Source organism: Sulfitobacter indolifex (assembly GCF_022788655.1).
GTDB classification, from domain to species: Bacteria; Pseudomonadota; Alphaproteobacteria; order Rhodobacterales; family Rhodobacteraceae; genus Sulfitobacter; species Sulfitobacter indolifex.
The window spans coordinates 12501-70171 of record NZ_CP084952.1; the positions used below are offsets into that span (position 1 = coordinate 12501).

Annotated in this window: 50 protein-coding genes, 2 rRNA genes and 2 pseudogenes (2 of these 54 cut by a window edge); 25 read left to right on the forward strand and 29 right to left on the reverse strand. The window is 56.4% G+C overall.

The window, feature by feature from the left end:
- The 3 genes from DSM14862_RS16105 to DSM14862_RS16115 form a co-directional block, all read left to right on the forward strand.
- Positions 1-1615: ribosomal RNA gene (locus tag DSM14862_RS16105) — 23S ribosomal RNA — on the forward strand; it begins 1219 nt to the left of the window's first position.
- Positions 1616-1736: 121 nt separating this feature from the next.
- Positions 1737-1851, forward strand: a 5S ribosomal RNA gene (rrf, locus tag DSM14862_RS16110).
- 617 nt (positions 1852-2468) lie between these two features.
- On the forward strand, positions 2469-2732 hold the full coding sequence (locus DSM14862_RS16115) for a transposase (protein WP_243254492.1): 264 nt from the start codon (positions 2469-2471) through the stop codon (positions 2730-2732).
- Between the two features lie 9 nt (positions 2733-2741).
- Here the strand turns inward: DSM14862_RS16115 and DSM14862_RS16120 are convergent, their stop codons facing one another.
- The 8 genes from DSM14862_RS16120 to DSM14862_RS16155 form a co-directional block, all read right to left on the reverse strand.
- Positions 2742-5846 carry an ABC transporter transmembrane domain-containing protein gene (locus DSM14862_RS16120; protein ID WP_243254493.1) on the reverse strand — a complete coding sequence of 1035 codons (3105 nt, stop codon included), beginning with the start codon at positions 5844-5846 and terminating at the stop codon, positions 2742-2744.
- Between the two features lie 127 nt (positions 5847-5973).
- Positions 5974-6708: a polysaccharide deacetylase family protein gene (locus DSM14862_RS16125; RefSeq protein WP_243254494.1), complete on the reverse strand. Its 735-nt coding sequence runs from the start codon at positions 6706-6708 to the stop codon at positions 5974-5976.
- Positions 6705-7841 carry a glycosyltransferase family protein gene (locus DSM14862_RS16130; protein WP_243254495.1) on the reverse strand — a complete coding sequence of 379 codons (1137 nt, stop codon included), beginning with the start codon at positions 7839-7841 and terminating at the stop codon, positions 6705-6707. The genes DSM14862_RS16125 and DSM14862_RS16130 overlap by 4 nt, the downstream gene beginning before the upstream one ends.
- Complete coding sequence (locus DSM14862_RS16135; RefSeq protein WP_243254496.1) at positions 7838-8422, reverse strand: histidine phosphatase family protein; 585 nt, start codon at positions 8420-8422, stop codon at positions 7838-7840. The genes DSM14862_RS16130 and DSM14862_RS16135 overlap by 4 nt, the downstream gene beginning before the upstream one ends.
- Complete coding sequence (locus tag DSM14862_RS16140) at positions 8422-9432, reverse strand: glycosyltransferase family 4 protein (protein WP_243254497.1); 1011 nt, start codon at positions 9430-9432, stop codon at positions 8422-8424. Before DSM14862_RS16140 ends, DSM14862_RS16135 begins: the two co-directional genes overlap by 1 nt.
- Positions 9433-9494: 62 nt before the next feature.
- Positions 9495-10730, reverse strand: a complete 1236-nt coding sequence (locus tag DSM14862_RS16145) for a glycosyltransferase family 4 protein (RefSeq protein WP_243254498.1) — start codon at positions 10728-10730, stop codon at positions 9495-9497.
- A complete protein-coding gene (locus DSM14862_RS16150) occupies positions 10727-11950 on the reverse strand; it encodes a glycosyltransferase family protein (RefSeq protein WP_243254499.1) in 1224 nt (407 codons plus the stop codon). The genes DSM14862_RS16145 and DSM14862_RS16150 overlap by 4 nt, the downstream gene beginning before the upstream one ends.
- An 11-nt stretch (positions 11951-11961) precedes the next feature.
- Positions 11962-13242 carry a nucleotide sugar dehydrogenase gene (locus DSM14862_RS16155; protein ID WP_243254500.1) on the reverse strand — a complete coding sequence of 427 codons (1281 nt, stop codon included), beginning with the start codon at positions 13240-13242 and terminating at the stop codon, positions 11962-11964.
- A gap of 164 nt (positions 13243-13406) precedes the next feature.
- Between DSM14862_RS16155 and DSM14862_RS16160 the strand changes: the two genes are divergently transcribed.
- Positions 13407-15782, forward strand: coding sequence for a mechanosensitive ion channel family protein (locus DSM14862_RS16160; protein ID WP_243254501.1), 2376 nt, complete (start codon positions 13407-13409; stop codon positions 15780-15782).
- A 26-nt stretch (positions 15783-15808) separates the two neighbouring features.
- Here the strand turns inward: DSM14862_RS16160 and DSM14862_RS16165 are convergent, their stop codons facing one another.
- The 4 genes from DSM14862_RS16165 to DSM14862_RS16180 are packed head-to-tail and all read right to left on the reverse strand — an operon-like array spanning position 15809 to position 21657.
- Entirely contained in the window at positions 15809-16963 is a 1155-nt protein-coding gene (locus DSM14862_RS16165; RefSeq protein WP_243254502.1) for an ABC transporter permease, read from the reverse strand.
- Positions 16960-17988, reverse strand: coding sequence for an ABC transporter permease (locus DSM14862_RS16170; protein ID WP_243254503.1), 1029 nt, complete (start codon positions 17986-17988; stop codon positions 16960-16962). The genes DSM14862_RS16165 and DSM14862_RS16170 overlap by 4 nt, the downstream gene beginning before the upstream one ends.
- Positions 17985-19895 carry an ABC transporter substrate-binding protein gene (locus tag DSM14862_RS16175; RefSeq protein ID WP_243254504.1) on the reverse strand — a complete coding sequence of 637 codons (1911 nt, stop codon included), beginning with the start codon at positions 19893-19895 and terminating at the stop codon, positions 17985-17987. Before DSM14862_RS16175 ends, DSM14862_RS16170 begins: the two co-directional genes overlap by 4 nt.
- Positions 19888-21657, reverse strand: a complete 1770-nt coding sequence (locus DSM14862_RS16180; RefSeq protein ID WP_243254505.1) for an ABC transporter ATP-binding protein — start codon at positions 21655-21657, stop codon at positions 19888-19890. Before DSM14862_RS16180 ends, DSM14862_RS16175 begins: the two co-directional genes overlap by 8 nt.
- Positions 21658-21863: 206 nt before the next feature.
- Between DSM14862_RS16180 and DSM14862_RS16185 the strand changes: the two genes are divergently transcribed.
- Both DSM14862_RS16185 and DSM14862_RS16190 read left to right on the forward strand, forming a co-directional pair.
- Positions 21864-22622: a polysaccharide deacetylase family protein gene (locus tag DSM14862_RS16185; protein ID WP_243254506.1), complete on the forward strand. Its 759-nt coding sequence runs from the start codon at positions 21864-21866 to the stop codon at positions 22620-22622.
- Positions 22623-22629: 7 nt separating this feature from the next.
- The gene (locus DSM14862_RS16190; protein ID WP_243254507.1) at positions 22630-23484 is read left to right on the forward strand and encodes a GNAT family N-acetyltransferase; all 855 of its coding nucleotides are present in this window, start codon (positions 22630-22632) and stop codon (positions 23482-23484) included.
- Positions 23485-23513: 29 nt separating this feature from the next.
- Here DSM14862_RS16190 and DSM14862_RS16195 read toward each other — a convergent pair whose 3' ends face one another.
- From DSM14862_RS16195 to DSM14862_RS16205, 3 genes are all read right to left on the reverse strand, one after another.
- The gene (locus DSM14862_RS16195; RefSeq protein ID WP_243254508.1) at positions 23514-24515 is read right to left on the reverse strand and encodes an SDR family NAD(P)-dependent oxidoreductase; all 1002 of its coding nucleotides are present in this window, start codon (positions 24513-24515) and stop codon (positions 23514-23516) included.
- Positions 24516-24756: 241 nt separating this feature from the next.
- A complete protein-coding gene (locus tag DSM14862_RS16200) occupies positions 24757-25047 on the reverse strand; it encodes a hypothetical protein (RefSeq protein WP_243254509.1) in 291 nt (96 codons plus the stop codon).
- A gap of 216 nt (positions 25048-25263) precedes the next feature.
- Complete coding sequence (locus tag DSM14862_RS16205; RefSeq protein ID WP_243254510.1) at positions 25264-25734, reverse strand: hypothetical protein; 471 nt, start codon at positions 25732-25734, stop codon at positions 25264-25266.
- A 160-nt stretch (positions 25735-25894) separates the two neighbouring features.
- Here DSM14862_RS16205 and DSM14862_RS16210 point away from each other — a divergent pair, with 160 nt between their 5' ends.
- Positions 25895-26017 carry a ribbon-helix-helix protein, CopG family gene (locus DSM14862_RS16210; RefSeq protein ID WP_243254556.1) on the forward strand — a complete coding sequence of 41 codons (123 nt, stop codon included), beginning with the start codon at positions 25895-25897 and terminating at the stop codon, positions 26015-26017.
- Between the two features lie 766 nt (positions 26018-26783).
- On the opposite strand, the gene DSM14862_RS16215 is transcribed toward DSM14862_RS16210, so the two are convergent.
- The 4 genes from DSM14862_RS16215 to istA all read right to left on the reverse strand — a co-directional run bounded on the left by DSM14862_RS16215 (position 26784) and on the right by istA (position 31609).
- The gene (locus DSM14862_RS16215; RefSeq protein WP_243254511.1) at positions 26784-27209 is read right to left on the reverse strand and encodes a hypothetical protein; all 426 of its coding nucleotides are present in this window, start codon (positions 27207-27209) and stop codon (positions 26784-26786) included.
- Between the two features lie 465 nt (positions 27210-27674).
- Positions 27675-29210, reverse strand: coding sequence for an IS3 family transposase (locus DSM14862_RS16220; RefSeq protein ID WP_243254465.1), 1536 nt, complete (start codon positions 29208-29210; stop codon positions 27675-27677).
- An 88-nt stretch (positions 29211-29298) separates the two neighbouring features.
- Positions 29299-30090 (reverse strand): IS21-like element helper ATPase IstB, encoded by a 792-nt coding sequence (gene istB / locus DSM14862_RS16225; protein ID WP_243254512.1) that lies wholly within the window; start codon positions 30088-30090, stop codon positions 29299-29301.
- On the reverse strand, positions 30080-31609 hold the full coding sequence (gene istA, locus DSM14862_RS16230) for an IS21 family transposase (RefSeq protein ID WP_243254513.1): 1530 nt from the start codon (positions 31607-31609) through the stop codon (positions 30080-30082). Before istA ends, istB begins: the two co-directional genes overlap by 11 nt.
- Positions 31610-32290: 681 nt before the next feature.
- Here istA and DSM14862_RS16235 point away from each other — a divergent pair.
- From DSM14862_RS16235 to DSM14862_RS16245, 3 genes are all read left to right on the forward strand, one after another.
- The gene (locus tag DSM14862_RS16235; protein WP_243254514.1) at positions 32291-32902 is read left to right on the forward strand and encodes a hypothetical protein; all 612 of its coding nucleotides are present in this window, start codon (positions 32291-32293) and stop codon (positions 32900-32902) included.
- A gap of 304 nt (positions 32903-33206) precedes the next feature.
- Complete coding sequence (locus tag DSM14862_RS16240) at positions 33207-33515, forward strand: phospholipase D-like domain-containing protein (protein ID WP_243254515.1); 309 nt, start codon at positions 33207-33209, stop codon at positions 33513-33515.
- A 382-nt stretch (positions 33516-33897) separates the two neighbouring features.
- Complete coding sequence (locus DSM14862_RS16245; protein ID WP_165481297.1) at positions 33898-34560, forward strand: lysozyme inhibitor LprI family protein; 663 nt, start codon at positions 33898-33900, stop codon at positions 34558-34560.
- A gap of 68 nt (positions 34561-34628) precedes the next feature.
- On the opposite strand, the pseudogene DSM14862_RS16250 reads toward DSM14862_RS16245, so the two are convergent.
- The 5 genes and pseudogenes from DSM14862_RS16250 to DSM14862_RS16270 form a co-directional block, all read right to left on the reverse strand.
- Positions 34629-34749 (reverse strand): annotated as a pseudogene (locus DSM14862_RS16250) (IS1595-like element ISTme1 family transposase); the annotation flags it as partial.
- A 96-nt stretch (positions 34750-34845) separates the two neighbouring features.
- Positions 34846-35925 (reverse strand): response regulator, encoded by a 1080-nt coding sequence (locus DSM14862_RS16255; protein ID WP_243254516.1) that lies wholly within the window; start codon positions 35923-35925, stop codon positions 34846-34848.
- 218 nt (positions 35926-36143) lie between these two features.
- Entirely contained in the window at positions 36144-36440 is a 297-nt protein-coding gene (locus tag DSM14862_RS16260; RefSeq protein ID WP_243254517.1) for a hypothetical protein, read from the reverse strand.
- Positions 36424-38274 carry a PAS domain-containing sensor histidine kinase gene (locus DSM14862_RS16265; RefSeq protein WP_243254518.1) on the reverse strand — a complete coding sequence of 617 codons (1851 nt, stop codon included), beginning with the start codon at positions 38272-38274 and terminating at the stop codon, positions 36424-36426. The genes DSM14862_RS16260 and DSM14862_RS16265 overlap by 17 nt, the downstream gene beginning before the upstream one ends.
- Before the next feature lie 550 nt (positions 38275-38824).
- Positions 38825-39337 (reverse strand): GNAT family N-acetyltransferase, encoded by a 513-nt coding sequence (locus DSM14862_RS16270; RefSeq protein WP_243254519.1) that lies wholly within the window; start codon positions 39335-39337, stop codon positions 38825-38827.
- Positions 39338-39688: 351 nt separating this feature from the next.
- Between DSM14862_RS16270 and DSM14862_RS16275 the strand changes: the two genes are divergently transcribed.
- Entirely contained in the window at positions 39689-40036 is a 348-nt protein-coding gene (locus DSM14862_RS16275; protein ID WP_243254520.1) for a hypothetical protein, read from the forward strand.
- A gap of 210 nt (positions 40037-40246) precedes the next feature.
- On the forward strand, positions 40247-41626 hold the full coding sequence (locus DSM14862_RS16280; RefSeq protein WP_243254521.1) for a cytochrome P450: 1380 nt from the start codon (positions 40247-40249) through the stop codon (positions 41624-41626).
- Between the two features lie 234 nt (positions 41627-41860).
- Here DSM14862_RS16280 and DSM14862_RS16285 read toward each other — a convergent pair whose 3' ends face one another.
- The 3 genes from DSM14862_RS16285 to DSM14862_RS16295 form a co-directional block, all read right to left on the reverse strand.
- A complete protein-coding gene (locus DSM14862_RS16285; RefSeq protein ID WP_243254522.1) occupies positions 41861-42655 on the reverse strand; it encodes an alpha/beta fold hydrolase in 795 nt (264 codons plus the stop codon).
- Positions 42656-42976: 321 nt separating this feature from the next.
- Positions 42977-43324, reverse strand: a complete 348-nt coding sequence (locus tag DSM14862_RS16290; protein WP_243254523.1) for a hypothetical protein — start codon at positions 43322-43324, stop codon at positions 42977-42979.
- A gap of 131 nt (positions 43325-43455) precedes the next feature.
- A complete protein-coding gene (locus DSM14862_RS16295) occupies positions 43456-44349 on the reverse strand; it encodes a LysR family transcriptional regulator (protein ID WP_243254524.1) in 894 nt (297 codons plus the stop codon).
- Positions 44350-44496: 147 nt separating this feature from the next.
- Here DSM14862_RS16295 and DSM14862_RS16300 point away from each other — a divergent pair, with 147 nt between their 5' ends.
- From DSM14862_RS16300 to DSM14862_RS16345, 10 genes are all read left to right on the forward strand, one after another.
- The gene (locus tag DSM14862_RS16300; protein ID WP_243254525.1) at positions 44497-44940 is read left to right on the forward strand and encodes a YybH family protein; all 444 of its coding nucleotides are present in this window, start codon (positions 44497-44499) and stop codon (positions 44938-44940) included.
- A gap of 61 nt (positions 44941-45001) precedes the next feature.
- Positions 45002-45916, forward strand: a complete 915-nt coding sequence (locus DSM14862_RS16305) for a sulfotransferase domain-containing protein (RefSeq protein WP_243254526.1) — start codon at positions 45002-45004, stop codon at positions 45914-45916.
- A 344-nt stretch (positions 45917-46260) separates the two neighbouring features.
- Complete coding sequence (locus DSM14862_RS16310; protein ID WP_243254527.1) at positions 46261-47214, forward strand: TAXI family TRAP transporter solute-binding subunit; 954 nt, start codon at positions 46261-46263, stop codon at positions 47212-47214.
- A gap of 61 nt (positions 47215-47275) precedes the next feature.
- Positions 47276-49060, forward strand: a complete 1785-nt coding sequence (locus DSM14862_RS16315; RefSeq protein ID WP_243254528.1) for a TRAP transporter permease — start codon at positions 47276-47278, stop codon at positions 49058-49060.
- 198 nt (positions 49061-49258) lie between these two features.
- Positions 49259-49480: a hypothetical protein gene (locus DSM14862_RS16320; protein ID WP_243254529.1), complete on the forward strand. Its 222-nt coding sequence runs from the start codon at positions 49259-49261 to the stop codon at positions 49478-49480.
- Between the two features lie 733 nt (positions 49481-50213).
- Positions 50214-50783 carry a dTDP-4-dehydrorhamnose 3,5-epimerase gene (gene rfbC, locus DSM14862_RS16325; protein ID WP_243254530.1) on the forward strand — a complete coding sequence of 190 codons (570 nt, stop codon included), beginning with the start codon at positions 50214-50216 and terminating at the stop codon, positions 50781-50783.
- Complete coding sequence (rfbB, locus tag DSM14862_RS16330; RefSeq protein ID WP_243254531.1) at positions 50780-51817, forward strand: dTDP-glucose 4,6-dehydratase; 1038 nt, start codon at positions 50780-50782, stop codon at positions 51815-51817. The genes rfbC and rfbB overlap by 4 nt, the downstream gene beginning before the upstream one ends.
- Complete coding sequence (rfbD, locus tag DSM14862_RS16335) at positions 51814-52656, forward strand: dTDP-4-dehydrorhamnose reductase (protein ID WP_243254532.1); 843 nt, start codon at positions 51814-51816, stop codon at positions 52654-52656. Before rfbB ends, rfbD begins: the two co-directional genes overlap by 4 nt.
- Entirely contained in the window at positions 52653-53525 is an 873-nt protein-coding gene (gene rfbA, locus DSM14862_RS16340; RefSeq protein ID WP_243254533.1) for a glucose-1-phosphate thymidylyltransferase RfbA, read from the forward strand. Before rfbD ends, rfbA begins: the two co-directional genes overlap by 4 nt.
- A gap of 295 nt (positions 53526-53820) precedes the next feature.
- Positions 53821-54240 (forward strand): hypothetical protein, encoded by a 420-nt coding sequence (locus DSM14862_RS16345; protein WP_243254534.1) that lies wholly within the window; start codon positions 53821-53823, stop codon positions 54238-54240.
- Between the two features lie 73 nt (positions 54241-54313).
- Here DSM14862_RS16345 and DSM14862_RS16350 read toward each other — a convergent pair.
- Positions 54314-54616, reverse strand: a pseudogene (locus DSM14862_RS16350) (arsenical resistance protein ArsH); the annotation flags it as partial.
- A gap of 443 nt (positions 54617-55059) precedes the next feature.
- On the opposite strand from DSM14862_RS16350, the gene DSM14862_RS16355 reads away from it, so the two are divergent.
- Entirely contained in the window at positions 55060-56514 is a 1455-nt protein-coding gene (locus DSM14862_RS16355) for an alanine/glycine:cation symporter family protein (protein WP_243254535.1), read from the forward strand.
- A 60-nt stretch (positions 56515-56574) separates the two neighbouring features.
- Here the strand turns inward: DSM14862_RS16355 and DSM14862_RS16360 are convergent, their stop codons facing one another.
- Positions 56575-56886, reverse strand: a complete 312-nt coding sequence (locus tag DSM14862_RS16360; RefSeq protein ID WP_243254536.1) for a GMC family oxidoreductase N-terminal domain-containing protein — start codon at positions 56884-56886, stop codon at positions 56575-56577.
- A 108-nt stretch (positions 56887-56994) separates the two neighbouring features.
- Here DSM14862_RS16360 and DSM14862_RS16365 point away from each other — a divergent pair, with 108 nt between their 5' ends.
- Entirely contained in the window at positions 56995-57555 is a 561-nt protein-coding gene (locus tag DSM14862_RS16365) for a helix-turn-helix domain-containing protein (RefSeq protein ID WP_243254537.1), read from the forward strand.
- Positions 57548-57671 carry the beginning of a type II toxin-antitoxin system HipA family toxin gene (locus DSM14862_RS16370; RefSeq protein ID WP_243254538.1) on the forward strand. It continues 1109 nt past the right edge of the window, so only the first 124 of its 1233 coding nucleotides appear in the window; it begins with the start codon at positions 57548-57550; its stop codon lies off the right edge, out of view. Before DSM14862_RS16365 ends, DSM14862_RS16370 begins: the two co-directional genes overlap by 8 nt.

The following is a 57671-nucleotide window of genomic DNA, read 5'->3' on the forward strand; positions in this document are numbered from 1 at the left end:
GTAGTGTGACATAGTTCCATGTGTCCTTATCATCCTTCGGGGTGAGTTGGACACAAGGAGCTTTCTGTGAAGCTGGCGCGTGAGCGATCCGGTGGAGAGATCACTAGTGAGAATGATGACATGAGTAGCGACAAAGAGTGTGAGAGACACTCTCGCCGAAAATCCAAGGGTTCCTGCTTAAAGCTAATCTGAGCAGGGTAAGCCGACCCCTAAGGCGAGGCCGAAAGGCGTAGTCGATGGGAACCAGGTTAATATTCCTGGGCCAGATGGAAGTGACGGATCTCGAGGGTAGTTCATCCTTATCGGATTGAATGGGCTGCTTAGAGGTCCCTGGAAATAGCTCCATCGCTAGATCGTACCCTAAACCGACACAGGTGGATAGGTAGAGAATACCAAGGCGCTTGAGAGAACTATGTTGAAGGAACTCGGCAAAATACCTCCGTAAGTTCGCGAGAAGGAGGCCCGGTTTCTAGGCAACTAGAGGCTGGGGGCACAAACCAGGGGGTGGCGACTGTTTATTAAAAACACAGGGCTCTGCGAAGTCGTAAGACGACGTATAGGGTCTGACGCCTGCCCGGTGCCTGAAGGTTAAAAGGAGGGGTGAGAGCTCTGAATTGAAGCCCAGGTAAACGGCGGCCGTAACTATAACGGTCCTAAGGTAGCGAAATTCCTTGTCGGGTAAGTTCCGACCTGCACGAATGGCGTAACGACTTCCCCGCTGTCTCCAACATAGACTCAGCGAAATTGAATTACCGGTCAAGATGCCGGTTACCCGCGGTTAGACGGAAAGACCCCGTGCACCTTTACTACAGCTTCACACTGGCATTAGGCCGAACATGTGCAGGATAGGTGGTGGGCTTTGAAACCGAGACGCCAGTCTCGGTGGAGCCTCCCTTGAGATACCACCCTTGTTCTGCTTGATGTCTAACCGCGGACCGTTATCCGGTTCCGGGACCCTGTGTGGCGGGTAGTTTGACTGGGGCGGTCGCCTCCTAAATCGTAACGGAGGCGCGCGAAGGTTGGCTCAGAGCGGTCGGAAATCGCTCGTTGAGTGCAATGGCAGAAGCCAGCCTGACTGCGAGACTGACAAGTCGAGCAGAGTCGAAAGACGGCCATAGTGATCCGGTGGTCCCAAGTGGGAGGGCCATCGCTCAACGGATAAAAGGTACGCCGGGGATAACAGGCTGATACTGCCCAAGAGTCCATATCGACGGCAGTGTTTGGCACCTCGATGTCGGCTCATCTCATCCTGGGGCTGGAGCAGGTCCCAAGGGTACGGCTGTTCGCCGTTTAAAGAGGTACGTGAGCTGGGTTTAGAACGTCGTGAGACAGTTCGGTCCCTATCTTCCGTGGGTGTAGGATACTTGAGAGGAGTTGCCCCTAGTACGAGAGGACCGGGGTGAACGATCCACTGGTGGACCAGTTGTTATGCCAATAGCAGTGCTGGGTAGCTATGATCGGACAGGATAACCGCTGAAGGCATCTAAGCGGGAAGCCCCCCTCAAAACAAGGTATCCCTGAGAGCCGAGGTAGACCACCTCGTCGATAGGCCAGAGATGTAAGCGTGGTAACACGTTCAGTTGACTGGTACTAATTGCTCGATAGGCTTGATTTGATCCAGTAGAAGCAAGACTTCAACTTATCAATCAAAAGCATACACATACAATCAGTTGTACTTGACTTGGAATTAACAACGCTTTGCGCATCAGCGCAAAGCGCGTGAGGAATTTATTTGGTTTGGTGATCATAGCGCGAGCAAAACACCTGGTCCCATCCCGAACCCAGCCGTTAAGTGCCGTAGCGCCGATGGTACTGCGTCTTAAGACGTGGGAGAGTAGGTCATCGCCAAACCTAATAAGTTCCTCACATCAGTATCTCTCTTACGGTCCCTGGTAATGGACAAAAGACACAGTGGTAAAAAGCACTTGGCCCGGAACTTCTGTCGTAACCGCGCGGTTGATAGCGCATTTCGTGGACGTTGGGCAGTGATTTCGCGTGATCTCGGACAAGCATTTCTCGGCATCGCGGGCAACCATTTCGCGCCCTCGGGCAGGTTGGCTAACAGGCGTCATTGAGTCAGGACGCGACGCCCTCGTCAAGCGGTTTCATCGTAAGCGGTGGCCCGGGGACACGTTGTAGGGTGTGATCAGGAATGCGAGAACGAACCCATCTTAGTAACCACGCCTTTGATACCGCGGTTCACGCGGCCTGATGCCGGCTTATTGTGGCAACGCCCTCCAGTTCCACGGCAGCAATTCATCCAGCTTGTTGATCTTGTGGTCGTGGATGCGGTCGGGAACTGTAGATAGTCTTCGAGCTGCCAGATGCATCTCTGCGCTTCTTGAGGCTGCGGATGGTGATTGAACCGCCCCGGTTTTACCGTAACCGCGCGGTTGAAACCGCCTGCCTGATTTCCGCGTGGTGACTTAAGATACGTGCATAGCGACGTAGCTTATGCGGAGGGTGTCATGCGGTACGAAATTCTTGGTTTCGAGCGACGGCGGCGATGGAGTGATGATGAAAAGCTATTGATCGTTTCGTCTGTTGGGATAGATGGAGCTGCGGTCACGCAGGTAGCTCAGCGCTGCGATGTAAGCAGACAGCAGGTTTACAGATGGTGGCATCAGTTAAAGGCGAAAGGTCTGTGGCCACTGGACGCGGGCGCTTCTTTTCTGTCTGTCGATTTCCGGGTTCCTGAAGTCGCGCTCCCAAGCAGTTTCGATCGCTTCTAGTCGGAGCCTTCATCGCCGATCCAGTGTCCGCGCATCTAGCTCTGTCAAATCCACTCCTTGTTCGACTGCAAACAGCCGGGTTTTCCGCAATGTTTGTTCAGCGCCCGTAAGGTGGCTGGCTACGGAGCGCAGCAGACTTGTTGCCACGGCCGCATCGTTTTCGATCACCGCCAACAACTCCCGCCCGCCGATGCGCAAGAACTTACTGTCTTCGATAGCGACCAGATGCATGGTCCGGTCTTCGTTCATGAGAACGGCGAGATCGCCAATCAGACGACCGGGTTCAATTGTAGACAAAAGGATGTTGGATGTTTCGGATTCTGACAAATACATCCCTGCCAGCCCCGAAACACACAAATAGGCAGCGTCGGCCTTTTGATGGGACTTAAAGATCACCTGCCCGGCCTTTGCTTCATACCATTGCGCGCTGAAGGCCAAGAGGCGTTGCTGCTTGCGGTCCAACCCTTGGAAAAGGTCAGCTTCGGCAACGGTGCGTAGCTTGCGGTTCAAATCCCGGCGCGCATCCTCGTCTAGTGTTTCGTCCTCTGGCGCTTCGCCGTCTATGCGACCGTCTTGGATTTCAACGAAGAGATCGTAGTATTCGGGGTTGGAGAATTTCTTCTCGATAAAGATTTTTGTGGCGTCAGGGAGCAGTTCACTGATCCGCTCCCGCATTCTAGAACGCATGTCACTATCGTGATTGGCCATCGCGTTTTGTAGGATCAGGACATCCGGTTTCTTGATCCCGGCACGGCTGAAAGAAATCCGCTCGCGGAACATAGAGGGGAGGTTTTCGCCCCCTTGGGTCGTGGGCAGATCAAATATGCTTTGTGCGATCAAACCGCGCAGGCCGTGTTCGCTGAGTACGTCGACAACAATGTCTTCAACTTGCTTTTCCTGCGCACCGGCCAGACTTGAAATCCGTCCAAATATCGCATTGCCCAAAACAGTCATCACCGGGAAGTATTTTGCCGGATCGATTGTCTCAAACAGCCCATCCAGTTCAGCGACCATCTGCGCGGCGCTTTCGCGCCGGATATCAAGAATTCGCTCTCTGAAAACATCGCGGAAAGTGGGGCCAATCTGCTCGGCGGAGAATGCGAAGGGGACGGTCAGCAACAGGGCAAAGTCTGCTGGGGGTAGCCCGGCGTCGCCGACCTCGCGTCGCTTTGCTGCGATCTCGCCCAGACGAAGATACAGCTCCTCTGACAGGTTAAGACGCCGGAACAGCGGGTGGTTCAGATCCTCTTTCCCAAAGGTCGCGGTCAGCCCTTCGATCACACCGGCGGAAATCTGAGCCAACTCTTCGACGAGGCCATGTGCACGCAGGATCGTAATGAACTTTTCTTCCTGAGCCAAAGACTCCTGCGGCAGCTTCCGGGTCGGCAAAGCGTAGAGAAGGTTCGTGCCCAAGGGCGATACCGGGCTAAATTTGGCAGGGTCAAAGCTATGTACGATGTCGTTCAGCCCGGCCTCAGCCAGCCGTTCGGCGATCACCGGACGGAGCCGAACAATTGCGTCTGCCAACTCCCGTTGTGAATTCGGGTCGATGCAAAAACTCAAGGCCCGCCGCACCATGAAATCATCAATGCCCATCGCCTCGACCAAGCGAAACCACCAATCGCGGATTTCGTCCGAACTCTTCAAACCGGCAAAACCGGGTTCGATCCAGTCGGTGTCAAATGGGTCGGTGCTGTTGCCTGTAAGCGCGGCTTCCGCCTGCCACAGTGCCACTTCATCCAGCAGGGCGTCGACAGCGACCGGCTTGTTTTTAAACGGCATCAACAGGTTTTCGCCGATGGTTCCCTGAAAGATATAGGGCGTTGAACTGGCATAGCCGATCTTGTTGGCAATGACAGTCTGGTGCAATTCATTCAGCGGGTGCCCGGCGATCAGCACCTCACCGCGCGAGGGGATGACCTCGCGGGTTAGCACATCCGCAAGCGCGAGCGCCGCGGTCTCATTCTGGGTCTTGATCGCGATGCGCGCCCCTCTGGGCATCACAAGGTTGATATCTTCGAGAACTGGAAAGCCATTTTCATTCAGCACCGTGACATCGCGCAGCTCAATATCGCCATCCAGTTGTGGGATCGTGTCGGGGGTACCTTCAAACAGCGCTTCGTCGACGAGTGAATTCTGCGCAAATTTTTCGGTGACGACTTCCCATCTCAGGGACATATCTTGGGTTTGGTTGTAATAGGCAAGCACCTCTTTCCAAGGTGATGACAGGTCTTTATAAGCCGCCAGTGCCGCGACAAGCGCGCCGACGGTGATGTCCCCGGTGATCGCCAGATACCCCCCGACCGAGTAAAAGAAGAACGGGGTCAACTGATTGATGAAGTTGTTGAGAAACTTCATGAAATACTTTTTCTTGTACAACTCCAGCCGGATGCTGAACAAAAACCCAAGACGCATGGAGAAGAGGGACATCCTGTGGCGGGCGCCGCCATTTCTACGGATGTCGCTGACCCCTGCTGCGGTCTCGCCAATCTCGCCGGCCAGTTTGCGCACTTCTTGAATGCGCTCTTTGTTAAGCAAGCTGACTTGGCGCTGCAATTTTGGGATGATCCATGCCTGCAAGGGGATGAGCGCGATGGACACCAGCCCAAACCAAACGCTTTGGGCGAAGAGGAACACCAAAATCGTGAGCATCTGCCCGATTTGAAACACAGGCTGCGACAGCATATCGCCCATCAACCCGCCCATCGGCTCGGCCTCGGAAGTGACCATCGACACCAGCTCGCCTTGGCTGGTTGAGCGAAAGAAGGGGCGGGGAAACATCAGCATCCGCGACAAAAGCTGAAACCGGAACCGCCGCAGCAACCGCTCGGCCAGCACCCCCTTCATTGTGTTGAGCCGCATTTTCAGCAATCCATTCGCCAGCACGGACGATAGGAAGGCGAGACAGAGAACCATGAGGAAATCCACTTGGCTCAGCGTGAAACCCAGCACATCGATATCCGCGCCGGTGCCGCCAATCGCATCGTTGATAATGCGCTTGGGCAACTCCAGAGAGATATAAAGCAAGGGGAACGTCAGCAGGGTGATGGCAAGCAATAGGAGCTGATCCCGCTTTGAGTTTTTCCAGATGAACTGAAAGAGGCTCTTATCCATTAAGGCCATCCGTTATTCTAAGGTCAGAGATGTATAGCGATTTTTTCGGCGCAAGGCATGGCCGATTGGTCAAGCGCTTGGAAAAAGGCCTTAGCTACGAAAATCCAAGGCAGGTCAAGTGGTTCACCTAGAAGTGACTGGGTTTGGCGCCGCCGTCGAGCAGTTCGGCCAAGAACCCCCGCGCAAAGTCCCAGATCGCTTCGTCGTGAACCAGATGGTGCGTGAGAAACCCCAAGGGTTCGGTGCAGTCGGCGCGGCCTTCGCGTCGGTCTTGCAAAAGCGTGACCGTCTTGGCGATGAGCGCCTCAGGGGGGACCAACCCGCCGCCCGCACGCCATGCGATCGGGTCGACATGTGTGTTGATCTGCGTCAGCCCCGCGCAGCGTTCGCGCTTGCGTGGCGTAAAGGTCGAGAGGGCGACATAGCCTTGCGCGGCAAGGCCCGAAGCTACCGTTGCGTCAATCCGGTTCCAAGGCGGGACGAACATCGCCAGCACATCAGGACCGAAAAGCTGGCGCATACGTGCTAATGCGGCCTCGGTTTTGGCGCCTGCACGCGCATCGGGATGACCGAACTCGGCCTTCTTTGCACCAGGGGGGGCTAGGTTTTCATGCGCCCAGCCGTGGACGACCGGCACCATCAAGCGCGTGGCAGCGGCAATTTCGGCAAGCTCGGGCGTAGCTCCCTTGGGGATCACGGCAATATGGACGGGTAGGTCGAGCTCCGCGCTCATGTTCAGCAATCGGTCCAACGCGGGCGTGGGCGCGGTCGCATCGTCGTCGCGCCACCAAATCGGCAGGGTCCGCCCCTCTGTCCGGTAGCGCAATAACTCTGTGCGCAAAGGGGACCAGTCAACTGTCATGGTGCCTGCTCTCGTAGCGACGCCACACGTCGAACTGTCTCCCGCGCACCGTCAAAGCCGTCGGTTGCTGGCGCGCGGTCGGGCGAATGTTCCAAGACGCGAAGAGCGCTCAGGAGGCTATCCGGCGTGAGATCGGCGCTGCGCAAAACTTCGATGCCCGGCAACTTGGCAAGCGCGGTCGCCCTGATGGTTTGCTCAACCTCGGCCCCCGCATCGAAAGGAATGAAGACGGACCTACAGCCTGCCTGCAAGACGTCGATCGCGGTGTTGTATCCGCACATCGAAACGGAGGCCGCAGCGTGATGTAGCAGCGCCCGAAAATCGGGTCGCGTTGCTCCGACGATGACATTGGCGGGCGCGTTTGCGCACAATTGGGCAATGCGTTGTTCTGCCTGTGCGCCACCAACCAATACCCGCCAAACCCGCGCGTCAGACTGCGCAGCGCGCAGTGCCGTTTCGAAAATCTGCGCCCCCACGTCACCGCCCCCTGCGCTGACGATAACCTCGCCTTCGCCAGCCGTTTGGCGGTGGGGTGTTGTATCAGCCGGGGCCATAAACCCTGTGTAGTGCAACTTTGACCGAAGCGCGTCAGGAACCGGCCAAGACGCGTCGAGCGGCATGAATTGCGGATCGGCGTGAACCAGAACCGCATCGTAGTAGCGCGCCAGAACACTATGGGTTTTATCGGCTTTTTGCCGCGAAGAGGGTGGTGCCAGAATGTCGCGCACAGAGGCGCAGATCAACGGACGGTCGGCCAGCTTATCAGCAGCCATTAACACAGCGGTAAACTCGTCCCGAAGGACACGGCGTCCGAAAGGGTAGAGTTCAGTTATCAGCACGTCGGGCCGAATCTTATCGAACTGATGCAGAAGCAGAGCCTTGCGGGCGTTTAGCGTCTCTTGCTCAACCAGTGCGCCACTGTCGTCCAGCAACTGGGTGAAGTTCACCCCATCCGACCGCAGCGGCGAGAGTTGCACCAACGGGACATCGCCACGGTCCAGCACGGGCACCGGCATGCCGCCTGACACCACAGTCGCGCGATGGCCCGCGTCTTGAAGCGCTCGAGCAAGGATCAAGGCGCGTGCCAGATGGCCTGAGCCTAAAAGATGAGTGACGACAATCATCACCTTCATGAGCAACGCGCCACCAAGCGCGTGAAACCGGGCTCTAGCTGCCAGCCGTCTCGCTTTATCTCAATGACATAAAGTCGATTGCGCTTGATCTGAAAGGGCGGGGGACCGGCGAAGTCCCAGCCTGTCGCCTGCGACATCAACACCCGCATCACCCCGATGTGACAGACCGCAACCGCATCTGTCGTCAGCCCCTCGACCCACCGGTTCAGGCGGTTTTTCACTGCGATGAGGCTTTCACCCCCCGGCGGGCAAAACGCCCAGCCCCAATCTTCGATGTGACGAAAACCCGAGGAACCGTCCGCGAAAAGGTCTTCGCCCCGGCTGCCTTCCCATTGGCCAAAATCCATCTCGATAAGTGCGGCGTCCGCCGCAGGAGGGCGGCCACTCACAATTTTGGCGGTTTCCGCCGCACGTGAGAGGGGGCTGGACCAGATGGGGGCGCGATCCCAAGGGGCGGGCAGGTGCAACTGCTGCAATTGCGCCCGCGCAGCATCGTCCAGCGGCACATCTGTGCGCCCCTGTATTCGCCCCTCCCGGTTCCACGCGGTGTGGCCGTGGCGCAAAAGGGCCAGACGGGACATCAGTGGACACCTACACTGGCAAGACCCCGGCGCAGGGTTGTGACGGCAGCGGGCAACAGGTGGTTTTCAGCGACATACTCGCGCGCCGCACGCCCTTTGGTGCGCCGTGCTTCTCGATCGCCCAACTGCCGTGATAGTTCCTTGGCGAGCGCGGCGGGACCGGCTTCTACCGATGGATATGGTTCGGGGGACAACACTTCTCGCACACCCGGTCGGTTCTGGGCCACTATCGGCAGCCCGGCGGCCTGCGCCTCTAGATAGACGAGCCCAAAGGCTTCGTTCACGCCCGGCCAGAACATCAGCGCCGCACGGGCATAGGCTGCGTTGAGGTCCGCAGTACTTAGATTGCCCAAAAACCTAACGTTGTCGCCAAAGGGCGCCATCATCGCCCTGACTTGGCCCTCTGCAGGGCCATCTCCCGCAATCTCAAGTCGCCATGTATCCTTTGGCAGCATCGCAAGTGTTTCGGCAATGATGCGGTAGGATGCTAGTTTATCGCCCTTGCGCATCATACCCACGCTCAAGATCGGCCCGTCTGGGGCAAAGGTTTCAGCGGGCAGGGTGTTGCTGTTCAGAAAGGGCGGCAGGTGAAGCAGGCTCTGCGCTGGTGGCGCGTCTCTTCGCAGGGCTGCTTCATCTCGGCTGGTGAGATAGAAGATGACGTCGGCCAGATCGCAGGCCGCTTCGGCGGCGTTGGCATATTGCGCCCACGGCCCGGTTAACCGCTTGGCCGCGCGTGTCGCTTCGATAAGCAAATAGGGTATGTCCAGTGCCTGCGCGACCGAAGCGCCAATCAGATCAGGGGCTTTGTAGTAGTTGTGGTATGTCACCCAAGCATTCCAGCCCTCAGCATGCCCGCGCGAAATCAGGCCGGGCAGCGCGGCATTGGCATTTGCGATGACCTCCTGTTGCTGCACTGCATTTCCTGCGCCATCGCGACTGCGCAACCTACTGGCGAGTGTGACTGTATGCCCCGCCGTCTCCAGCGCTTGGATCAATGCGCGGGCCATAGAGCGATCTCCCGATGGCACCGGATGATCTGGGGGTTTCATGGGAGCATAAAAAGCGAGGGTCATGCCTCAAGCATCGCATGCAGGCGGTGGTGGAGCTGTGCGATGCCGGGCGCCATGGTGAAATCTTGGATCAAACGCTGATGCGCTGCGTCGGCCAGACGGGGGCCGAGCGACGGGTCCGCGGCGAACTCTGCGATGGTTTGTGCAAGCATCTTGGGGTCGTCGCTGCGAAGTAAACCGTGCTTGCCGTCTTCGATAAACTCCGGAATTGCAGACACCGGCGTGCTTAGAATGGGCAGCTTCTGGCTCGCGGCTTCCATCAGGACATTCGGTAGGCCATCTCGATCACCATCTTCCGCAATCCGTGAGGGCAGCACGAAGAGATCATTGCCGCGCATCGCTTCGATCACCTCCAACTGGTCGCAAGCGCCCTGCCAAGTGATACGGTCTGCGATCCCCCGGTCGGCTGCGCGGCGACGCATTTTCGCATCCAACGTGCCACCGCCAATGTGGGTCCAGTGCCAGTCGAGGCTTTCGGGGAGCAACGCCAGCGCATCAATCAGGTTGTCGAAGCCTTTCTTCTCCACCAGCCGTCCGACCGACATGATCCTGAGCGGGCTGCCATTGGTGCGCGCAGCGCGATCTGCCGGAGCAGGGAAGCGGGAAAGGTCCAAGCCGTGATAAACGAGGCTGACGCGCTTTGCGCTGTCGGCCAGCCCTTGGAGATGCTTCGCGCCGAAATCAGTGCAGGTCGCGCCAAAGGTCGCGCCGTGGTGATCTGGCGACAGCTTTTCGCGCAGTTCCCAATCAGGTGACGTCCAGATGTCCTTGGCGTGGGCCGAAAAGGACCACGGCAGGCCCCGCAAAATCGCGACATAGCGCGCAACGGAGGCAGGCGTATGCAGAAAATGGGCATAGAGCCCGCCGACATCCTGCGCCATTTCATGGGCCATGACACAGGCCTGCCCCCACCGGCGCCGTCGGTTCGCCGTGTCATCGCGGGCCAGATCGCGGGCGTAGGCCTCGGCTGCGGCGTCGAAACCGGGCAAAGAGACTGCCGCGCCCATAGCCAGAGCGACCCGGCGCGGCTCATCCCTAAGGTACTCTGGCAGATAGCGCACCGGCGCTTGCAATCTGGCGTGCAGCGGATGTGACTTGGTGTCGGTGGGGTGGCGGAGTGACCAGATATCTAGATCCAGACCCGCTTCCTCCAGCGCCACAAGTTCCTGCGCGATGAAGGTTTCCGAAAGGCGGGGCCATCCCTTTACGACGACGGCAAGGCGGGGTTTGGTCATTGTGGTCCCATATTATTCATCAGCGCGTCGGCCCGTGCGATCACGGTATCAAGCCCGCCCAGCAGGTCATTCGCGCCTGCCTCAGAAGGTTTGTTCTGCTGCGGCAGATTGCGGATAGCGTCGATCATCGCCCGCGTGGTCATGCCGTCACGGGTTTCTTCCAACATGCGCACCAAGCCCATTTCCTCAGCACGGCTAGCGCGAAGCCATTGTTCCAGACGTGGGGTCGTGCGCGGGACGATGACGGCGCGTTTGTCAAAGGACAGCACCTCGCAAAAGGTGTTGTAGCCACCCATGCTAATTACGCCCTCAGCGCCGACAAAAAGCGCTTCGATGTGCCTGTCAAAACCGGTTGCTGTGACCCGCCCATTCAGTTTGGCCACCCGCGCTTCAAGGCGGTCGCGCAGCTCGCCAGAGAGGAAAGGCCCGTAGACCAGTACCGCTTTCGGCTCTAATGTCGGGTCTTCCTCATAGGCCGACAGGACAAGTGACACCATCGCCGCCCCATCGCCGCCGCCGCCCGGGGTGATCAGGATATAGGGGCTGTCGGGCACTTCGACATCCACTGCGAATTCGCGCCGCAGATATCCGGTCCAATGCATTCTCGAACGCGCGTCTTGGGACAGGGGTAGGCCTTTGGTCGGGTCGTACATCTCGCGCATGCCGTATACCCAGATCTCGTCATAGAGCTCCTCGGCAGCGCGTGTGGCGCCTTTGCGTTCCCATTCGGACGCGAGGGCGGTTGGTTCATCCAGCACGTCCCGCAGACCAAGTACGGTGCGGGTATGCCCGCGTTCGCGCAGCCCTTGCAAAGAGGGGAGCAACTCCCCGCGAAACCCTGTCGGCTCCTTGTCCACCACCAGCAGGTCAGGTTCGTAGCGTTCTATCGCGGCTTGGATCAGACCCGCACGTAGAGAGGTTGTATCCTCGATACCAGCGCCAAGGGTCTGGCTGACATAGCTGCCATCAGACAGTTTCGTCACCCCCGGCAGCCGGATATGATCGACACGCTCGGGAAACGTAAAGCGCCCAGCAACTGGTGAACCGGTAAGGATAATGGCGGATGTCTGGGGGTCGCTTTGGGTAAGTGCCGTGGCCAAGGTGCGTGAACGCCGCAGGTGGCCTAGTCCGAAAGTGTCGTGGCTGTAGAACATGATCCGGCGCGGCCGCATGTTCTTACGGTGTTGTTGGGCAGCTTCTTGTTCCGCGCGTTCGTCCATATCCACCGCCCTTAAAGCCGCAAGTCACTACCGGATTTTCCGAAAATACCCTTGATGTCAAACAATACCGCTCCGGATTTCCCCAGATTGCGCAGAGCATCGGAGCCCATCTCGACAAATTCCTTATGCCCCACCGCCACGACCACAGCATCATAAACGCCGTCTTCGGGTGTCTCTATGCCGTTGACACGGTGTTCAGAGGTTAACCTGTCTGCCCCTACCCAAGGATCATATACGTCGACGCCCACGGAATAGGCGGCAAGCTCGGACACGATATCGGCCACCTTCGTGTTGCGGGTGTCAGCGCAGTTTTCCTTAAAGGTGTAGCCTAAGACCAAAACCCGCGCGCAGCGCACGCCGATGTCGCGGCTCAGCATCGCTTTCACGAGCATCTGCGCCACATGGGCGCCCATCTGATCGTTGATACGCCTGCCTGCGAGGATAACTTGGGGGTGATAGCCCAACTGCTCCGCACGGTAGGTCAGGTAATAGGGATCAACCCCGATGCAATGTCCGCCCACCAGACCGGGGCGGAAGGGTAGGAAGTTCCACTTGGTGCCTGCCGCCTCAAGCACCTCTAATGTATCAAGGCCAAGTCGCGAAAAGATCAGCGAGAATTCATTGACCAGCGCGATGTTCAGATCACGTTGGGTGTTTTCAATGACCTTGGCCGCTTCCGCAGTCGCAATAGATGACGCGCGGTGAAGCCCGGCTTTGACCACTGGCGCATAGATCGCCTCGACACGGGTAAGGGTCTCAGCATCCTGCGCGGCGATGATCTTGACAACATTCTCCATCGAATGTTCGGCATCGCCGGGGTTTACCCGTTCGGGGCTATAGGCCAGTTTGATCTGGCGTCCGGGTTCAAGCCCGCTGCCAGCAGCGAGGGCTGGCCCGCAAACCTCCTCGGTAACACCAGGATAAACCGTGCTTTCCAAAATTACCAAGGCACCATCGGTCAGATGGGGGGCAATGGTGACACAGGCGTTCAGGATCGGGTTAAGGTCCGGCGCCTTGGCGTCGGTGATCGGAGTTGGGACGGCAATGATAAAAACGCTGCATCCCGCAAGATCCGCAGCCGTATGGGTGTAAGTGGCGGAACTGGTTGCGACAGCGTCGTCAGAAACTTCGCCGTTGGGGTCACGGCCCTCGCGCAACGCAGTGACCGTTGCGTTGCTCGTATCAAAGCCGGTAACATCGAATCCGTTTCTGGCCAGCGCCAGCGCCAGCGGCAGACCAACATAACCAAGGCCCAGAACAGCAATTCGGGTATCAGTAGCATCGCGGAGCAACGGTGTATCCTTGGGATTGTATCAGTCCGGGCCGCGCGCAGTGTGTCACGGACAAAAAGTGGTTTGCCGCGCGCATTTCAGATAGTTTGACACCGCTAGAATTGCAATAGGTCGATTGCTGGCATAGCCTAATAGGGAGTTAGGTTGTTTTTATTGGGGACTACATGCGCGCCATATTCCTCATCAGCCTTCTCTGTTTCGCACTGCTTTCGATCCTCCCGGACGCAGGCCAGTCGCAAGGCCTCGGCTCGCTCTTCCCCGGAACGAACCCTGTAGAAGCAACCGACGATTCGGATGCTGACCGGCGCAGCTCGACTGACCTTGACGCCAGTCTCGACGGTACTGCTCCGACTTCGAGCGTCACTCCCGCACCGGATACGGAAGTGACCGATAAGGGCAGTCCGTCATCCATGTTGGGCCTGCAAGACCGCATCTCAAAATTCCGTGATGCTCTTGTTGAGCGGGTGGTGACACTCCCGGTGGCGTTCAACGAAGTCCTCTACATTCTACGCGCCTCTAGCCCGGACGGAACACTTCGGGCCTTTGGAATGGCGCTGGTGCTAAGCCTGCTGATGTTCGGTGTGGGCGCTATTGTAGAAAGAGAGGTTTACGGCAAATACTTGATGAAAAGACTGGTCGCCAAGCGTATCAGCAAGAACCCCGAAGGCTATTCCGAAAAAATCCCCTTTCTCGCGCTTCGCTTTGTCGTCGGTCTGGGCGGCGTGCTTGTGTCGATGGCGGTGGCCTATGTTCTTGGCGCCTCAATCTTCGACCCACTGACTGACACAGCGATGCAATTCACGGTATCCCTGATCAATATCGGCTATTTTACCTGCCGCGTTGTCGCCATCCTGTGGCGCATGATCCTGTCGCCCTTCCTTGCGCAATACCGCATTCCAGCGCTTAGCGATCGGGACGCCAAACAGTTGCACTTTTGGCTCTGGTTTTTGGCGTCCTGCGAAGTCTGTGCCATCTTATTCGGTTTCTGGATTGGAGAACTGGGGCTGAACTACGATGCCTATGCCTTTTTTGCCTCGGTCATGTCAGCTACCTTGGTGCTGCTGAACATTCTGCTGGTGCTGGTTAACCGTCGTGCCATCAGCCACGCGCTTCGTCATGGCAAACCGCCAGAGGAAACTTCGACCACCGTGCGCTTTTTATCGCGTGCATGGGTGCCCGCCGTTTTTATCTATGTCATTTTTGCCTGGTTCGAACTGACGATCGACCTCGTTCTAGGTAAGCCCAGCTCGGTCCCCTTGATCGCAGGCGCCTATGGAATTTTGCTCACGATTATAGTAGTCTATGGGCTGATAAACTTCGGGATTGAACGCAGCTTTACCGGAACCCGCAGGCTGCGACTGCTAAACGCCGAAAGGGAAGCGCAAAGCGCGACCGATGCATCTGGCCAAGACCCTGAGGGTGATCAATCGGCAGAGATTGACGATACGGTATTGGCAACTGACGTGATGCCGCAACGGTCATTGAACACATTTGAAGAACTGGCACGCCGAGTATCGGGCATATTGTCCTTTGTCGCTGGCACCTATGCGTTCTTCTATATTTGGGATAACGACGGCGCAGAAATGATCGAGAGCTTTGCCAATCAGCTCTTGGATATCTTGGTCGTCATTTTCATCGGCTATGTGATTTATCATGCCTTTCGCATCTGGATCGACAGCAAGATCGCGGATGAGATAACCGATGATGAAGAGGTGGAACCGGGCGACGAAGGCGGAAGCTCCAGCGCCAGCAGACTTGCGACCCTGCTGCCGTTGTTTCGTAACTTCACACTGATCCTTGTGGTTGTCTCTATTCTGCTGATTGTCCTTATGGAGATCGGCGTAAATGTCGGTCCATTGTTTGCCGGTGCCGGGATTATTGGCATCGCCATCGGTTTCGGCAGCCAAGCGCTGGTACGGGATGTGTTTGCCGGGGCGTTCTTCCTGTTCGATGATGCTTTCAGGAAAGGTGAGTATCTCGACGTTGGCAATGTCAAAGGCACGGTTGAGAAAATCTCGGTGCGCTCTTTCCAGCTTCGTCACCACTTAGGCGCTTTGCACACCATCCCCTTTGGCGAATTGCAGGTGATCACCAACTACTCCCGCGACTGGGTGATGATGAAGCTGCCATTGCGGGTAACCTATGACACCGATGTTGAACAGGTGCGCAAGCTGATTAAGAAGCTGGGTCAGGACCTCCTAACTGATCCAGAAATCGGAGAAGCCTTCATCCTGCCTTTGAAATCTCAAGGTGTTATTGAGATGCAAGACAGTGCGATGATCATCCGGGTGAAATTCATGACCAAGCCGGGGGATCAGTGGTTGGTGCGCAAGAAGGTCTATCAGGAAATCCGCAACCTGTTTGAGCGTGAAGCCATCAAATTTGCGCATCGCGAGGTGACTGTGCGGCTGGCCGATGCGCAGGCAGACGATCTCACCGACGCACAAAAACATAAGATCGCGGCGGCAGCCCACGCCTCGCTTGATGAGGACTTGCTGGATGGTAGCGATCAGGACGACAACGGCGGCGATGATCGCTAAGGCGGTTCAGAATGCCGGTCCTCGGATCAACTTTTGTAAGGGTCCAAAGAGGCACGCAGCCCGTCGCCAAGAAAATTGAATGCCAAGACCACTACGATGATCGGCAGCATCGGAATTGCCGTCCACCAGTAGATCTCAATGCTGGCGAGGTTCTGAGCGTCGTTCAACATGACACCCCAACTTACCGCAGGCGCGCGCAGGCCCAGCCCAAGATAGCTTAGCGCCGTTTCACCAAGGATCATCGCAGGTATCGATAGCGTCGCACTGGCAATTAAGTGGGACATGAAGTTTGGCAGCAAATGGCGGCGAATGACACGCCCCGGTTTAGCCCCCATCATCTCGGCGGCCTTTACATATTCCTCTTCGCGCAGGGACAGGAATTTCGCGCGCACCGATCGCGCTAGTCCGGGCCAATCGAGGATGCCCAGAATGATTGATATGATGAAGAATACGGCCACCGGACCCCAGCTAGAGGGGACCGCAGCAGAGAGCGCGAGCCAAAGCGGCAATTCGGGCAGGCTGCGCAGTATTTCGATGATGCGGTTGAGAATCCAATCCGTCTTACCTCCGAAATAGCCCGCCATTGCCCCGAATGTAATGCCAAGCGCGAAGGACACGGAGATGCCGATCAGCCCCACCGTCAAAGACAATTGTGCGCCGTATAGAATGCGGCTGAACACATCGCGGCCCAAGCGGTCAGATCCCCATAGGAATAAGCTTGCGCCATCGGGAGGGCAGAAAAGATGCGTATCTGACGGGATCAACCCAAAGAGCTTGTAGCTTTGCCCTTCGCAAATAAGCTTGAGCGGCAGGGGCTGGGTTTCATCGGTGGTATAGGTCCAGCGAAAGTTTTCCAGATCGGCCTCAGCAGTGATCGGATAGACAAAAGGACCAATGAAAGCGCCTTCGTGCCACAGGTTGATGCTCTGCGGCGGGGCGTAAAGATAATCTGGGTTGCGTTCGTTTGGCGTATAGGGCGCGATGAAACCGGCGATGGGCAGCACTAGATAGGCGCAGAGCAGAAAAATGCCGGAGATAAGCGCAAGCTTATGGCGGCGGAAACTGCGCCACATCAACAGCCAAGCAGGCGCGTCCAGTTCTTTGCGTTCGGGTGCCGAGAAATCAGATGTATCGACCCAAGGCTCGGTATCTACAAAACGGTTGGAGGGCTGCGTGCTCATGTGCGACGCCCTCCATAGCGAATCCGCGGGTCGAGCAGCACCAGTAGCATGTCAGAGATCATCGTGCCGATCAGTGTCAGCAGGGCCACGAACATCAACACAAAGCCCGCCAGAAACTGGTCCTGCGACTTCAGTGCTGTCAGCAAATAAGGGCCGATCGTCTGTAAACCCAAAACCACAGAAACCAAGACCGAGCCTGAGACCATCGCGGGCAACAGGTTTCCGATATCTGCGACGAAGGGATTAAACGCCACGCGCAGCGGGTATTTCACCAAAAGCCGCGTGGGCGCCATGCCCTTGGCTTTGGCGGTTTCAACATAGGGTTTGCTTAATTCGTCCAGCATATTGGCGCGCAGACGCTGCATCATCGCAGCAGCCCCTGAGGTACCGATGACAAAGGTCGGGACGATCATATGCAATAGGATCGACTTGACCTTCGGCCATGACATCGGTGCGCCCTCAAAAGCTGGGTCCATCAGCCCACCAATCGGCAGGTTGAGGTATTTATGGCCGTAGTAGAACAAGATCAGCGCCAACAGGAAATTTGGTGTGGCAAGGCCCAGATACCCGACAAAACCTGCTGTATAATCGGCCCATGTCTCAGATTTCGCGGCAGCAAGCACACCCAAGGGCAGTGCCACCGCATAGACGAAAAGCACAGCCGCAAGATTGACCAATACCGTCAACCACAAGGCATCCCCGACGATCTCACCCACGGGGCGGTCAAATTCGAAGGACCAGCCGAAATCACCTTGTATCAGGCCGGAAAAACCCTGCGGTCCGGGGGCGAAGCCGACCCAGATTAGGTATTGTTCCCACAATGGCCGGTCGAGCGCGTATTCGGCGCGTAGAAATTCAGCCTTTGCCACGCCTTCAGCCTGACCGGTGGCACGCAATTCGGCGATCTGGTTGGACAGGTAATCACCGGTCGGCAAATTGATGATCACAAAGACGAGGACCGAGACGACCAGCAGGGTCAGCAACATCGTGAAAAAGCGGTAAACGGCATAGCGGAGGAACATCATTGGATAACCTGCTCCGACGGTTCGCCAAAGTAGAACTCGTCGATACGGTGAACACCGAAATGCGCACCCGGTTCATAGGCCCAAACCCCCTGTTCGGGAACGTTGCGCAACCGCTTTGATACGACCACAGGCTGGGGCGCTTCTGAAAGAAGGCCAATGGCATAGACCTCTTGGGCATGGATGCGCAGCATCTCGCGCCACAGGGATGCGCGGGCGAGATCGTCATCTGCGCGATTCCAGCGGTCTGCCAAGGCGAGTAGGCTTTTGGCTGCTGCGCCCTGTGGTTCCTCCCCCAACTCGCCCTTGGATTGGTAATATTGCCCCCACATAGGCCAAGCGAAAAATTCCTGATTGGTCGGCGCGAGATACATCGGAGAGGTTTGGGCCGTGGGCAATCCATTGTCCCAGCCGAACCACACAGATGCCATGCTAAGGCCCGCGTAAACCCGGTTCCGAAGAATGTCGCGATCAAGCGGGCGCATCACCAACTTAATGCCCAATTCGCGCCACGTGTCGGTCAGGATGGCGAGCGCGTTTTCAACCTCTTGCCGCTCGCCCGCTGTTTCAACCACGAATTCCATAGGACGGCCATCGGGCAGTTTGCGGATCCCGGCCTGAGTGCGCTCAGTCAGGCCCATCTCATCCAGCAAGGCGTTGGCTATGGTCGGAGAATATTCCGAATAGGCCGAAAGGTTCTCAGGATCATACAGGGGGCTTTGCGAAAGTGCTGTCATACCCCCTTCTTTGGCCAGCCCAAAATAGAGCGCGCGATTAATCATATGCCGGTCAACGCCGTGGCTAAGCGCGCGGCGGAAGCGCACATTGCGCATGACCTTTCGCCAAACCGGGTCGGTAAAGTTCAGGTTGGGATAGATGGCGATTTGGCTTGCAGCCCCGTTCTCCCAAAGCAGCGTGCGATAGTTGCCGCCATCCGCTTCGCCCTTTTTGAGGATCGAGATATCGGGGAAATCGAGGCCACGCGCCTGAAGGTCCGTCTCACCCGCATTGGCCTTTGCCGCGATAAGACCGCCGGTCGCGATCGTCATTTCGACCCTGTCGATATAGGGCAGTTGCACACCTCGGGCGTCGATGCGGTGGTAATATGGATTGCGGACAAACAGTTGCCGTGAGGTGCCGGTCTCGGTGACATTGACCCAGGGTTGCAAGGTCGGCTGTTCTGGGTTGTCGAACTTGCTCATGTTGTCGCGTTTGTTATGCAGCGCAGCCCAACTCTTAACGCGGGCACTAATGATCGCGGTATGAAGCGCACCGGGGGCGGTAAACTGCTGATGAAACTGCTTGAGGTAATGCGCTGGCCGATAAATGAACGGGGGGCTGGCCTGCGCCAATTGGGGTATGAAATTCGGGTTGGCGGCGGGCCACTCAAAAACGACGGTATAGGCATCAGGGAAGTCAACCGTGCCTAACTCGCCATCAACATACATAAAGTCCGGCGGGCCGGAGGGCGTGATGTCGGGGTCCTGTGCCACATTCTCCCACCAATAGCGAAAATCCTCCGAGGTGAAGGGCTCCCCGTCAGACCAGCGGTGACCGGGGCGCAGATGTAATGTGAACTTGCGGTTCTCAAACACTTCAACATCGCGGAGGATATCGGACAGGAGTGTGTAATCCGACGTATAGCCAACCAGCCGTGCATAGCCGTAGGCCGACATCAGACGCACATCCTTTGACCGCGTCCCTAAGGTGCGCAATGTGCCGCCTTGGGTGCCATAGCTGCGGCCTTTGGCCTCAAGATCAACGATCAAGGGCACATCGGGCAGACGTTCGGTAATCGGGGGCAGATCGCCTTCCTCCACTTTCGAAGCCCAAAAGGCGGTTTCCTGCAATGTTGGCATGGCCCAAGCTGGGGTTGCCAGACACAGCAGCATGGCGAGCAGCTTAGACATGACAACGGACCATGTGACCGTCGCCCACATTTTGCAAAGCCGGAGCAACCCCGCCGTCGATGCGGAACATTTCTGGCCAAGTTGAGGGCGCACCGGCCCCCTTGGCGACCAGTTCAAGATCGATAGGTCTGGCGATATCCGGTTCCGGCTGGGCGGCTATCAGCGCCTTGGTATAGGGATGGCGAGGATCGTAAAACAGCGTCTCAGGGGGGGCTTGTTCGACAATGACGCCGGCTCGCATCACGATAACCTCGTCAGCAATGCGCGCCACCACGGCTAGGTCGTGGCTAATGAACAGATAACTCAATGAGGCGCGATCGCGAATTTCCTCCAGCAACTTCAAAATCTGCTCTTGCACTGATACATCCAATGCGGAAGTCGGCTCGTCACAGATCAGGAGTTTGGGGTCCAGCGTTAGGGCACGGGCAATCGAAAGACGTTGCCGCTGGCCGCCCGAAAAGGCATGTGGATAGCGGGTCATCATGTCGGGGTTGAGACCGACCAGTTTCAGCATCGCGGCCGCCTTGTCGCGCCGCTCGGCGCGCGACCCGATGCCGTGGATTTCCAGTGGTTCCGTCAATGCCGCCCCAATACGCATCCTTGGCGAAAGCGAGGAATATGGGTCTTGGAAGACCATCTGTGCTTGTCTTTGAAAAGCGCTGCGTTGCGATGCCGACATGCTGTGAACGGGCAGGGGTGGGGCACCTGGTTCGGAATAAAACAGCACTTCGCCGCCGGGATCAGGCAGCACGGCGCCCAATGCCATATGTGCACAGGTGGTCTTGCCCGATCCGCTTTCGCCGACCACGGCCAGGGTCTTGCCTCTTACCACTTGCAGATTGACATCTTTGCAAGCGGCCACGGTGGTTGGTTTGCGCCAGCCTCCGGCGCGCAGAGCGAAGGTTTTGTCGACGCCCCGCATCTCGAGGATCAGATCTTTATGGGGGACCTCGCGAGCAGGTGCTGCGACCTCGGGGATCATCGTGGCGGCGGCAAAGAGCTTGCGCGTGTAGCCATGTTCAGGATGACCCAGAACCTCCGGCGCGGAGCCGCTTTCCATGACACGGCCGCCGTTCATGACAACCACATGCTGGGCCATATTCGCCACGACGCCCAAATCATGCGTAACAAGGATAACCGCCATCCCGGTTTCCGCTTGCAACGTCTTGATCAGCCCTAGCACCTGCGCCTGCGTTGTCACGTCCAGTGCTGTCGTAGGTTCGTCCGCGATTAACAGCTTAGGCTTAGCCACCATTGCCATCGCGATCATCGCGCGTTGCCTCATCCCGCCTGACAACTCAAAGGGATAGCTGCGCCAAATCCGCTCAGGTTCCATGAACCCTACGCGTTCGAATTTCTGAAGCACCGTCCGCTTTGCCTCTGATCGGCCCATAGAGCGGTGCAAGCGCAGCACCTCCGCCACTTGGTTGCCCAGTCGGTGCAGTGGCGAGAGGGAGCGCATCGGTTCTTGGAAGATCATCGAGATGCGGTCACCCCTGATCTGGCGCATTTCTGGTTCGCGCAGGCTCAGCATATCTACTGGCGCGTCGCCCCCGGCAAAGACGATCCTGCCACTTCGGATCTGAGCGGCTTCGGGGAGGATGCGCAGCACGCTGCGACAGGTTAGGGTTTTGCCAGAACCGCTTTCGCCGACCAACGCGAGCGTTTCACCGGAGCGTATGGAAAAACTGACATCGCGCACCACCGGATCGGCTTTGCCAAACCCGATCGTCAGCCCGTCAACTTCCAACAGAGGTGTCATCGGTGTCCCATTCCATACCCGCGATAGCGCGGTCTGCAAAAGAGTGAAGCCGATTTACTGAGAAGCGTCCAGTGCCGCGACTGTGTTGGGGGCACTTTATTCAATGTTGGCCGCAACATAGAGGGAATGCGGGGAAAAGTGAGTGTACATTGAGGCGCTTGGATGGTTCAATCGGCGCTGAAGTTACACCTGAAGGGGGTCAGCTTTTGGCGACCTGGGCAGAATTAGACGAAGAGCTCGGAAAATGGTCCTCGCAGGGTGAGACGCCAACATTCTGGTGGCGCGACGATGATACGGAAGCATGCACAGATCCATTAGAAAGGCTGATCTCCCTGTCAGAGCGCTTTGACGCGCCGTTGCATTTGGCGGTTATCCCCCACGCCATAGATGTCAAACTTGCCGAGCGCCTATCGGCCTCGCCACAGGTTTACACGCTGCAACATGGATATGCGCATAAAAACCACGAACCCAAAGGCACCCGCGCGTCCGAAGTGGGCAAGTTGCGCGATCTGGCGTTGATCGAAAAGGATCTTCGCGAAGGGTGGCGGCGGATGCAATTGGCGCGTTTGCCGAACTTGCTGCCTGTCTTCGTTCCGCCGTGGAACCGGATTGGCGAGAAGGTCTTGCCCTACTTGCCAGTGTGGGGATACGCCGCGTTTTCGGGGTTTGACGCACGTCCCGATCCTGAGCCCATTACGGACTTGCAGCATTTCAACGGTCACATCGATCCTATCCGCTGGAAAGAAGGCGCAAAGTTTGCAGGCGTAGAGAAGACTCTGGAGCAATGCGTGCACCACCTGCGCAAGCGTCGATTGGAACACGCATATCGGCACGAGCCGACCGGATTTGTTAGCCATCATTTGCAAACTGACAAAGACACATGGCGTTTCATGGAAGCGCTTATGTCGCGACTGATGCATAACGCGGCGACCCGATGGATATCGTTAGACAGCCTGATAAAATGAGCACGAAATGTTAGATATTGCCTATGCGTCCCCCGCCGAACGGGAGGAAGTCGCCCAATTCATGAACGCTGTTTTCGTCCGCGCGAAATGGGGCATTGAAAGCTGGCGCGCCTTGCTGGCCGGAAGATGGTGCGGCCCCGAGGGGCGCTATGCCATCACCGTGCGCGATGACGGCAAGCTGATCGGGGTTTTGGGGTTGGTCTATGCCGAGCGTCAAACCTCGAACGGGCCGAGAACCACGGCAGATATGACGTCATGGTATGTGCTCAAAGACTATCGGGGACAGGGGGTCGGCAAAAAGATGATGGCTTTGGCGACTCTTGACCCGGATGTAACGGTGACGAACTTTTCCAGCGCAAAGGCGGCGGTCAATGTCTTGGAAAAGGCGGGGCTGAGGGAGTTGGACCGCGAGCGTCTGGTCTGGCATCCGTCGAAAGATGCGGGCTTCGACGTCCATGAGGACCCCTCGTCTTTGGGCGATCGTTTGCCTGCAAAAGACCGTCGTATTATCGCAGATCATCAGGGGTTGCGGCTCAGGTTTCTCTCGGTGGAAACGCATGAGGGGCTCTGCACGATGGTCATCTACCCTCAGAAAAAGCACGATGACTTTGTGACCCATGAAATCATGTATCTCGCCGATCAATCCCTCTTTGCCCGCTATGCAAAGCAAATTGCGGCTTCGGTCTTGCCTTCAGAAGCCGCCATCCTTTCCCTAGATCGTCGTTTCGCGCGGGACGGGATTGTCTGTGATGAGGTCAGGGAGTTCGCGACACCCAGATACTGCCAACATGGGCTGTTGGACCCATCCGAGATCGATATGCTGTATTCGGAATGCGTGTTGCTCAACATTAAAATACATTGATGCGGCGACAACCGCACCCTTTGCTTGGCTCACATTTTGTAGAAGTCGCGGTACCAGTCTACGAAATGCTGCAACCCCTCGCCGACTGGCGTGGAATGTTGCTTGCCGACCAAAGTTTGTAGCAACGTGGTATCTGCCCATGTGGCGGGCACATCACCGGGTTGGATTGGGTGGAATGTCTTGATCGCCTCTTGCCCACAGGCAGCCTCGATCGCGGCGATGAAGTCCATCAGGGAAACCGGAGAGGCATTTCCGATGTTAACGGTTCGAAACGGAGCAACAGGTGAAACACTATCGCCCGGCACCGGGCTGGTCGGATCGGGGGGGACATCGATCAGCCCCATGATCGCGCGGATCAGGTCGTCGACATAGGTAAAATCGCGTTGCATCTTGCCATGATTGTAAACGTCGATTGGCTCGCGACTTAGGATGGCCTTGGTAAATTTAAAATAGGCCATGTCCGGGCGGCCCCAAGGACCGTAGATCGTGAAAAAGCGGAACATGGTCGTGGGCAGAGTGTAAAGATGGGCATAGGAATGCGCCATATTTTCAGTCGCCTTCTTGGTCGCCGCATAGAAGGACATCTGCGTATCGACCTTATCCGCCTCTTTGTATGGCATCTGGCTATTGGCACCAAAGATGGACGAACTCGACGCCAGCAGCATATGCTCAGGCGGGAAGGCGCGGGCGGCCTCTAGCAATTTAAATGTGCCGATGAGATTGGCGTCCAGATAGGCACGCGGATCATCAATGGAATGGCGCACGCCAGCCTGCGCGGCCAGATGTATGACAACATCCGGGCGGTGCTCTTTGAACAGGGTCATCAGCGCTTGCGGGGTTTCCAGCTTTTCATTCAAGACGCTGAACTGCGCATATTCGCAGAGTTGAGATTGACGGTTCAGCTTTAGCTCGACGTCATAGTAGTCCGACATGCTGTCGAGCCCGATCACATGCCAGCCCGACCTCAGCAGAGCGAGAGACACGAAATATCCGATGAATCCGGATGATCCGGTAACAAGGGCGGTTCTCATTCAAAGCGCCCCGCTTCGGACAGTCGGAAGCTCTGGGGTGCGAGGTAAATGCAATGCATGACGTTGTACGAACTTCCGTGTCACGGGCGTAGGGCAAGGGTGAGCAGGGTACGGTGTCCTTGCGCTTTGACAGTTGGTACTAACAGAGCTGCGGGAAGGCAACTAGGCGTAGGACAGGAATGTCTTGGCAGAACCATTGATTTGCCCACGCAGACAGCCCGCAATGCTCCGTCCCGCTGGATCAGGAAGATCGCCTGCGATCGCGCAGATCTTTGAAAGCCACGAGCAGTGCGAATATAACCACGACCGAGATCAGGCTAAATCCCACGACCCTTGCAATCGCCCAAGACGTCGCAGCCAGTGCGTAAAACATCGCGGCGGTGATCACGACGATGCCGAACGCCGTGCCAATGCGCTGCCTGGTTTGCATGATGGCGCCTGAGCTCCCCGCATAGTCCAGCGGCACATTTGCAAGCGTCAGCGTTCGATTTGAGCTGATGACCGTACCCTGCGCCACACCGATAAATGACAAGGAGAGTGTTAACTACCAAATGCTTAGGTAGCCCGCATCCGTCAGAAGGACCACCAGAATGCTAAGGCCAAGCCCGAATAGCGCAAGTAACGTCTCCCAAAAAAGGCATGATCTATGGCACGGAGCGTGGCGCCCGGCGTGCGAAGATGTGTAAAATTGGGATGGGAAGCAGCCTGAAGCCCACAACTCAGAGCGCTCAGGCCAGCTTGCCGCGGATCAGGCCGCCCGCTGCGCAGACATCAGCGCTTGATTGCCGTGATAAGCTTCGATCAGACAAAAAGCCTCGTCCAGAAGGGGCAGCACGTCTGAACCGCTGCGTTTGTGTTTGTTTGCGAGGGCGAGCATTTCAGTGCCGCAGCGCATGAGGCCCCCACTGCTTGGCATCTGATCGGGGCACGTTTTGAGCAACACCTCGACGGCCGCGCGTAGATCGAGGTCGACGGTGCGCATGTCGTGCAGGGCAAGGAGTGATACTGTGCAAGCGCTCCAAGCCGAAGCGGCGGTATGACCTTTATCAGCCGCTGCCTCGGTGCCGAACATTTGTCGCGTATCGTGATGGAGCCAGTCGGCCCGCAAGGCTTCAAAATAAAGGTCTAGTAGTTTGCGAAATTCCAGCCGGTCGAGTCGGATCAGGCGATTGAGCGGTTCAGTCGCGCGGGTACGGGTGGTAGAGGTTTTAGCAGCCATGAAGATATCCTCGTAGTCAGAATGGTTAGCATGGGCGGTGGAGTTGCGCCTCCGCCGTCCATGTGTTTATATATGATACTAAGAAATCAATCTGTCAATAAGTAATATTATGAAATCACGTGGACGTCCCAAAGTAGATACCGCGCCGGTCATGGTTCGGATGCCAACAGCGCTGATAGAAGCCTTAGATGAAGCGCGCCGGGTGGAGGAGGATCTGCCCAGCCGGCCTGAGCTGATCCGGCGCATAGTGGAGAAGTGGGCTGCAGGCAGGCGGGATCAATAACCCCCCGCTTTCTGTGTTCAGTGCTGACATGAGCGCTGATGTCAGCACTGACCTGAGAGGTGACGTCAGCACGGGGCTGGCAAAAGAGTGTCTCGGCGATACCGATGTTGGTCTCGCCGTCTGCATAGAATGATAGAGAATGGTGAAGAGACCATTGCCCGGACGTGGTGGGTGGTCTGGGATGTGGGGCTGGGAGCATCTGTCATCGGTCAGACGAGAGGCGGGTCGGTTGGGCGGGCGGGACGAAATCGCTTACATTGAAAAAGAGGGTAGAATGCACCTTATGGCCTCAAGAGGCTGCTTTGGAAATGAAATAGGCCGAGACTAAACTCACTGGAGCGTGGTGGCGGCGGTAAAACTGCGACGTTTTTATTGCCTGTATATAGCTGGCGGAGGTCTCTTCCGCTCACAATTGCCCCTAATTATTGGGTGCGCCATAAATCGTCTCACTTTTATGTTTATAGCGCCGGTGCCGATAGGGCAGGGTGGCCGGCGTCGGCGGGGGAAGGGCAGAACGGAGGCTTCCCACTTATATGATATCATGTAATCAAAATGTGAGTCAGTCGCCCGATGCAGCTTGCCGCGAGGTGTACTTGGCGGGGCTTTCTCGGTCTTTGTAAGGCTTTCTGTCTGCTCGGAGCGGCACCTGCGCTGAGGGTGTCGAGCGCCCTCTACGGTCTCGCGCTCGGAGACGGGACCGTAAGGTGCTGTCGCGTGATTTGCAAAGAGACCTTGAAGCAGAGGTCTGGCCGCGTCCCTGGGCAAATTACCTGCGCGGCGCGCGCGCCAGTTCGGCTTCGCGCTTGCGGATACCTTTTTTCAGAAGGCGGCGCAGGGCGTCTTTATCTTCCCCTGCAAGAAGTTTGTTATACGCGCGGCCGATGCGACCGACATGGGTCGCGTTGTCTGCTTTATAGACTTCGGCACAATGAGCTGCGGTCCGTGCGGCCACCATCTGAGAATAGGGCCAAGCCTTGCTGGGAGAGCGGCAAGTGGTAACGCTAAGGGTGCGCTCCAGAGCATAGAAGCGGCCTGCGTTATCCCATTCCCCAAGAGGGTGACTGCGGCGGCTGGCACGGTCTGCATACTCAAGGCCGGCCCTGATTTCTGCGTCAGAGTAGGCCAGTTCATGCGCCAGTTTGAAAAGATATGCCTTAACTGTCGGTTCGGAACTGCAATTGTTCAGTGTCATGACGGTGTCCTTTTCTAATGTCATGACAAAATTAGGCGCCGCAACTGTCCCAGGATATGCTTGGCCCATAGGTTATCCACATGAATGATGCGCAACAGGCCTGCGTCGCGTGTAAATCCAAGAAATTCGGATGTTTGGGGTGGTTTTGCTGAGCCGAGGCGACACGAGGGCGTTTAGGTCGCGGCTCTTGGGAAAAAGTTTTTCGCGGGAAATCAAACTTAGGTAGGGGAGTGGGCCTTAGGGGTGTCAGTCACCGCATACCTTTTCCAAAAACCACCCCATAGGTTTTCCATGGGGTGGTTTTCAGGTTAATTGAAGAAAATGAAAAACGGCGCAGGATCATCCTGCGCCATTCTTTTATGATAACAATGTCGGATGTTTACCTCAGAATGCGATCTGTCGCTTCCTGTTGATTGTCACCGAGAACTGACCCGGCGGGGGTGCGGACAAAAAGTTGGACTGTTTTCACGGCATAAGGCCGAGGCTTTTACGGTACTCGATTGGGCTTTTGCCACCAAGGGACATCTTGATGCGCGTTTCGTTATACCAACGGATGTAGGCGTCAACCTCGTCGATAAACTGGGCCACGGTGAAGGCTCGCCAATCGCGAGGATAGAAGAACTCAGTCTTCAGGCGTCCGAAGAAGCCTTCACATGCGGCATTGTCTTGCGAGCTCGCCTTTCGTGACATCGAGCGAACGAGCTTCGCTGCGTCGATACGTTCCAGCCAGCCAGGCCAGCGATAGTGGCCTCCGCCGTCGCTGTGGACGATGGGCCGCGCTTCGCTGTCAGCGATGGTCTCTACTGCTGCATCAAGCATGGTATTTACGAGGTCGGCATCCGGTCTGGTCCCTATGGTCCAACTTATGACGAGGCCGTCGAAGCAATCAATGATCGGGGAAAGATAGACTTTACCTGCTCGGATGTGGAACTCAGTGATATCGGTTAGCCATTTCTCATTTGGCGCTGCCGCCTGGAATTCCCGGTTGATGATATTCTCCGGTGCAGGGCTAATCTCTCCCAGATATGAGCTGTACCGCCGCCGCTTCGGCTTTGGGACGATCAGAGCTTCCTGTTTCATCAGGCGCCGCACCACTTTTTCGGAGATCGAGATGGATTCCCGCGTCATATATGCTTTGAGGCGACGGTACCCGTAGCAGCGATGGTTGCTTTCGAAAGCTTCCTTCATGGCGTATCGAATGGGAAGATACTTATCTTCCAGATTCATGCGAGCGCGGTGGTAAAAGTAAGAGCTGCGCGCGAGACCGAGCCGAGCCAACAGCGCTGGTGTCTTATACCGGTTTTTTAGGGCGACGATAAGCATGGTCTTTTCCCGATTGCTCAGGCTCCGCAGATCGCCGCCAAGTTCCTTTTTTATCATTTCACTCGCAGTCTTGAGCAAATCATGCTCAATCTGTAGTTCGCGGATGTCGCGCTGCAGGGCTTCACGCTGACGCTCCAACTCTTCAAGCTCTGGGTGAAGGGCGCTCTTCTTGCGTTTCATCATGGCAGGAGCCTCCGGGCCAAGGATCTGAGTTTTCCAAGCATAGAGCGTCGGCCGACTAACTCCGAACTTTTCGGCCAGGGCCAGGGCACTTTCTTGACGACTATATAGCCCGACCACAGCAGCCTGCTTCACGGCGTCAGAGTGATTTCCTGGACCATATGTCGCATTGGAGACCGTCTTCGTGTCAGGAAAGGTCTCGCGCACCCAAGCAGTCAGGGTGGCTCGGCCAGGATAGCCTAAAGCGCGCAGCGTCCATGAGATGCAGCGGCCATGGGTAGCATAATGCTCTAACGCGACCTGCTTCTGTGCCGTCGAAAACTTAGGCGTGCGCGGCACCGATCGTATCGGCAAGTCCTGCAGACGTTGGTATTCTCGATGCCACCCTTTCAGGGCGTTCTTCGTTGGATACCCCAACTCACGGATGGTGGCCTGCACGCGCTTGCCGAGCTTGATATAAAGCTTAACCGCGCGCAGTCGTTCTTCGTAGCTGTACATGGACTATCTCCACAATAGTCCAACTTTTCGTCCGCACCCCCGGCATTTTCACCGAGACTTGACCCACCCAGTTGTTATGTTCTTTGCTTTATGATGGCGTCAATACCGCTTTCTCCTTTCGTTTTTGTTTGGCTGTCGCCGAACTGGCCTTGAACCGGTAGCTGTCATTGCCGGTCTCGAGGATGTGGCAACGATGTGTGAGGCGGTCGAGGAGCGCGGTGGTCATCTTTGCATCACCGAACACGCTTGCCCATTCGCTAAAGCTCAGGTTGGTTGTGATGACGACGCTGGTGCGCTCGTAGAGTTTACTCAAAAGGTGGAACAGCAACGCGCCACCCGAAGCGCTGAACGGTAGGTATCCCAGCTCATCCAAGATCACCAAATCGGCTTTCACCAGCACCTCGGCGATCTTTCCTGCCTTGCCTTGGGCCTTTTCCTGCTCCAACGCATTGACCAACTCGACCGTGGAGAAGAAGCGCACACGCTTGCGATGATGCTCGATTGCTTGAATGCCGAGGGCGGTAGCGACATGCGATTTTCCCGTTCCAGGGCCTCCGATCAGCACTACATTCTCAGCCGCGTCCATGAACTCGCATCGGTGAAGTTGGCGGACCAAAGCTTCACGGACTTCGCTGGCGCCAAAGTCGAAGCCAGAGATGTCTTTGTATGCCGGAAAGCGTGCTGCCTTCATGTGGTAGGCAATGGAACGCACCTCACGTTCAGCAATCTCGGCCTTAAGCAGCTGCGACAATATGGGGATCGCGGCACCGAAAGCGGGCGATCCCTGCTCATGCAGGTCCTGCACCGCCTGAGCCATGCCTGGCATCTTCAGGCTACGCATCATGATGACGATGGCAGCACCGGCGGGATCATGACGCATGACGTGTTCCTCCGGTGGTGCGTAGCCCGTCATATCGTGCGACATTGGCCTCGGGCTCCTTATTCAAAGTAAGGGCCGCAGGCGGGGTCACATCGGGCTGGTCTATCGGTGCGCCATCCACCAGCCTGTGAAGTAGGTTCAAGACATGGGTTTTTGTTGGTACGCCCGCCTCCAGCGCCATTTCTACTGCGCAAAGCACGGCCTGTTCGTCATGGTGGAGCACCAAGGATAGGACGTCGACCATCTCGCGGTCACCACCTGGCCTACGCAACATATGATCCTGCAGCTTCCGGAACCCTTCTGGCATCTCAACGAAGGGCGCCCCGTTGCGCAGCGCGCCGGGTTTGCGTTGAACCACCGCCAAATAATGGTGCCAGTCATAAATAACCCGCCCTGGCTGACGGTGTGAGCGTTCAATAATGCGCTCATGTGTGCAGACTATGTGGCCTTCGGCGACGATGACCAGCCGTTCAGGATAGATGCGGAGACTGACAGGACGGTTCGCAAAGCTGGCAGGCACTGAGTAGCGATTACGGTCGAATGCTATCAGACAAGTGGGGGACACCCGCTTGCTCTGCTCGACAAAGCCGTCAAACATTGTGGGCAGTGGCATCAGCGCGGCCTTCTCGGCGTCCCAGACATCCGCAATGCTGCCAGGCAATCTGCCATGCGGTGTCTCGGCCCACAGAAGCTTGCAACGCTCCTCCAGCCATTCATTCAGCGCATTGAGGTTCGGAAAGGCGGGCATGAGTTGCCAAAGCCGATGGCGGGCGTCGCGCACATTCTTCTCAACCTGACCTTTCTCCCACCCTGCCGCGGGATTGCAGAACTCAGGGTCAAAAACATAATGGCTGGTCATCGCAAGGAACCGTGCGTTTACATCGCGCTTCTTGCCGACGACAATCCGGTCGACGGCTGTCTTCATGTTGTCATAGACGCCACGCCCCGGAACACCCTCAAACACTCGAAAGCCATGCCAGTGGGCATCGAACAGCATCTCATGCGTTTGCAGCCGATAGGCCCGCACCAGAAATGCGCGGCTGTGGGACAGCTTGATATGGGCGACCTGAAGCTTGAGGCGCTCGCCCCCGACATAGGCCCAGTCCTCACTCCAATCGAATTGGAACGCCTCGCCCGGCTGAAAGACCAACGGCACGAAAACACCCAGGTCAGTCGTATGTTGAGCACGCTGTCGTTCGCCCTTCCAGTTCCGCACGAAGGCCGCGACACGCTCATATGAACCATCAAAACCGAGCTGAACCAGATCCGCATGCATCTGCTTGGCCGTTCGCCGTTCCTTGCGTGATTTACGCTGCTCAGTCAGCAACCAGCCTGTCAGCTTATCAGCATAAGGGTCCAACTTGCTCGGTCGGTCCAAAATTTGGAACTCGGGTTCGACTATCCCTGTCCGCAAATACTTCTTGATCGTGTTCCGAGACACCCCTGTCCGGCGCGCAATCTCGCGGATGGGCATCTTGTCTCGCAGAGCCCACTTTCGAATAATCCTCAGAAATCCCATGTCTAACACTCCAATAGCTCCCAGCTGATTCAAGCAGGGGCAAGGTTGCACATGGGTCAATTCTCAATGACAATTTTTGCAGTTGCCGGGTCAGTTCTCGGTGACAATCAACAGAGAGGGGGATGATTGAGACGAAATGTCCATTTGCGACCGGCTGAGAGGCAGATCTGGCTTCTGAAGAAGGTTTTCTGAAAAAATACCCATTAAAAACAACGGTGTAACGCTGTTACGGCTCCGTAACACTTTAAGTAACACCTGTAAGTGTCTGAAATATCTCTCATTTATATATATATTTATCTATCTGTAACAGAAATATAGAAAAAGTGTATATGCGAGACAGACAGGTCTATTGAACATTGTGCTCTATATAAAGACATATGCGGGCGTAATGCGTTACAAAGCTTAAGTGCCTGAAATAATTAAATATTTTTGTAACGGAGGGTATAAAGCGGCCATTTCAGCGGTCTCTCACAGAAATAAAACGTTTATTTTCAATGCCTTGTCGCATTACAGACTGTTTGGGACCCATGCGGTGCCCGTATGGTGCCTTCTGGTCTGCCCTTCGGTTTCCGAACCGGCGGTCAAGTGAGGGCATTCTTGGGTTATCCACATAAAGGGCGGGGCTCTTGGCTATGCAGGCCCATGAGGGTGCCCTAACTTCTGTTGTGAAGAGGAGATTTTATGCGCAGCACAGCGATCCAGATTGCCCAAGCCATCAATGCCGACCCTTCGGTCTACATGCCAGCAGAGAGGCCTATGCCAAAGGGGGCGGCACGCCAGCATCAGCTGAGGGCTGGGGCGCGTTTTGACGTCGGCAGCTACATGATGGATTTTGGCCGTGCGGCGGCTCTGTATTATCAAAAAGACACTCGGGTAGGAGAGTCTGCGCGCTTGGCTAGGGCGGGGGATGCGCTGCTGGACTACCTCAAGTCCTACGCGGCTGAGGCGGACGAACCGCGCGACATCGGGTGGAAGGATCCGCGGCATGCTTGGTCCCGGTACCCGGTGGTGGCGGATGATACCAGAGCCCTAGCGCCTGTGCTGGCGCTGTTGGATATGCCAGGGGTGCGGTTTGTGTTCACGTCCCTTTATCTGGGGACGGGCTTTGTCATGTCGTCCAAATTGGCGCGGCTGCTGTCACCAGAAGAGCCCTTCGTTATCCTCTCGTCGGACCGCCGAGGCTGCAATGTGATCCAGAATGCGCTTGAGCAACTGGGGGGCAAGGGGGTCGATCTTGCGGCTTTCTTCAGGGAAATGGCGCAGCTGGCGGCGCTCGAGCAAAAGAGGGCTTAGGGGCCCTTCACCTCAAAGCGGTCTTTGGATGAGGAATGGGAGGGCGGAAGGCGGCACTTTAATGCCCTCCTTACCGCCAACTTCCGCCATAATTAGGGTGAACAATGAGCTCAGAAACACGCCATTGGAGCCAAAAATGACACGTTACTGGAAAAGTGATTTCATCCTCATGATCGGGTATAGTTCAATTGCCGCAGTGCTCGTATTCGCCGCCCTATAAGCTTGGATGCGCGGACCGGCCACAGCGCGTTCAGGAACGCGAGACGCGGGTCTCGTCCGGCATACCCCCTAAAAGGCGGTCGTCATGATCCGGCTTGGTAATTTCTGTTTTGGTTGGGCAAAACCTGAGCGTGAGCTTCGGTATCTCCCGGAACTGATCATTTGTCTCAATGAGAAACAAGCACAGCGTATCCGTGGAACGCTCGCGCCGGACGCGCCTGTCCGCGTGGTGACCCCGCATATCTCTCAATTGAGAGGCAGGGTCTATGCGAAGGTCACGGTTTTGCCGGGCGTTGATCTGGATCAGGACGTCGGCGGCTCCGGCAGTCTGCGCAGCATTCTCGAGCACCGACAGTTAATGTGGGGGGACCGGGCCATTCTGATTGTGCTGTGATCCAAGCCTCGGGAGTGTCGAGAGGGAAGGCCTGAAGGGCAAGGACCTTTGCGGTCTTTTGCCCGGACAGTGTAGTTTGGCGCCATTCGCCATCCCCTCTCAGGAGGGGGAGATGTCTACGTGTTTTGGATCTTGCAAAAAGGGAGCCATCCCTACAGGAAAAAGCTGCCGTTGCGAAAACGGGCTTAGCCTGACGACAATATTGGGGTGTCTACATACTGTGTGGATTTGCCGCTGAGCCGTCTCACTTTTCAATTTGACAGTAAAGATCGTTCTTTAACCAAAGCCCAACAGATCCAGGTCCCTTACCAGAATCGCCCAACTTTGCTATGATCTGTGCCATTCAACAAATGGATGGGGGGAATTTCTGGTGAGATGTTTATTGGCTTTACCCTTTGTAGTGCTCGCCGGTTTGGAAGCTCAAGCTCAAGCCAGTTTCGATTGCAAACTTGCTGCAACGACCGTTGAAAAAACGATCTGCGCTGACGCTGCACTCTCGAAACTCGACCGACAAATGGCAGACGCATTCAGGAACGCCCGCAGATCTGCTTCAAAAAGCAAAAGTGCTTCAATCCTTGCAGATCAGAGATCCTGGATCGGCCAGAGGAACTCTTGCAGTTCGGATCGCAGCTGTCTCTTGGCCTCCATGCAGAACCGCATTGCAGATCTAAATGCGCCGAGGTCAGTTCAAACCGCTGGATTGACCGGCCTGTATTGTAACGATACCGGCATTATGGGCCTGCAAGAGCAGGGACAAAATCTACGCTTTGACTTCTTGTTTTTCTCAGGAAATTTCGCTTGTGGCACGCAAACCCTTACCGCGCAGCGAAGCGGTAGTGGCTGGTCCTCATCATATAATGGTTGCCGGATGACCCTTATGAAAGAAGGCGGGTCGATGGTCGTGCGCAGTGATACCGTCGATACCTGCAAAGCTCTTTACTGCGGAGCTGGGGCGGCAATATCAGTATTTCGCATGCCGCTGACCGGCAAGATACCAGGAGTGACAAATCCGTTCACCGATACGGTTGGAGAGCGCCAATGCTGATCGAAGATGCCGCGTGCGCCTCCTCAGCACTACATTTAGGACAAATGGCCACCCTTGGTTTTGGTCAACCGCTCCAAGGGCAGCATTCTGAGCTGTCAGGTCTTGCACTGATCGCATCAAAGGTCCCGCCTGATCAGGCGTGAGGCCCTGCAAGCGTCTGAGGATGCTTTCAAAGGTTTTCTGTTTCATGGGGCCCCTGCCTTTTGCGTGCAGAGTCCATACTGGCCTTTTTCTCAGAAACAGGATCAAACCAACACGCTAAGTAGACATCGATTTTGGAAAACCTTACTGCGCGAACGCTGCTGAGCGCAGCTTTGGTTCTGAAGCAACAAAGCTTTGTTTTTGCGGGCCCGTCACCCGGGCGATGGCCCGGTCGAAGGTTTTTTTGACGCGCTGTGTGGGGCTGGCATAGGGCTGAATGGGTTTGCCGACCGAAAGAGAAAATGCGATCTTGCCTTTGTGGCCAAACCGCAGGTCCATTTGCGTAATCTCGCGTTGGATGGCCTCTTCGACGGCCTCCCAGTTTGGAGGTTGCGCCGTGGTCATCACGCAAAGCAAGATCCCGCGGCCTTGGTGGGCCATCAGCAGCTGCGGGCAGTCAAGACTGCGGGCAATGATCTTCGTAGTGGCAACGATCGCTGTGCCCAGTTCTGCGGTGGAGCCATCGGCATAGAGCTGTGGGAAGGTATCGATTGTGGCTGCAAAAATATGACAGTCGTCCAGGCTGCTGCGAGACAGCTGGGAAAGATAGGCGCCGAGCGAAAAGGGCCCGATAAGCTGGGGGACATCTTTGATATGCAACGGCTGGTCTTCGTTGAACAAATGCACGCCTGGCAGTCCGATTTTTTGCAAGGCTCGGGCTGGGATCTGGGGGACGGCGTCAGACCTCTTCACCATCCGGTCTGCCACCCGCAGTCTCGATTTGAGATCGCCCAGCTCAAAGGGTTTTGTGACGTAGTCTGTCGCCCCGGCAACAAAGGCATGCCCCACGGAGAGGGCATCTGTCCTTCTTGTCAACATAAGGATGGGGGTGTCGAGATGGTCTGGCAGGGATCGGATCTGGCGGCATAGGGTAATGCCGTCAATGTCCGGCATCTCGATATCGAGCAGCAGGCAATCAAAATGCGCAGCACCTGCTGACAACAAATCCCAGGCCTCCAAGCTTGAGGATGACGTGGTGACTGTGATCTCTCGTAGGGGCTGCACTGTTGTCCGGATCAAATCTAGAATGATAGGATCGTCGTCGACAGCCAATATGTTCATTTGAAAAACCTCGGGTAATAAAACGTATTGAATATAAATCGCTCTCAATAGGCTAATGCAACCCTGAGGCGAAACTATGGCAGGAGTCCGAATTTTGAACACTTCTTCTAAAACAGGACAGTAAGTCTGTGCACGCGATCTGGTATTGTATATTGGACAGCTGGCAGATTGGCCTCGGCGATCCAGGCTGGGGCGGGTGGTTGATTGTGGCGCTTTACATAAGTACGGGGCTGCTGTCCTGGCGGGTGGCCCTCAAGGCTGTCTTTCCAGCCCCTTCGCGGGGGCAAGAGCAGGCGTTCTGGGGGCTTTTTGGGCTGATCTTACTGCTCTTGGCGGTCAACAAACAATTGGACTTGCAGACCTTGCTGACTGATGCCGCCCGTTGCATGGCGCAGCTTCAAGGCTGGTATGAAACCCGGCGCCCTGTGCAGATCGGGTTCCTCCTGGGGGTATTCGTTCTGGTCCTGACCCTCTTTGCGGCGGTCTCTATCAGCCTGCGGGGCACGCTGCGGCGGAATGGACTGGCGCTCACCGGTCTGGTCTTTGTGCTGGGGTTCGTAGCAATGCGGGCGGCCGGGTTCCATCATATGGATCGGATGATCAATATGGCGTTCCATTCCGTTCGGGTGAACTGGATGTTGGAGATGACGGGGCCTCTATTGATCCTGATGGGCGGGGTCTTGCGCTTGCGCCAGTCGGCAAAGCCAGAGGAAGCCGAACCCAGAACGTGGTCTGCACATTGATTTGTGAGCTGTAGCCGATTTCACCGCCCATATTTTCGACCAGCTCTTTTGAGATTGCCAGCCCCAGACCAGTGCCCTCTCGATCACGAGTCAGATGTTCGGCCTGCTGCGAAAAAGGCTCAAAAAGCCGTTTGCCGAACTCAGGAGAAATACCGCGACCCCTATTGGTTACGGAAATCAGGAATGCCTCTTCATCGATCCCCGCTTTGACGTCGACCGTCGTACCGCAGTCAGAGAATTTGGCCGCATTTGAGAGAAGGTTGGTGAGCACCTGCTTTAAACGTTGGGCGTCGGCATGAATGATGATGGGATGTTCCGGCGCACCCACCAAGACAGATACGTTGAATTTGTTCGCGAAGGGCTCATTGTCGACGACGGTTTGCCGGACGATGTTTACGGCATCGACCTGTTTGATCTCGACCGAGAAATGCCCTGCCGTAAGCTTTTGGAAGTCGAGCAGATCATTGACCACTTGGGTCAGCCGCTCGCTGTTTCTGCTGGCCATCCCCAAAAGCTTGTCCACCTGTTCGGGCGCGCCCTCTCCGATAACCCCGGCGAGCAGACGCAGAGCACCATGAACCGAGGCAAGCGGGGTGCGCAATTCGTGACTGACCGTGGCCACGAAATCATTCTTCAGGGCCTCCAACCTCTTGGTCTCGGTGATGTCGACCATTTGCACGATGAGACGGCTGTCGCTGACATGTTCCGGACGATAGATCGATATCCTGATTGCAATATCAATAACTTCGCCGTTTGGACGTACGTATTTCTCCTCAACGCGGGAAATGCTGCTGTCTCCGTTGAAAAGCGTCTCAACTTCAGCCTTAAGATTTTCCAGCGTCTTCTGCCCAGAAAGCTGCCAAAGGTTCTTTTGCTCAAGCTGCCCGGCGGCATAGCCGAACAGCGAATAACACGGATCGTTCAATAGCAAGAACGTCCCATCCAGAGACATGACGGCCATGGCAACCGGCGCGTTGGACACCAGCACCTCCAAGCCTGCCCTGCGGGCCTCCGCCAGCGCCAGTGCGGTTTCGAGCGGGGTGATGTCATTCATCGTGCCGAGCACGCGCACTGGATCGCCCTGCTCATCTCGTTCCGTCACTCGAAGAATGGACCGCATCCAGCGCCAATCGTTGTCGCCAACGCGCATCCGAAACTTGGCCTCTGATCGTTCAACACGCCCTGCGATGCATTCGGCGTCAAGCGCTTCCACCTCTTCCCGGTCGTCAGGATGGATCCGTTCGCGCCACTCGCGATCGGAATCTTTTCCGTTCGCATCGCATATGCCGAGCAGCTGGTACCAAGCGTCAGATGCACGGCCCGAGCCTGTGCGAAGGTCCGACTCAAACACGCCAATTTGGCTTCCCTCAAGCGCCAGGTTCCAGCGTTCTTCTTGGTCTCTCAACGCATACCAAGATTTGACGCGACTCGTGATTTCATTGACGTTCACGATGGTAAATAGCCGACCTGCAGCGTCCTTAAACTGGCTCAGGTTTACTTCCCCATAGCGCGCATCGTCATCCGATGGGAGGGAGATGATATTTTCGAAGTCCCCGATCTTAAGGTCGGTGATGGTCAGCCCGCCGTTAGACACCGACAAAGCCGGTAATAGTTCAGCGATTTGTGCGCCGGTGGTCTTCGTCCTTCGATGCAGCAACAAGGCCTCTGCGCTTCGATTGCTGAAGACGACAAGGCCGTCCTGATCCACGACCCAAACGCCGAACGGGCTGTTGTCGACGATTGATTGAAACATCGCTTCGGCTTCATGGTGTTCTGCGCACACTACAGCTTACCCATCAAAACAGAATCTATCCCCAAATACGGTCGCAATCTTCGGACCCGACGCTTCGCCCAGTTTGACAGACTGCTGATGCAACCCGTGCCTATGCAGATGCATGTTAACGTCGATCACGCATTCGTGCTACGTTTCCGATCCGCAGCGCGATGATCTTTGCACGGTGGGGAGATTGGGCATCACCGGCGCCGTATGAGCATATCGCCGCGGGGAACATGCGGCACCCTCAGTGAATAATGCCGCAAATGCCTAGATTTCCCATCTTGTTGGAGTTTAAGGAAACGACCCAAAGCGGTTCTTAAGGCAACACGCAGCTAAGGTTGGCCTTGAGCCCAAGCTGACCGCGGGAGGGGGAAGGTCTTCGCAGTAGCAGCAAATGCTGGTTCGAAACGGCACATAGCTGCTATCTGCCAAACCCCACGCGAACGGCAGCTCTGAAACCAAACCAGGCTGTTACAGAGGGCTATGGTTTGCTCACGAATTCAAGAGCATTTGATTTCAGATCGTCCGGCGTAAATCTGAAAATCGTCATCTCGTCTACGCTATAGGCGCCAAGGCTTCTGTAGAATTCAATGGTGGGCTTGTTCCAGTCCAGAACCCCCCACTCCATCATCTGGCAATTTCGCTGTAGGGCAAGTGAGCAAAGATACCCCATAATGATCTTGCCAAGACCCTGGTGGCGAACTTTCGTATCCACGAAAAACCCATCGATATAGATTCCTGACCGTCCTGTGAATGCAGATGATTTCTGGCAAAAGTAGGCAAAGCCCACAATTTCTCCCCTGTAGTATCCAAATAGCGCCTCGCCCAACTTTTCATTGAGAAGGCGCTTGATCTGCGGCTCAGTTGCCGTGATCTTGTCTGGCATCTTTTGGTAAGCGCCAAGCTTTTTCATGTATTCGACAACAAGCCTCGCATCATCCGGAGAAGCGTGGTGGATCATGAAATTCGGATTGGGTGTCTTTATTTTCTGCACAGTGGCAAACTCCCATACGTGTGTTTGGGAGGGTAAATGTCCTGCTCGTGACGGCAAGTCAGAACAGGTCTGCTTTGTTCACCGAACTGGCATTCGTCTCGAGCGCAGCGAACTTCCGCTCTCCGCCGTGACCACCGGCTCCGTCGCAACCGGCCCAAAGCCGACCTTGATGAGGCGTGCCGCGAATGGCGGCTTACTATCCGCATAGATCTTTATAGTCGCGAGCTAAGAGTAGCAACGAGAGGGCAAGTTTCCCCTATCAGTTGCACCAAATTTGAGAATGATTTCTTAGGTAAATTATGTTAAACTTTGCGTTACTGAACGGGTTTTTGCATTTAGGGGGTAAGGAGAATGAAAATTTTTTCATTGATGACCGTCGCTGGTTTGGGCTTAGCAGCGTGTCAGACTACAACAAACGGAACCGCGACTCAGAGCGCAGGAGCGCCGGCATGGATGTCTATTGTGGGCAAAACACTTGTTAGCGGCGACGGCAATTTTGCGATTGTCCTGAATCCAGACGGGTCACTTGAAGGGGAGGGCATTAAAGGTTCATGGACTGAACGCGAGGGCAAGTTTTGTCGCACTTTGACGAAGCCAGAAAGTAGGGCGGGCACTGAATGTCAAATCGTCACCCTGAGCGGCAACCAGGCTACTTTCGATAACCAGCAGGGACGTATTACATCTTGGATGGTGCAATAGGCTTCAGCTAAAGCTATCGGCCAGATTTTGGTAGATGCCTGCAGTTATAGGGAAGGTTCTGACGGAGAAATTATTACGTAGGAACGAAGCATGAGTAAGACACTGTTTCCCAACAACCTCGGGTAACGGACAGTCAGGCTAAATGACCTCGCAATACAGATCGGGGAAAGAATAGCGTCTCATATACTTTAGACTATCATCAGAAACATCGTGGAACTCGTGATTTTGGTCCGCGCGTTCGCCAAGGAGGTTCCTGACATGGCATCAGAGCCTGACCTCTCCCATATTCCTGGACCTCCTGCGCCGCCGCTGGTTGGCCACACGATCCAAATCCTGCGCGACTCATACGGTTTCCAACAGGAATGCATCGCGCTCTATGGGTCTGTTTACAAAACTAAGTTGCTCGGGATTTGGCGGGCCAATCTTTGCGGCGCGGAGGCGATGGAGATGGCGCTATTAGATAAACAGCAGAACTTTTCGTCCAAAATGGGGTGGTATTCTCTTGAACGGCTTTTCCCCGGAGGCCTCATGTTGCAGGATTTCGAAGAGCACCGCCAAAACCGCCGAATTATGCAACAAGCCTTCCGGGCTTCCGCTTTGAACGATTATACTAAAGGTATGGCGGAAGCGATCCAATTGCTCATTCGAGCATGGCCTGTCGATCAAGAGTTTCGCTCTTACGATGCAATTAAGGAGCTGACACTTCGGCTGGGATGCGCCGTGTTCATGGGCTTGTCAGCAGGCGGCGATTTAGCGCGGAAGCTGAACATTGCATTCATCAGGGAAATCCGTGCCGCGCTTTCAGTCGTTCGCTATCCTGTGCCCTTTACGTCCATGTGGTATGGTGTTCGGGGTCGGACCTTTCTGCGTAACACCTTTCGCCAGTTGATCGCGGAACGTCGTTCTACACCCGGTGACGATTTCTTCTCACAAATGTGCCTCTCGACAGATGAGGATGGGAATGGCTGGAGCGAGGAGGAAATTCTCGATCAGTTCAATTTCCTAATGATGGCCGCCCACGATACGACAGCGACTGCGATTAGCGCTATGATCTGGGCCCTTGGTGCTCATAGCGAATGGCAGGAAGTCCTTGCCGCTGAATTAGATGAGATCGGAGAAGCTGTGCTTACTACTGATGGGCTTGCCCGAATGACACAAACAGAGCAGGTTTTCAAAGAGGCGCTGCGGTTAGTGCCGCCAGTCCCCTTTATCCCGCGCCGTGCAATCTCAGGCTTCACTTGGAAGGGATTTGAATTTCCCGCAGGGGCCATGATTACGCTGAACCCGGGTGTAACCATGCTCTCACCTGTTTTTTATAGCGACCCAGAAAGCTTCGATCCTTCTCGCTTTGCGTCTCATCGTGCTGAGGAACAAGCTCACAAATTCGCCTGGACACCATTTGGTGGAGGAGCTCACAAATGCATTGGAATGCATTTTTCCACCTTGCAGGCGAAAATTTTTTTCGCAGCGCTGCTGCGTGAGCGGAGGGTCGAGCTGGTCAATTCCAACGGAACGCAATGGCAGCGCTTACCTATACCAAAACCGAAGGACGGGCTTCCCATTAGACTGCGTAGCGTTTCGTCGCATTGAACACCGCGGCTACGATTCAACGAAGCAATGAAATGCGGTCACATTACTCTGGATAGCCGATACCTATAGAAGAAAGTTTTTCGATTTGTTCTGCCTGTTCAATTTGAAGCGGACATTGGCGAAGAATGCAGCGAATAATCGCGCTCCGCCTTTGTGTCGGATGAAATGAGCGGCCCATAGCTGACCCGCATGCTCGGTTCCGCTAATAACCGGTCTGAGCCGCCTACCAAGTGTTCAGTTCAACGCAGCGAAAACCATCGGATTGATCTGCTCAGGTTTGCTCATGACCGCCATGTGACCACCCTCATCGATCCGTTCAAAATTCCACCCTGAGATACTTTCCCTTAACAGTTTGCATATTTCATCAATGGATTTGACTGTATCAGCGGCAGAAATAACAGTCGTGTCTTTGGGCAAATCTCTTTCCCATTCAAGCAATGTAGTTTCTTCGTTCATGACTGCATCCCACTCATAAATGTTGGGCTTCAAAGCATGAGAGAACTTCTCTTTTCGGTCGTCAGACATGGCGCTCCAACTGCCCGCACCGGCCCAATAGTCGGCAAACCTCTCAGCCGCGACCTCCCACGATCCCGCATTGCCGTGTTCCTTAATCAGATTGCGCAATGCAACGGCTTCGTCATATGCAGCCGTGCGCCCATGTTTGTTTAGTAGATAGAAAGGGTTGGGCTCTATTAAGACCAGGCGTTGCACGTGCTGCTTAAACATTGCAGCAGCTTTCATTGCTACACTCCCACCAAATGAGTGACCGACAATTGAGATTTGTTCTCCAGACGCAGGTAGGAACGGCTCGATAAGCCTGGCTTGATCTTCCAGTCGCTGTAAATTGCCGCGTTCCTTCCAGGCGCGTGTCTTACCATAGCCGAACAAGTTAATTGCTATGACATGAAAGTCTCCAGCGAGTGCGCCTATTAAGCTCCGCCACTGCTTAGCCCCTGCAACACTTGAATGAACAAGGATAACCTTTTCACCGCTTCCCGCTTCAATGAAGTCTGTCTTATTCACTTCCATGGCTACGCCTCCAAACTAAAGGTAAGCTCTTCATATCACACAACTCAAATTTTCGAAATTTAGGCCAAGCTTGAAACGCTGCTCCGTCCGAAACGGTCGTTGGCACATCTCGCAGCGAACGTCCGCAAACCGCCCCTTATGCAGGTATCGATCACGTTCCGAAGCCGACCTTTGATCGCTATTTGCGCCAACGGCGAGTTCGAATGATCCTTCCACCAATCCATTCTCCGAGTGCGCAGATGTTCGGAAGCGAGATTGAGAGACCGTGTGCGGAGAACACCGACGCTCCGCAAAGCATGCCTTGAGGAGCGTCGAAGCCAATCAGTCAGCCCGGGCCACGACCTTTACGGTAGGCGGGGCCGCGACGCCTGCGCCTTCCATCGCCGATTTCAACTTGTCGGAGGTGAGAAACTCCTCTGCGTCCTCGAGGCTTGCGAACCCATGTAGGACAAGCACATTATTCGGGTCAGCGGGGTCTTGATAGACCTGCTCCATGATAACGCCGCCGGCCTGCTGCGCGTCGGCAAAATCATCGTAAATCTGGCGCCAGACGCCGTAGTTCTCGACCGGGTGGCTAATCACCGCCAGCACAGAAACGTCCTGAGCTGAGGCTGCGACAGGCAAGGCGAGAAAGACCGAAGTGGCGAGGCTGCGAATGAACTGGGTCATGATGTCCTCCATGGGTTGGATTTGCCGACGACAACCGCCGACGATGTCCAAAGCCTGCCAGAGGATCTTTGACAGGCGTATCCCATATGATGCAGAACCGGGCGGCGTGCGTGCAGAGACCGGTGGCGTCGTCAGACCGGCTCCCAAAGCGGGCCGTGCGGGATATTCTCTCCGACGAACTTCATGAAACTGCGGATCGGGGGCAAGGCATAGGCCTCCTTCGATGTCACGACCCAGAGCGTGTGTTGAAGCTTTTCATGTCGGAAGCAGGGCACGAGGTCGGGCTCGAAATCTCCCGCGACACAGGGCAGCAGCCCGAGCCCGGCGCCCGAACGCAGCGAGCCAATCATGCCGGTGACCGAATTGACCTGAAGCGCCCGGTTTGCCTCATCAATTTTGTCGGCCAGCCAGCGTGCGGCACTGACCACCTCGGCCAAGCGCCCGTTGTAAAGGATGAACTTGTGTCCCTGACACGCCTCGAGGCTGTGCGGCGCACCATTTTCCCGTTCGTAGTGGCGGCTGCAATAGACCCCCCAAGGGATAAGGGCGAGTTTGCGCGCGACCAGCGTATCACCTGTGATTTCGTCCGCCGCGCGCAGCGCGATATCTGCCTCCCCCTTTTCCAGCGACAGCTGTTTCGAACTGATGTCCACTTCGAATTCGATATCAGGGTGCTTTGCGCGGAACCGCGTGAGGATGGGGAAGCCCCAATGCTCCATGGCCTCGGGGTTGCCGGTCAGACGTATAATGCCAGAAACCTCTCGGGACAGGCGCTCGGCCCGGCTCTGAATCGTCTCGGCCGACGCCGCCATCTGTCCCGCCAGATCAAGCAGCGCGCTACCATGCGCCGTTACCGCGTAGCCGCGCGGATCACGTTCGAACAGTGTCAGCTTGAGGGATTGCTCCAGCGCCTGGATACGGCGGCTGACGGTTGTCTGATTGATGTTCAGCCGTCTTGATGCCCCCAGCGTGGAACCCTCCTGCGCCACCGCCAGAAAGAGTCGGATATCGTCCCAGTCGAACATCGAACCTCCTCCCTACAAGCGCGTCTGCATTCCCGCAAGACGGTTCTGCGACAGATGCGCTACGCCAAGACCTCCGATCGCTTCATCCTTGGTAGCAGGCCCTGACGCCCCAAGGCGCAGCGGCAGATCAATCATAGGAGGAAAACCATGTTTCGCACAATAACCCTGACCGCCTTCACCGCGGCAGCTCTCAGCTATCCGGCAGCCGCCGACACCATCCGCGCCGAAGAGGCGAAGGTGATCGAAGCCTTTGCCGCAGCGCTTGGAGGCAAAGACGACGCCCTTGCGCCCCACCTCGCCGAAGCAGCGGTCTACATGCCCTCCTCCGGCGGGCGCTTCGAGGGCGCCGAGAGCATCGCGCAAAGCATGGCAGCCTTTCCGGATATGGCAGGTTTCACCGCCGAGATCGACGAAAGGGTGCCCTTGGGCGGAGACCACACGCTGTTCGTTGGCACCTATAACGTGACCCTGCCGCCGGAAATGGGTGGGACCACGGTTCCGGGTGAGTACCTGCTGATCGCCCAACAGACCCCTGAAGGGCTGAAGCTCCTGCGCCATGTCGCCTTCCCCGTCCGGGGCATGGACCGCTGAGCGTTGCCGCACGGTGCCGCGGCCCCTCGCGGCACCACCCATGTTTGGAAAGGACACCGTCATGAACACCGCCACAGAACATCGGACCCCCGTCAAGGTGCGGGAAATGCACAACCATCACTTCGACAGCACGATCTGGAATGACCTCGTGTTCCGCGAGGACGATATCGTCATCTCCACTTATGCCAAATCTGGCACGACCTGGATGCAGCAGATCGTCAGCCAGCTGATCTTCAAGGGTGCCGAGGGGCTCCCGGTCGCCGAGATGTCGCCCTGGCTCGATCTGCGCGTGCCGCCCAAACAGATCAAACTGCCCGAGGTCGAGGCTCAGACGCACCGCCGCTTTCTCAAGACCCATCTGCCGGTCGACGCGCTGCGCATGTCGCCCAAGGTGAAATACATCTACATCGGCCGCGATGGGCGCGACGTGATCTGGTCGCTGCACAACCATCACACGACCGCCAATCAAGCGTGGTATGACGCGCTAAACAAGACCCCCGGCCTTGTCGGCCCCGAGATCGGACCGCCGCACCCGGACCCCGTCGCCTATTTCCGCCACTGGTTAAAAAATGACGGCGCGCCCTTCTGGCCCTTTTGGGAAAACGTTCGCTCGTGGTGGGATATTCGAGACCTACCCAATGTGCTGATGGTGCATTTCGCCGATTTGAAGCGCGACTTCGAGGGCGAGCTTGAGCGCATCGCTGACTTTCTCGACATTCCCATTCCGGAGGAGACACGCGGGCGGATCGTTGAGCATTGCTCCTTCGATTACATGAAGCAGAACGCGGCGGCCTCGGTGCCGCTCGGCGGGGCGTTCTGGGACGGCGGCGCGCAGAGCTTCATCCACAAAGGCACGAATGGGCGTTGGAAGGACCGGCTGCCGCCCGAGCTCACAGACGCGTATGAGCGACGTGCAGAGGAGGAACTCGGGAAGGATGCGGCCGCTTGGCTGAAAGACGGTCGGAAGCGGCGGTAGTTCATGGATTGTGCGATTGCGGCGAAGGCCAGTCGAAGCGCCGTGAATAGGGTCAGCAGCGTGTGGTATTTCGAGCATGCTCTCGGTCCAACTTAGAAGACCGGTTGCTTTGCTAATGAGATGCGGGAGATCGCCTGACAATGTCATTCGCTCATGCCGCAGTGAATGGCAGCATTCCGCCCTTCGCGCGCTAACGGCTCGTTGTCGTGAACTTCACGTGCAACCCAACAGCGAAACCCCATTCTCGACAATGCCGTAGCGTGCTGCCACAAAGTCACCCGGAGGCATTCCCGCGGTTATTTGGCCGGGGAAGGTTTGCCTTTGGGTTTGGAGGAGGAAAAGCCATGAATGCATTAAGACAAACTATTTGCGCGGCATTGGCCGTGGGGCTGGTGGGCGCCGCCGCAAGTGCCGAGACCCGTGTGACCTTTAAGTCGGCCAAATCGGGTTCATCCTACTATCAAATGGGAGTGGAGCTTGCCGAGGCTATGAAAGCGGGCAGCAGCGGGGACATCTCGATTACGGTGGAAGAGAGCCAGGGCTCTGTCCAGAACGTCATGGAAGTGCGCGCACGTGGGGCCGACTATGTCTTTACCACCCCGCCCTCCCTTGTCGGTCTGGCTCAGAACGGCAAGGCTATGTTTGAAGGCAAAACAGCGCCTGCTTTCGACGAAATTCGTGCGCTTTTCCCGATCCCTTCACTGACCATGCATTTCGTAATGTCTCAGGCCAGTGAAGCCACCTCGCTTGCTGATTTGGAAGGCAAGAGCATCTTGCTGGGCAAAGGGTCTTTCGGCGCCACCGAAGGGGCAAAGTATCTGGATATGTTTGGGCTGTCGGACAGTGTCGAGATCGCGGATGCGGAATTGAGCAACGCCGTAGCCGCCTTGAAGAACGGGCAGATTGATGGCTTTGTCACTGCCGGTTCATTCCCTGCGCCAAATGTCGTTGAAGCCGCCGCTTCCACCCCCGTTACTGTGATTCCGTTGTCAGACGAGCAAATTGCGCAATCCAAACGGACGCGAATTGTTATCCCGGCGGGCACCTATGCGGGCCAGGAGCAGGATGTGACCACAACGTCACTGCCCGTCGTCGCTTTCACGACATCAAAGATGGACGATGAGACGGCCTATCAACTGACCAAGACCTATTGGGAAAACAAAGCAAAGATGGCCGACACTTCACCATGGTGGGGCAATGTCACGCCTGCGTTGATGGCCAATATCACCACTGAACTCCACCCCGGCGCGCTGCGCTATTACGAAGAAGCCGGGATCGCGACAGAGACTTCGCAGTAACAAGGTAAGCGGCGCGGGCTTTCCGCGCCGCGCTTCCCCAGTCAAAGCCGGACCCCCATACATGACAAACCTTCCCGAAAGCCGATTGGCGGCGAGTTTCTGGATTGCGCTTGCCGTCGCGCTGGTCGCCTACCATTTGGCTCTAGTGTTCTCTGGTCTGGTGCCGAACCTTGTCAGTCGGCCGCTGCATATGGCCTTCATCCTGCCCTTTGCTTTGGTCTTTGACGCGCGCACGCCACTGCGGCGGATCACCGGCAGCATTTTGGCGGTATTGGGCATCGCCGCAGCGCTTTGGGTGGCTTTCAACAGCAATGCGCTTGGCGATCAATACGGGTTTATCGAAAGTAATTTTCAGCTCGCTGTGACGATGACGCTGCTCTTGGTTGTGCTGGAAACGGCACGGCGCGTGATCGGTTGGCCGTTGCCACTGGTTGCCGCACTGGCGCTGCTCTACGGGCTTTTTGGACAGCATATTCCCGGAGAGTTCGGGCATTCAGGCACGCCAATAGAAAGCTATTTCGGAACACTGACCATCGCCGAGGGCGGCATCTGGGGAACGCTCACCGGTGTATCCGTTTCTGTCGTGGCAATCTTTGTCATCTTCGGCGCTGTCTTGAACGCTGGCGAAGCAGGACAAGGGTTCATGAATGTCGCAGCGGCCGCGGCGGGGCGGCTGAAAGGCGGCGCGGCGAAGGTTTCGGTTTTGTCGTCCGCGCTCTTCGGGTCGATCTCTGGCTCAGCTTCTGCAAATGTCGCGTCCACCGGCGCGATCACTCTGCCCGCGATGACCAGGCTCGGCTATCCCAAACGTCTCGCTGCCGCTGTCGAGGCCGTGGCCTCCTCGGGCGGACAGATTATGCCGCCCCTGATGGGCGCAGGTGCTTTCGTTATGGTTGAGCTTACCGGCGTGCCCTACACTGGCATTATGGCCGCCGCAGCGCTTCCAGCAGCGCTCTACTTCGTTGCGGTCTGGGTGGGGATTAACGCCTACGCTCAGCGCTTCTCGCTGAAGGGGATAGCTGAAGCGGATCGCCCTGCGATGCGTGACGTGGTGATTACATCGCTTTTCTTCCTTGTCCCCTTCTCGGTCCTACTTTGGGGCATGTTTGTCGCGCAATTCACGCCTGAATATGCGGCGGCTATGGCAATCCTCTCAGCGGCACTGCTCTTGTTTTTCAACGCACAACTCACTTTCCGGCCGCGCCAGATTGCCACAAGGATGACAACTGCAGTTCTCAATGCTGCGCGACAGGTTTCATTGATCGCGTCCATCATCCTTTGCGCTTCGATCATCATTGGCGTGCTGTCGATCACCGGGCTCGGCGTGAAAATCACCTCGCTTATTCTGGAGGGGTCGGGCGGGCTTCTTTGGCCGTCGTTGCTGTTGACGGCGGTCGCCTGTCTCATCTTAGGCATGGAGGTGCCGACCACAGCTGCTTATGTGATCTGCGTCTCGGTCGCCGGTCCTGCGCTCACCGAACTGGGACTTTCGCCGCTTCAAGCGCATCTCTTTGTCTTTTGGTTCGCGCTTCTATCGACAATCACGCCTCCGGTTTGCGGCGCTGTTTTTATCGCCGCGGGGATGATCGATGAGAACTGGTTAAAGGTCGCTCTAACCGCGATGGCGCTTGGTATTGGACTTTATGTCATCCCGCTGGGCATGGTCGCCAATCCAGATATGCTAAGACTTTCGGAGGCCCCATTAGCAGCTCTATTGGCGGCTGGTCGAGTTGCGTTGGGACTGACCATGCTTTCATTCGGTTTAATCGGGGCGCGACGGCCCTTGTCAACGGTTGCGCTTTGCGCGGGCGGGCTGGCAGTTGTGTTTTCTGGGCTGTGGTTTTGATCTCGCAGCCCTAAACCAAGCTATCAGTCACGTTGATATTGGATAGCATGTCCTAAATCTGTTTTCGCAATCGGATATCAGTGGACCTGTGGCGTAAGGGAAATGCATCGGTCGGGGGCAGGGAGAGCACATTTCTTTGCAATCCTCCCGATACCCTACAATGCCGAAGGTGCATCCTCGGCCCCTCAGGAGACTAACATGAAATTACTCTACCCCCTCATCGCCGCCACTGCGCTTATCTCTGCCTGCACGCCCAATATCGCCCTCGATAGTGACGTAGAGCGCGGGCTTGCAGGCGCAGCGCTCGGCTATGGCGCGGCGAAAGCTATGGATGAAAACGCCGACCACGGTGCCATCATCGGCGGCCTTGCGGGCGTTTTCTGTGATGATGCGGGCATTTGCAGCCGCCCCCGCTATTGAGCATCAAGACATTAGTAGAGCGCGGAAAGAAATTCGCGCTCTCTATTGCGACCGTGCCGCATGATTTTCTTGCGTCGTTTTGCCAAGTTTAAGTTTGCACGTCACTGTTTTCAACGCCCTGGCACTTGGATCTAAATCCTGATCGTTCAAGGAGGACATAGCGGCCCACAGCTGACCTTCATGACTGGTGCGACGAATGGCAGGTACGAGCATACCGGGTCTGTAAATCAGCCAGCATCAACCCGCCCATACCGGCATTGCTGGTGACTAAGGTGATATCCATTTCCGGTGGAAACCAACCATAATTCTAGAACGTAATGGATTCTGTGGGCAGCTATCTTTCGAGAAGCTTTTCAGATCAGAGAGAGCACGATATTCACCTTTAGACCGCCGCGCTCTCTGTTTGAAAGCTTCAATTCACTCCCATGATCTTCAATAATGCCTAGGCAATGGCCAGCCCCAAACCACTCCCGGGACGGTAAGGTTCGCATTCGGCCTGACTCCCGCGATAAAAGGGACGAAGCACGAGTGCCATCTCTTCTTCCGGAATGCCAGCCTCCGCCGTCAGCAAGATCAACCAGTGTCCCCTATCGAGCGGCTCAAATGTGTTGACCCAATTTATTCCGGCAAGCTCTTGCAAGAAGGGCATGAGACGGCCAAACCGAAGATGAGGCGAAGGCGACGTTGGCGCCTATATCGCGTCCGCAGACCGTTTGTGAATTGAGGGTATACGATGCACATCGAACAAACCGCCCTGGCTGGGGTCTTGATCCTCACCCCCGTTCGCCACGGCGACGCGCGCGGCTTTTTCAGCGAAAGTTGGAATGCCAAGACCTTGGCGGATGCTGGGCTTGATTATCATTTTGTGCAGGATAACCACTCTCTCTCTGAGGCGCCAAACACCCTGCGCGGCCTGCATTTTCAAACCCCGCCGCATGCGCAGGCAAAGCTCGTCCGCTGCGGGCGCGGCGCGCTTTTCGATGTGGCTGTGGATATCCGCCATGGCTCGCCAAGTTTTGGGCAATGGGTGGGCGTGGACCTCAGCTTTGAGAATGGGCGTCAACTGTTGATCCCGGCGGGCTTCTTGCATGGATTTGTCACCCGGGTACCGATGACCGAAATCATCTACAAATGCACTGATACCTATGCCCCTGATTGCGATGCGGCGGTCCGCTGGGATGATCCTGCGATTGGCATTGACTGGGGGCTTCGAGGACAAACGCCGATCCTGTCTAAGAAAGACGCCAGCGCGCCTCTTTTGTCCGAGATTGCCCCGCATTTTAACTTTGAGGGCGCCGTATGAAGCTGCTTGTCACCGGCGGCGCCGGTTTTATTGGGTCTGCCGTGGTACGGCTCGCTCTGGCGCAAGGACATGCGGTGGTGAATCTCGACGCGCTGACCTATGCGGCCTGTCTGGACAACCTCGCGGGGGTCTCGGATCGGCCTGACTATGCCTTTGAGCATGCGGACATCCGAGACGCACAGGCTCTGGCCCGCATTTTCTCCGAACATGCCCCCGATGCGGTGCTTCACTTGGCGGCCGAAAGCCATGTCGATCGGTCCATCGATGGTCCGGGCGCGTTCATCGATACGAATGTGACGGGCACCTATACGCTGCTGCAGGCGGCGCGGGCCTATTGGGAGGGGCGCGGCCGACCCGACGGGTTCCGGTTCCATCATGTGTCCACCGACGAAGTCTACGGCAGCCTCGGGGCTGAGGGGTATTTCACGGAAGAGACGCCCTATGCGCCCAACAGCCCCTATTCGGCGTCCAAAGCCGCATCTGATCATCTCGTCCGCGCTTGGGGCGAGACCTATGGCATGCCGGTGCTGCTGAGCAATTGCTCCAACAATTACGGGCCGTATCATTTCCCCGAGAAGCTCATTCCGGTGGTTATCCTCAACGCGCTCTCGGGCAAGCCTATTCCAATCTATGGTACGGGCGAGAACATACGTGACTGGCTCTACGTGGAAGACCATGCCGAAGCCCTGCTGACGGTTCTCACCAAAGGGGCCGTGGGGCGCAGCTATAATATTGGCGGCAACGCCGAGGCGCGCAACATCGATTTAGTGCGTCAGATCTGTGCTCTTTTGGATGAGTTGCGCCCCGCTGGACATGCCTATGCTGACCTCATTACCTTCGTCGAGGACCGACCCGGCCATGATGCACGCTATGCTATTGATGCCAGCCGCATCCGCACCGAACTGGGCTGGCAGCCTTCGGTCACGTTGGAGGAGGGGTTGCGCCACACGGTTGCATGGTACCTCGACAATCCCGCTTGGTGGCAGGCGCTGCAGGCGCGTGACGGGGTCGGTAAAAGGCTGGGTCGGGTATGAGCTTGCTTGTCTTTGGGTCCACCGGGCAACTGGCTGTTGCGCTACGCAAACGTTCAGATGATGCGCGATTTCTTGACCGCGCCGCAGCCGATCTAGCCGATCCCGAAGCCTGCGCTGCGGTGATCCGTGCGACACGGCCCTCTGCGGTGATCAACGCTGCGGCCTATACAGCCGTGGACCGTGCTGAAGAAGATGAGGCTTTGGCCACACGCATCAACGCTGAGGCGCCCGGAGCCATGGCACGCGCCTGCGCTGAACTGGAAATTCCCTTTTTGCATGTCTCGACGGACTACGTCTTTGACGGCAGTGGACAAAGCCCCTGGCGCCCCGACGATCCAATCGCCCCGATCAACGCCTATGGGCGCAGTAAGGCCGCTGGCGAAGCGGCGGTGCGTGCGGCCGGCGGGTCCCATGCGATCCTGCGGACATCCTGGGTGTTTTCTGCGACGGGCAAGAATTTTGTGACCACCATGCTGCAGCTGAGCGAGCGCCGCGATGCCCTGAAGGTGGTCGATGATCAGATCGGTGGGCCCACCCCGGCGCTGTCTATCGCCGAAACACTGCTGCAGATGGCGGGCGCGATGAAGGCAGGGCAGGCCGGCGGCACCTATCATTATGCAGGGGCGCCTGCGACTTCTTGGAAATGTTTCGCGCGCGAAACATTTACCACGGCGGATCGGGCGGTTGACGTGGCGGGCATTCCGACCTCAAGTTACCCAACACCCGCAAAAAGGCCGCTGAACTCTCGTCTCGATTGCAGCACCTTGCAGAAGGATTTTGGGATCAGCCCCCCGGACTGGCGTTTGGCGCTGAGGGATATCGTGAAGGAACTGACATGAGCGCACGCAAGGGTATCCTGCTGGCCGGCGGGTCTGGTACGCGGCTGTACCCGATCACCTTAGGCATATCCAAGCAATTGCTACCGATCTATGATAAACCGATGATCTATTATCCGCTGTCTGTGCTGATGCTGGCAGACATCCGCGAGATCGCCATTATCACCACGCCTCAGGATGCGGACCAGTTCAAACGCAGCTTGGGCGACGGCGCCCAATGGGGGCTGAACCTTACCTATATTGAACAATCCAGCCCAGATGGGCTGGCGCAAGCCTACATCTTGGCCGAAGACTTCTTGAACGGCGCAGCGTCGGCAATGGTTTTGGGTGACAATATATTTTTCGGCCACGGGTTGCCTGAAGTGCTGGCTGCAGCCGGTGCCCGGGAAGAGGGGGGCACGGTGTTTGGGTACCGTGTATCAGATCCGGGGCGCTATGGGGTTGTGGATTTCAATGCCGAAGGCCGCGTACAGGCGATTGTGGAAAAGCCCGCCGTACCGCCTTCCAATTACGCCGTAACGGGGCTCTACTTTCTGGATGGAACCGCCTCAAAACGCGCGCAAGCTGTAAAACCTTCAGCCAGGGGCGAGTTGGAGATCACCTCGCTCTTAGAGATGTATCTCAAAGACGACGCACTTTGCGTGCAGCAAATGGGCCGGGGTTTTGCTTGGTTGGGTACAGGGACCCACGGCAGCCTATTGGATGCGGGTAATTTCGTGCGCACGCTCTCAGAGCGGCAAGGGCTTCAGATGGGCAGCCCGGAAGAAATCGCGTTCAACAAGGGGTGGATTGACGCCGAGCAGTTGCGCCACCGCGCGGAGAGTTTCGCGAAAAACAGCTATGGTGCCGATCTCCTTCAGTTGCTGAAGTAGTTCTGCCGTAGGCCCCAGGCTGAGCTTCTTATGTACATACTTGATAGGACCAAATCACCGTAAGCTTTCATCGCCTACCAGCAGCAAAAGATCTCCTGAGCAGGCTTTCTTGATGGGGCGTGGGGGGGTGGAGCTCTTCAGTTCATTGGCGCTGTGTGTTTTGCGACTGTCCGACCCGGCGCCTACCACGCGGAGATGCTATCTCGGATTATGCGCAATAATTTCTTCGAGAAAGTTTCGGCAAAAATCGCGGTTGATGTTAAACTACCTGCGATACAGCACTGGAGTTTTGCTCATGCTCAAGTTCAGATACATCCTACCGGCGATTACTCTGATGATGGCACAGACCGCTTTCGCCGACCCAAATCTTGCCTCCTATTACGCCACCATCGGTAGGGAAGACTTTTACAATTCGAACGGTGGACCGCTTAAAGATGTCGGTGCGGTCGTCCAGCAGGATCGCGCAAATTTTCACCGCTTTGGTCTGCGGCACTCAGGTGATGAAGCTGATCCCTACTTTGGTGACCAGACCATGCGCGCTAAGATCCCTGAGCTGGTGCGGGCGGGCGGTGTCGACCAATACCTTAAAAAATTGCTTGGAAGCGGTTGGCCGGGCCATAGCCAGACTTGGCTCATCCAGATCTGCGGGACGCCTGGGCGGGTCACCCACCTGCGGATTGATCCGGCGGATGGGGATGGCTATTCGGATTGCTGAAGTATTAAGGAAGATGACACCCTCTACATTTTGGGATTGGGAGGGTCAGTTCGAGGTCGGCCGACATCTTCAATTATATCGACTTCTGGTTTACCCGCTTGGATAGCTCAGCGACGCTTTCCTTGCGTTCGCTATAGCGCTCGAGCAGGCAATCCTTATTGTCGCGGGTGAGCAGCGTGAACTTCATCAACTCTTCCATGACATCGACCATCCGGTCATAGAACGGCGAGGGTTTCATGCGGCCCGCCTCATCAAACTCCAAAAACGCCTTCGGGGTGGAGGACTGGTTCGGGATGATCAGCAGGCGCATCCAGCGGCCGAGGATGCGGAGCTGGTTCCTGGCGTTGAAGCTTTGCGAGCTGCCGTTGACCTGCATAGAACGCGCGCAAACAGCCTCGATTGATGCTGTTAAAAGCCCCCGCTTAAAGTCCAAGAAGTTGATGAAAGTTTGGTGGTCTCCGAGGATCGTGTTTTTGAATAGAAGCCGTCTTTTCTGCCACTCTTCACAAGCATGCGCTCAGCGGCTCTCTCGGGGCCCGTCCAGGAATGCGAGCGGCTCGGCAACTGGTAAGAGGTATCGGAAGTGCCCCCGCTCGGCGCATCTATTGCGGTGCCTTGATACTTCCTCGGTTCACTTTGTTTCCTACCGGGCCCACGAGTCCGAAGGCGCCCGGTTGCGCTACCTTTTTCATTGGATCGAAGCGAGCGTATAAAGACGCGCACGTCGGTTGCCTCGCGGACATTTTGATTCCGGCGCAAGGCTTTCCCTTGCCTACCGAATGGTTAATGGTTGGACATACAACCAAGAGGGACAAGAATATGACTGCAATCGTCGATTTCTTAAACACCGTCTTATGGGGATATGTTCTTGTATATGGATTGCTGGCCGTCGGAGTTTATTTCACCTGGCGGACGGGCTTCCTGCAATTCCGGCATTTTGCCGAGTTCTTTCGCGTCGTCAAATCCTCGCGCGACACCTCTACGGCAGGCATTTCGCCATTCCAAGCTCTGACAATCTCTCTGGCAAGCAGGGTCGGCACGGGTAACCTCGCCGGTGTCGCTGTGGCGATCTATCTCGGCGGCCCGGGTGCTGTGTTCTGGATGTGGATGGTCGCCCTCGTGGGAATGGCGACGGCCTACGCCGAATCCACGCTGGCACAACTTTACAAGGTACGGAACGCGGACGGACAATACCGCGGCGGACCAGCCTTCTACATGTCACGGGGCATCGGATCGAACGCCATGGGCTATGTCTTCTCGGTATGCCTTATCATCAGCTTCGGACTGATCTTCTCGGCGGTTCAAGCCAACTCGATCTCCGTGGCCATGGAAGAGGCGTTCTCGATCCCCAAACTCACCACCGGCCTTATTGTTGGCGGTCTTGCGGGCATAGTGATTTTCGGGGGCATCAAGTCCATCGCACGGGTCGCAGAAAAAGTTGTTCCAGCCATGGCCGGGCTTTATATCCTCGTGGCTCTTTTCATCGTGGTCGTAAACATCGCTGATGTTCCTGCCATGCTGGCCCTAATCGTCAAGTCGGCCTTCGGATTTGAAGCGGCGGCGGGCGGCTTCACGGGTGGGTTCATGGCGGCTCTGCTCAACGGCGTGAAACGCGGCTTGTTCTCCAACGAGGCCGGCATGGGCTCGGCACCTAACATTGCTGCTGTCGCGGTCCCTGATCCGCATCATCCGTCCAGTCAAGGGCTCGTGCAGGGGCTTGGCGTCTTTATCGACACCCTGGTTATCTGCACGGCCACGGCGCTCATGATCCTGTTGTCCGGCGTGGTCGACTACTCCGAGGGCGCACCCACCGGCATGGCGCTGACACAGATTGCGTTGGAACAGCATATTGGATCGTTCGGTCCGATCTTCATTGGGATTGCAATTTTGTTCTTCGCCTTCACCTCGATCATCGGCAATTATTCCTACGCAGAGAACGCGATGGAATTCCTTGGAATGGGCAGGCGTATTCCGCTTCTCGTGTTGAAGCTGCTCGTGGTCGCGATGGTGGTTTGGGGGTCTTTGCAGGCGGTCACGACTGTCTTCAATTTCGCCGATGCGTCCATGGCGCTGATGGCAACTGTAAACCTGATCGCAATCCTGATCCTGTCAAAGACCGTTGCAAAACTCACGCGGGACTATTTCTCGCAACGTCGCGCCGGGAAAGAGCCCGTCTTCAAGATCTCTGAATATTCCGAACTTGGCGACGGCGTGGATCAGTCGATTTGGAACAGCGACGTCGCGCGTGAGACACGGTCCGCCCCTCCCGAGTGAGCCCGGCGAGGCAATGCGGAAGGCGGCACGGTCCTTGCGGAACTCCCCGTCGCGCAGGTTTTAAATGCCTGAAGTTGGAAGTGGCCCACGGTAAGGCCAGACCGGCTCTGGAGCGAGTACCCGACAGAGCTTAGTGGGGTGATCCATCAGGTTGCGGCCAACTTGATCTGAGGCATCCGCCACCCCGTTTGCCGCCCCTTCCTGGGCCGAGTTCAGCAGGAGACGAGGTGTCTCAATCGCATGAGCTGCAACAACGACCACCTTGCCGCTGGCGGTCTCAGTGCTGCCGTCTGCGCGACGGAAATCGACGGAGACGATCTTGCCACCCTCCCCGAGGTTCAGCCGTGTCGCCGTGGTATGATCATGCACCACGACAACAGCTTCTTGAACATCCAGCTTCCTGATGATATACTTGGGTAGATCAAGTATTTCTCTTGATACGTGGGATTATATCAATTGAGTTATGAGAGCGAAAATCTGGTGACGACACTGAAGGCTGCGCGGGAGAATAAAGGGCTTAGTCAGCGCGCGCTAAGCGCCCGTGCAGGCGTGCCGCAGTCGCACATCTCCAAGATCGAGAGCGGTATGGTCAACCTCACCGTCTCAAGTCTGACCGCCATCGCCAACGCTCTCGATCTGGAACTGGCGCTTGTACCGCGCAAGGCGGTACCCGCCGTGAGGACGATCATCCGTAACGTAAGCGACGCACCAAAGGTCCCGCCTGAAACACGCAAAGAAATTGCCCGGCTCGCCAAGCAGCTTGAGCACATCCGATCGCTCAAGATCGATAGTTCTGCCTTCAAAAACCTGCAGCGGCAGTTTCGAGAGATGCAACAATTCGGGAACCTGATCCGGAACACGGACACATTGCGCAGCATCCGTGAAACGCTCAAAGCCGTGGAGGGCGCGGGTGACGTTGCAGCGCTAGAAGATGCGTCAAGGCAAATGAAAAGTTTCCGCAATACGCTTGCTCACGGCATGGCAGGCGAGGATCGCGCGCGCTTGCCACGTCCTGCCTATCGCCTTGATGACGATGAGTAGTGTCTCCGTTCTCAACGTGAACCTGTATGGTGAGCCGATCGGCACGCTCACGAATATCGGCGGCGATCGCACCATCTTTGCCTTCACCGACGCGTACATCGAAAATCCTGACAGGC

Excerpts from the sequence above, each read along its gene's own strand:
- DSM14862_RS16220 (WP_243254465.1), bottom strand. The coding sequence starts at position 29,210 with ATGTACAGCTACGAAGAACGACTGCGCGCGGTTAAGCTTTATATCAAG.
- DSM14862_RS16285 (WP_243254522.1), bottom strand. The coding sequence starts at position 42,655 with ATGGAAGTGAATAAGACAGACTTCATTGAAGCGGGAAGCGGTGAAAAG.
- DSM14862_RS16260 (WP_243254517.1), bottom strand. The coding sequence starts at position 36,440 with ATGGAACGCCATATTGATCATCCGATCCATATGATGGAACCCGGCCGC.
- DSM14862_RS16145 (WP_243254498.1), bottom strand. The coding sequence starts at position 10,730 with ATGACCAAACCCCGCCTTGCCGTCGTCGTAAAGGGATGGCCCCGCCTT.
- DSM14862_RS16130 (WP_243254495.1), bottom strand. The coding sequence starts at position 7,841 with ATGAAGGTGATGATTGTCGTCACTCATCTTTTAGGCTCAGGCCATCTG.
- DSM14862_RS16290 (WP_243254523.1), bottom strand. The coding sequence starts at position 43,324 with ATGACCCAGTTCATTCGCAGCCTCGCCACTTCGGTCTTTCTCGCCTTG.
- DSM14862_RS16125 (WP_243254494.1), bottom strand. The coding sequence starts at position 6,708 with ATGACAGTTGACTGGTCCCCTTTGCGCACAGAGTTATTGCGCTACCGG.
- DSM14862_RS16240 (WP_243254515.1), top strand. The coding sequence starts at position 33,207 with ATGATCCGGCTTGGTAATTTCTGTTTTGGTTGGGCAAAACCTGAGCGT.
- DSM14862_RS16190 (WP_243254507.1), top strand. The coding sequence starts at position 22,630 with ATGTTAGATATTGCCTATGCGTCCCCCGCCGAACGGGAGGAAGTCGCC.
- DSM14862_RS16165 (WP_243254502.1), bottom strand. The coding sequence starts at position 16,963 with ATGAGCACGCAGCCCTCCAACCGTTTTGTAGATACCGAGCCTTGGGTC.
- DSM14862_RS16235 (WP_243254514.1), top strand. The coding sequence starts at position 32,291 with ATGCGCAGCACAGCGATCCAGATTGCCCAAGCCATCAATGCCGACCCT.
- DSM14862_RS16140 (WP_243254497.1), bottom strand. The coding sequence starts at position 9,432 with ATGGCCCGCGCATTGATCCAAGCGCTGGAGACGGCGGGGCATACAGTC.
- DSM14862_RS16305 (WP_243254526.1), top strand. The coding sequence starts at position 45,002 with ATGAACACCGCCACAGAACATCGGACCCCCGTCAAGGTGCGGGAAATG.
- DSM14862_RS16315 (WP_243254528.1), top strand. The coding sequence starts at position 47,276 with ATGACAAACCTTCCCGAAAGCCGATTGGCGGCGAGTTTCTGGATTGCG.
- DSM14862_RS16120 (WP_243254493.1), bottom strand. The coding sequence starts at position 5,846 with ATGGATAAGAGCCTCTTTCAGTTCATCTGGAAAAACTCAAAGCGGGAT.
- DSM14862_RS16160 (WP_243254501.1), top strand. The coding sequence starts at position 13,407 with ATGCGCGCCATATTCCTCATCAGCCTTCTCTGTTTCGCACTGCTTTCG.
- rfbA (WP_243254533.1), top strand. The coding sequence starts at position 52,653 with ATGAGCGCACGCAAGGGTATCCTGCTGGCCGGCGGGTCTGGTACGCGG.
- DSM14862_RS16345 (WP_243254534.1), top strand. The coding sequence starts at position 53,821 with ATGCTCAAGTTCAGATACATCCTACCGGCGATTACTCTGATGATGGCA.
- DSM14862_RS16275 (WP_243254520.1), top strand. The coding sequence starts at position 39,689 with ATGAAAATTTTTTCATTGATGACCGTCGCTGGTTTGGGCTTAGCAGCG.
- DSM14862_RS16210 (WP_243254556.1), top strand. The coding sequence starts at position 25,895 with ATGCCAACAGCGCTGATAGAAGCCTTAGATGAAGCGCGCCGGGTGGAG.
- DSM14862_RS16180 (WP_243254505.1), bottom strand. The coding sequence starts at position 21,657 with ATGACACCTCTGTTGGAAGTTGACGGGCTGACGATCGGGTTTGGCAAA.
- DSM14862_RS16310 (WP_243254527.1), top strand. The coding sequence starts at position 46,261 with ATGAATGCATTAAGACAAACTATTTGCGCGGCATTGGCCGTGGGGCTG.
- istB (WP_243254512.1), bottom strand. The coding sequence starts at position 30,090 with ATGCGTCATGATCCCGCCGGTGCTGCCATCGTCATCATGATGCGTAGC.
- istA (WP_243254513.1), bottom strand. The coding sequence starts at position 31,609 with ATGGGATTTCTGAGGATTATTCGAAAGTGGGCTCTGCGAGACAAGATG.
- DSM14862_RS16205 (WP_243254510.1), bottom strand. The coding sequence starts at position 25,734 with ATGGCTGCTAAAACCTCTACCACCCGTACCCGCGCGACTGAACCGCTC.
- DSM14862_RS16175 (WP_243254504.1), bottom strand. The coding sequence starts at position 19,895 with ATGTCTAAGCTGCTCGCCATGCTGCTGTGTCTGGCAACCCCAGCTTGG.
- DSM14862_RS16195 (WP_243254508.1), bottom strand. The coding sequence starts at position 24,515 with ATGAGAACCGCCCTTGTTACCGGATCATCCGGATTCATCGGATATTTC.
- DSM14862_RS16150 (WP_243254499.1), bottom strand. The coding sequence starts at position 11,950 with ATGGACGAACGCGCGGAACAAGAAGCTGCCCAACAACACCGTAAGAAC.
- DSM14862_RS16355 (WP_243254535.1), top strand. The coding sequence starts at position 55,060 with ATGACTGCAATCGTCGATTTCTTAAACACCGTCTTATGGGGATATGTT.
- DSM14862_RS16295 (WP_243254524.1), bottom strand. The coding sequence starts at position 44,349 with ATGTTCGACTGGGACGATATCCGACTCTTTCTGGCGGTGGCGCAGGAG.
- DSM14862_RS16215 (WP_243254511.1), bottom strand. The coding sequence starts at position 27,209 with ATGACACTGAACAATTGCAGTTCCGAACCGACAGTTAAGGCATATCTT.
- rfbB (WP_243254531.1), top strand. The coding sequence starts at position 50,780 with ATGAAGCTGCTTGTCACCGGCGGCGCCGGTTTTATTGGGTCTGCCGTG.
- rfbD (WP_243254532.1), top strand. The coding sequence starts at position 51,814 with ATGAGCTTGCTTGTCTTTGGGTCCACCGGGCAACTGGCTGTTGCGCTA.
- DSM14862_RS16320 (WP_243254529.1), top strand. The coding sequence starts at position 49,259 with ATGAAATTACTCTACCCCCTCATCGCCGCCACTGCGCTTATCTCTGCC.
- DSM14862_RS16135 (WP_243254496.1), bottom strand. The coding sequence starts at position 8,422 with ATGTCCCGTCTGGCCCTTTTGCGCCACGGCCACACCGCGTGGAACCGG.
- rfbC (WP_243254530.1), top strand. The coding sequence starts at position 50,214 with ATGCACATCGAACAAACCGCCCTGGCTGGGGTCTTGATCCTCACCCCC.
- DSM14862_RS16115 (WP_243254492.1), top strand. The coding sequence starts at position 2,469 with ATGCGGTACGAAATTCTTGGTTTCGAGCGACGGCGGCGATGGAGTGAT.
- DSM14862_RS16170 (WP_243254503.1), bottom strand. The coding sequence starts at position 17,988 with ATGATGTTCCTCCGCTATGCCGTTTACCGCTTTTTCACGATGTTGCTG.
- DSM14862_RS16300 (WP_243254525.1), top strand. The coding sequence starts at position 44,497 with ATGTTTCGCACAATAACCCTGACCGCCTTCACCGCGGCAGCTCTCAGC.